Origin of the sequence: Massilia rubra (assembly GCF_011682065.1) — a bacterium.
GTDB lineage: Bacteria > Pseudomonadota > Gammaproteobacteria > Burkholderiales > Burkholderiaceae_D > Telluria_A > Telluria_A rubra.
The window spans coordinates 57672-112859 of record NZ_VUYU01000012.1 but is presented as its reverse complement, the minus strand read 5'-3'; the positions used below and the strand labels follow the sequence as shown (position 1 = coordinate 112859).

Below are 55188 nucleotides of genomic sequence, written 5' to 3'. Positions count from 1 at the left end.
CAGCAGCAGGCTCTGTCCGTGGGCCGGATGTTGCGGCGAGAACTGGTAAACCGGGTCTTCGAAGGCCTTGGCCGGCGACACGATGGTCCAGCCCATGTCCTTGAACATCCCGATCACGTCATCGAGAAACAGCGCGTTGATCAAATTGTGGTGCAGCAGGATGACCTGGGCAATGTCGCGTCCCTGCAGCCGCTGCGACAAGGCGCGGTAGGCCAGCGCGCGCTCGCGCACATGCGCCAGGTAGGCTTTTTTCAGGGGCGCCAGGTCGGCCTTGCTGTTCTTGTCCAAGGTCTCGGCCAGATGTTCGTCGAGGCGCCAGTCGCTGGTGTCGAGGCTGACATACGCATTGCGGTAGCCCTGCGCGGCGAGAAAGTCGCGCATGCCGTCGCGTTTGTCGGGCGTGCTGCCTTCGCGCAGGTAGGTGTAGCGGAACCACTTCTGGTAACCGGGCAAGGTGGCGATGATCTTGTCGCAGTCCAGCACTTCGCGCTGGTATTGCGCCAGGCTGACCTTGGCGTTATCGAGATCCGGATGGGTCATCGTGTGGTTGCCGATGGCGTGCCCGGCCTCGCCCCAGGCGCGCGCCAGCGCATAGCCGGCCGGCTTGTCGGCGCCATTGCCGGCGGTTACGAACAGCGCGGCCTTGACCTGATGCCTGGCCAGCGCGGCGAGCATGGCGTCGTTGCGTTGCTGGGGCGTCAGGCGCGGCGTGGCGTCCAGCGAGGGGCCGTCGTCGAAGGTGAACGCAACCGATTGCGCGCAGGCGGCGCCGGCAAACACGCCGCAATAGAGCACGGCGCAAGCGGCCCGGGCCACGCTGAGCGCAAGATTTTTTAACTGGAGCATGAACAAAGCGCGCTTATGAATTGACGATCTGCAAGCCTAACATACGGCGGCGCGGGCGCAAAGGCATGCCGCCCCGCCGCCGCCGGCTTAGAGCCTATCTCAGTAGATCGGGGGAAGCGGATGGCGACATGCGCGTAGGCGATGCATGGCAAGCGTGGGCAAGGCGCGAGGAGGCCGCATGGCTAGCCATGCAACGACGAGGGTATTCCGAAGGAATACCGAGGCCGCCCACGCTTGCCAGGCGCGCCAGCAGCGACTCCGATCTACTGAGATAGGCTCTTACTCGCCCAGCAGCTCGGCCAATACTTCCATGCCTTCGACCCGTTCGGCCACGACCTTGATCATCACGACAACCGGCACGCCGAGCAGCAAGCCCCACATGCCCCACAGCCAGCCCCAGAACAACAGGCTGACGAACACGGCGGCCGGGTTCATCTTGGCGATCTTGCCGGTCATCCACGTCGCAATGACGGTGCCGACCAGGGTGGCGATGGCGAGCGAGGCGCCGGCCACCAGCAAGGTCATTTCCAGCGATTCGAACTGCATGAAGGCAACCAGGGCGGTCAGCGCGGTGATCAACAGCGGGCCGAAGTACGGCATGATGTGCATCAGGCCGGCGAAAATCGCCCAGGCGCCCGCATTTTCGAGCCCGATGGCGCTCAGGGCGACCCACATCAGCAGCGCCAGCAAGGTATTGGTGACCAGCAGCATGAACATATAGTTCTGGATCGAGGTATTGATGTCGTCCAGGATATGCACGGTCACTTTCTTGCGGCTCAGCGACGGCCCGGTCAATTTGACCAGCTTGCGCTTGAAGGTATCTCCCGCAAGAAGCAAAAAGAACACCAGGAACACCACCATCGTCGCTTGCGTGACGAAACCGATGAAGCCCATCGAGCCGGCCAGCACCCAGTCCATGATCTTGAAACTGCCGCCGGCGGCGGCCGCGGCCGGCATCGCCTTGCGCGCCGCCGACTTTTGCCCGCCCACGCTGGAGGTGGCTTGCTCGATCTGGGAGGCGGCGGCCTGCATCTGCTGGATCGTGCTCGGCTGTCCACCGCTGGCGCGGGTCAGGATGCGCGTGACCTTCTGCGTAATGGTCGGCAATTCGTCGATGATGTTGAAAAACTCGCCCTGCACCCGGTTCAGCACCCCGCCCATCAACACCAGGATGACGACCGTGACGATGGTGGCGCCGAAGGCGCGCTTGACGTGCATGCGCCGTTCGAGAAACAGGACCAGCGGGTTGAGCGTGTAGGCGATAAAGATCCCGAGCAAGAGCGGGACCAGGAATTTTTGCGCCCACTGCAGCGCGTAGACAAAGGCAATCGTCGCGATGATGCCCAGCGCCAGCCCGCGCGCATTGACATGGATCGGGATGCGCAGCGCCTGCGCAGCGGTGGCGGTGAGTGGATCGTGATGCTCCGCGCCGGCATCGGCGGGGGGTGCCTTGACGGCGACGCTCTCGGTGGCCGGAGCGGGGTTTTCATTGGCGGGTGCCGGAATCGGATCTGCAAGCTGCATAAAATCTTCACATTATAGAGCCGGCGCCGCAGGCCGGCCACTGCGGGCCGGCCTGAAGAGCTCAGCTTACTTCACACGTACGTCGTTCTTGACCGATACTACACCCTTCACGCCGCGTGCCACATCGGCCGCTTTGGTGGCGTCAGCCGGGTCGGCCACGAAGCCGGACAGCTGCACGTCGCCCTTGAAGGTTTCGACATTGATTTCCGACGCTTTGAGGGTAGGCTCGTTGAAGATCGATGCTTTGACTTTCGCGGTGATCACGGTGTCATCGATAAACTCGCCCGTGCCTTCTTTGGTGGCGGTCGAAGCGCAACCAGCCATGGTGGCGACGAGGGTGGCGGCAAACAGCATGGTCGACAGACGTTTTGCGATTTTCATAGTGGACTCCTTGGTGGGTGGTTCAAAAAAAGTGCTCGATATGAGCTGTTGCAGCATAGCTTGCTTGTTACTTATTTACCATACTGCGATTTTGCGGTTGAGACACAGGTGTCCTTGACCGCACCGGCAAACGCATCGCACTTTTCAAGCGCGACTTTGTACTCGGCCGTTCGTTTGTCGTCGCGCGCATCGGTGCGCGCTTCGATCGCTTTCTTGTCCGCCCTGGCGTCGGCCTGGGCCGCGATCAGGGTCGATTTCGCCTGCTGCACGCAGACATCCTTGTCGTTGCCGGTCAGCGCACGGCACTTGACCTTGTCGAGGTCATAGTTGGCCGAGGCGATCGTCAGGCGCGACTGGGTATAGGCCTTGAGCGTGTTCTTGTAGTTGGCGTCCGCTTCTTCCACGGCGCGCACGCGCGCCGCCTTGGCTTCTTCCACGCAGACATCCTTGGGGTTACCGGTGATCACGTCGCAGCGCGCACGGGCCGCCTTGTAGTTGGCGGTGGCGGCCTCCTTGGCCTGGCTGTACGCCGCCTTCGCTTCCGGCGTGGCCGCGCCGGCGGACAGGGCGGCCGACATCAGGAAAGCGCCGATCAAGGCGGGGGTGACTGCTCGTTTCATCTTGCTTTTCTCCGGTGACAATACATCGCTGCTTACCGTTGTACGGGATGTGCCGCCGCCCATCTGTTCGCTGGCGAACACAAGGTGATTAGTGGCAAAAACCCAACAGTTTGAGCCAAACTCAACTGGATCGACCTGAGTGCGGCAGCGCACAGACCCCATGCGGCGCGCTGATTATGCTGGCTTCACACTTTGTCAGGAGAACAACATGAAATCGACTCAGACTATCGCAGCAATCGTCATCGCCACCACCGCCATGCTCAGCGGCTGCGCCAGCAACGCGCCCCAGCCATACAACAACGGCGCTTACGACAATGCCGCCTCGTCCTCGGCTGGCTACGGCACCATCGAATCGATCCAGGTCACCCGCAATGAAGGCCACACCAACGGCGCCGGCGCCGTGGTCGGCGGCATCGTCGGCGCGCTGGTCGGCAACCAGGTCGGTAGCGGCAGCGGCCGTACCGCGGCCACCGTCGCCGGCGCTGTCGGCGGCGCCGTGGTCGGCAACAAGGTCGAAGCGAACCGCAATCAAGGCAATGGCCAGGAGATGTACCAGATCAACGTTCGCCTGCAAAACGGCGAAACCCGCTCTGTTGTGCAGGACAGCGTGTATGACCTGCGCGTGGGCAACCGCGTGCGCCTGGTCGACGGCCGCGTCTACCGTTACTGATTTTCCGCACTACCCATTTACTTACAATAACTCACGACCTGTGTAAACAGCTCGACCACCTTTAAGGAGCCCACCATGGGTACCATTCTTCTCGTTATCCTCATTCTTGCGCTGATCGGCGTTCTTCCTACCTGGAACCACAGCCGCAGCTGGGGATACGGACCAACCGGCATCACCGGCCTGATCGTGGTGGTGCTGATTGTACTGCTCGTCACCGGGCGCCTGTAAGACAGTCGAGAACCGGCGCCGCGTGCGCCGGTTTTTTTTGCCCCCCCCCCCTACACAACCGACAAGGAGCTGCCATGCGCAAGCCCGACAACAAGACGATGCCATGCGCATCGCCACGCACCACCGCCCCGCTGGGCAGCGTGCTGCGCGCCACCGTGGCCGCCGCCTGCCTGCTGGGAATGGGCTTTGCCAACGCCCAACTGCCACAGACTTCGACCGACCAGAATGTGCCGGCCGCCACCGCGCGCCAGCAAGCGGCCGAAATCGCCCGTGGCGACCCGGCGCGCTGGTCGCGCGAAGACGTCACGCCCGACGCCCGCCTGCGCACCTTGCGCAAGGAAATGGGCGCGGCCCTGCAGGAAGCGAAGGGCGCATGCCGGGCCTTGCCGGCGTCCGAGCGCAGCGCTTGCAACAAAGAGGCGCAAGCGAACTACCAGAAAGACATGGCCGGCGCGCGCGCCCAGGCTGCCGCTGGCGGATGATCCGACCCGCGCCGGCGCGCCCGCAAGCGGCGCGCCGGCAGCGCCGATTACGCCGCCGCGACCCAATCATCCTGCTCCGGCGGCAATTCGTGCACCACCACGGCCGTTTCTTCGGCCACCATCACCAGCCAGCCCGCGTACTTGAGCGCGCGCAGCGCATCGCGGTAGCCCTGCTCCCAGCGCCACTCGATCGATCCCTTTGAAAAATTGACGTCCTTCGACGCCATGTGCCAGTCGTGCCCGGCGTAGGGAATGCGCACGATGTGCAAGGTGGCGTCGCAACCGAGCGCTTCGAGTTCGCGCCGGTCGTCCTCGGTGCGCTCGGACTCGGGCATGCGCGCATACATCTGGCGCAGCTTGTGTTGCAGCGCATGGGTGGTGCTGTAGTCATCGATATGGCGTTTCGAGCGCGAGGCAAAGGTCACGTCTTTCTGGCGCGTATTGACTTCATCCATCGTCACCGGTTCCTCGCCTTCCGCGCTCCACAAGTCGACCATGAAGCAGATGGTGTCGCCTCCGGGCAGCTCGCGCAGCACCGATTCGAGCGGGGTGTTCGAGTACAGGCCGCCATCCCAGTACAGTTCGCCGTCGATGCGGACCGGGGCAAAGGCCGGCGGCAGGCTGCCGCTGGCGCGCACATGGTCGGCGCACAGCTGCCCGCCCTGGCTGTCGAAGTGCGCCAGTTCGCCGGTGCGCACATTGACGGCGTTGACCGTCAGGCGCATGCCGCCCTCTTCGTTCAGATAGTCGAAGTCGACCAGTTCGCGCAAGGTGTCGCGCAGCGGCGTGGTGTCGTAGAACGAGGCTTCTTCGGGGGCCACCGTCATCCCGAACGGAAAGCCGCTGAACAGGCGCGGCGTGAAAAAGCCCGGCACCCCGCGCATGACGGTGTCAAACGTGTTGAGCCAGATATTCGAGCGCCGCTGGCGGTCGTCGACCCGGGTCATGTCCAGGGTGTCGGGATGCGAGACGCGGTCCCAGAAGGCCTTGATCTTTTCCAGCCGTACCGATTGTTCATTGCCGGCGATCAGCGCCGCATTGATGGCGCCGATCGAGGTGCCGACGATCCAGTCCGGCACCAGATTGTGCTCGTGCAGGGCCTGATACACGCCCGCCTGGTAGGCGCCCAGGGCACCGCCGCCTTGCAGGACGAGCACGATACGCAGCTTGTCGGGATTGAGTTTGTTTATGTCAGTCATAAGAGGGCCGGAATGAAGTCGAGATGAAGTGTGCGAAAGTGAAAAATGCACAAGCGAAAAATGGACAAACGAGTATAGATGAAAACGATGTCAACAAAAAAAGACGGCGCCGAATCCGAAGATTGCGACGCCGCTCAAGCCCCACCATATTTTTCCGTTCTTATTGCAAGGCCGGGTTCGCTTGCCCGGCATGGTCGCCAAGCAGTTCAGCGGCATGCTTCACATGTGTTGCGTCACATGTTTTGTGTCACATGCGCTGCGTTACAACTCCTGCGCCTGCCCCGTGCGGCGCTGCTGCAAGTACCACGCCACGCCGCCCAGCACGGCCGCCACCCCGAGCGCGGGCTTGATCAGCCGGCGCTGCGTGATGAAGCCGATGATGGTCGCGGCATACGGCATGATCGATGCGACACTGATGCCGGTCGGATGCAGCACGCTGTCGATCCGCGAACGGACCGCCCAGGTCGCATGATCGAGCGCAGAGTGAAACAGCACGTCGGGGCGCGCATCGTGTTTGATCCTGGCCTTGGCATGGGCGATGCCGACGCGGTAGAAATCGCCCTGGCGCAGCAGGCGCGCCTTGCGCTCGGCCAGCGAATCGGCCTTGTCGCCACCCGTGCCCGGCCTCTTTTCGAGCCCGATAATGTTATCCATTGTCATCCTCCCGTCTGAATGGCCGCTTAAAGCAGCATGTCGCGATCGTTCTTCAGTTCGTTCATGGTCTCGGGGAAAGCCAGCTTGCCCTCTTTGAGCATGGCCTTGGCCTTGAGCACGAGGCCGATCGTCACGGCGATAAACACGGCAAACATCAGCAAGAGGATTTTCCAGCCCATGCTTTCCCAGGCGAGCGCAACAATTGTCGCGGTGCCGTAGGCCAACGCAAACATGGCGCACAGGACGGCCAGCGAAAAAATCACCAGCAATTCAAGCACATGATTGCGCACTTCGGACAACTCGAGTGCCGCCAGTTCCACGCGCGACACCACGAGTCCGAAGACATTTTTTGCCAGCCCTGTCAGGCCGCCCATCAGGCCGGGGCCATGTACTGCTGCTGTTGTTTTGTCCATGGCTTCTCCCGGCTTGGATTATTTACGGCCCAGGATCACACCGACCAACAAGCCGACGCTGGCAGCGGCGGCGATGGTGCGCCATGGGTTGTCCTTAACATAGACATCGGCGGTGTGCGCCAGTTCCTTACCTTTGACGATTGCTTGACCTTGCACTTGCGATGCCTTGCCCAGCGCCACGTCCAGCATTTCCATGCCGCGTGCGCGCATGTCTTCGGCTTTCTCGCCGGTCAGCGAAGCGGCTGCCGACAGCAGGGTCTGGGCATCCTTGACCAGGGTTTTGACGTCGGTTTGCACGGCGTTCACATTGCCGTTCAGGTTGGAAGTGCCGTTCGTGCGGGTATTGGTATCTAACATGATGAACTCCAGTGGTGGGTTAAAAAAGTCTGTACAGTGTTACCGTTTTTGCTTTTAGGCTCTTAATGAGCCAGCAGGTCACGCATGTCGTCCGCGTGCTCTTCTTCGACCGCCATGATGCTTACCAGCAGCGCCTTGGTGGTCGGGTCCTTCTCGCCAATGGCGGCGATCATTTGACGGTACGACTCGATCGCCACGCGCTCGGCGATCAGGTTCGAACGGATCATCGCTTGCACGTCGTCCGAATCGTCGTACTCGGCGTGGCTGCGCGCGGTCAGGGTGGCCGGATTGAAATTCGGCGAACCGTTCAGCTGGACGATGCGCTCGGCCAGCGAGTCGGCGTGTTCCTGCTCCTGCTGCGCGTGCTCCAGGAATTCGGCCTTGATCGGGCCGTTGCCCACGCCGCTGACGGTGTAGTAGTGGCGCTTGTAGCGCAGCACGCACACCAGTTCGGTGGCGAGCGCGTCGTTCAGCATGTTGATGACCGCTTCACGATCGGCTGCGTAGCCGTCGGTGACGGCGCCGTCGTCGAGATTGGCGGCTGCCTGGCGAATGGCTTTCACGTCGAATCCGTGCGCCAGTGGCTTGGTATTGTCTTCCATGATGATTCCTTTTGCTTGTAAATTACGACTTCAATTTGTTCGGTATTAACGACGCGGAGCGATCGCGGCGCCTTCGTTCGACAGGACGATTTCCACGCGGCGGTTCATCTGGCGGTTGCCGGCCGAATCGTTGGCGGCGACCGGGAAGGCTTCGCCATAGGCGCGCATCGCGACGCGGTCACGGGCAACGCCCATCTCGACCAGGGCGGCGCGCACGGCGGCGGCGCGTTTTTCCGACAACTGCTGGTTATGCGCGCTGCTGCCGGTACTGTCGGTAAACCCTTCGACCAGCACGCTGCGGTTCGGGTTCTGTGCCAGTGCATCGGCCAGTTTGCGCAAGGTGGCCTGGCCGTTGGCGGTCAGGTTGGCCTGGTCCACGCCGAACAGCACGTCGCCGATCGTGATGACCAGGCCGCGTTCGGTTTTCTTCGCTTGCAGGTCCGTCATCAGCGCTTCGAGCTGGGCGGCGCGAGCCTGGGCTTCGCGGGTCTGGGCTTCGGCGGCGGCGACCTGGCCTTGGGCGGCGGCAGCCTGGCTCTGGGCGGCGGCGGCATCGGCCGAAGCGGCGGCGGCGGCAGCCTTGGAGGCGGCGGCATCCATCTTGGCGCGGTCGGCTTCGACGGTGCGCGCTTCGAGGCGCACGGCGTCGCGTTCTTTGCCGGAAGCGGCGATATCGGCTTCAGCCTGCTTCTGCTTGGCTATTTCTTGTGCGGTGGCGATTTTTTGCTTGGCCAGGTAGGCCAGCTTGTCGATCTGCTCCAGGCTATCCTTGCGGGCGGCGGCGGCGTTGGCTTGATCCAGCGCTTCGCTCGCTTGCTTGAATTCCAGTGGGGCGAACGTCGACACGCGCGAATTATTGTTGGCGGCGACGAAATCGCCACGGGCCTGGTCCAGCAATGGCGTGGTGGTCGGCACGCTGCTGCAAGCACCCAGTGTAAAGACGGCGGCGAGGATGGCGGATTTGATCAGGGTATGTTTCATGGAAGTGTTCCTTTTGTTGTCATGGCGCCATATGGCGCGGAATTCAATCGTTTTCTTGTGCTCTGGGTACTGCTGTGCGCGGACCGCTCGGCCTGCGCTGCCGCTGTGAGGGCGCGCGGCGCTGTCTGTTTTTCAGACGTGTTTGTTTTTATTGTTGTGGCTTGTTGGCGCGGTCGACTTCTTCGCGCAGCACGCGCAGGTCATCCTGGAGTGCGTTGGCGGCGGTGGTCGCCTTGGCCGAATTGGCTTTGCTCTGGGCCAGCTTGGCGTCGGCCTGGGCTTGGGTAGCCAGTTCGCGCGCCAGTTTGTAATCCTTGGCGGCCAGGGCCTGGTTCGCTTGCATCATCTTGCTGCGGGCAGCATTGATTTCGGCCGGGGCCAGGTCGGCGGCGCCGGCGCTCACGGCGTTTTCGACCGCATTCTTCGATACGGCAACATCAGCGGTGGCCGGCGCTTTTTGCGAACTGGCGCAAGCGACCAGTGTCATAACCAGTGCGGCGCAAAGAACTTTACTGACTTGATTCTTGATTTGTGCATTCATCGTGTTTCTCCATGAGGTGTAGTGATGTCGTGATAACGTTATAAGCTGATTTATTGGCAAGTTCGGTTCGCTGCCGCACATAGCAAATGTTTTACGTGCAAGGGGGCTGGCGACCGTGCGCTAACGTACACAAGTGCGCCACCCTTATCGCTTAAAGTGACCCTGTTACCACAATAAGGATAATCATGAGTCAAGCCGCCCCGGTCCCGTCCGCCCCCCGCCCACCGCTCGCGCGCCGCACCAACATTATTCTCGCCATCGTGGCCGTGCTGGTCGCCATTCCGCTCATCGCGCTCGCCATCGTGCTCACCTACGACTGGAACAAGGCCCGGCCCTGGCTCAACGCCAAGGCCAGCGAAGCGATCGAGCGCCCGTTCGAAGTCAAGGGAAACCTTGACCTGAGCTGGGAAAAGCCGGCCGCCGTCATGGCCGAGCGCGACCGCACCTGGCGCGACGCGGTGCCCTGGCCGCACCTGGTCGCCAACGATGTGCACGTCGGCCAGCCGGCGGGGATGGGGACGGGCGACATGGCCTCCGTCAAGCAATTCTCGTTTTCGCTCAACCCCTTCGCCCTGCTCCACAAAACCATCGCCATTCCCGTGCTGCGCTTCGATGCGCCGGCCGTCGACCTGCGTCGCGACAAGGAGGGCAAGAACAACTGGACCTTCCGCAACGACGACCAGCCGGCGCGCTGGAAGCTCGACCTGGAGCGTGTGATCTTCACCAAGGGCGTGGTCAAGTTCAATGACGCGGTCGAAAACATCGACCTGACCGCCGACGTCGACACCGTCAACGCCGACCCCGCCTACGGCATCAGCTGGAAGCTGCGCGGCACCTATAACAACGGCCCCGTCACCGGCGGCGGCAAGGCCGGCGCGGTGCTCTCGCTCAAGCAGCAAACCACGCCCTACCCGATCCAGGCCGATCTGCGCGTCGGCAAGACCCACATCGAAGTCGAAGGCACGGTCACCAAGCCGACCAGGCTGGCCGCGCTCGACCTGCGCCTGAAGCTCTCCGGCGCCAGCATGGCGCGCTTGTATACCCTGACCGGGGTACTGCTGCCGGAAACGCCGGCCTTTCGCACCGAGGGCCGCCTGACCGGCGAGCTGGGCGAAACAAGCAGCCGCTGGGTCTACGACAAATTTACCGGCAAGGTCGGTTCGAGCGACATCGCCGGCCGCCTCGAATACCGGACCGGCAAGCCACGCGGCAAACTGAGCGGCACTGTGGCGTCCAAACTGCTGCAGTTCGCCGACCTGGGGCCGCTGGTGGGCGCCGATTCGAACGCCAGCAAAGAGGCGCGCGGGGTCGAGGCGGTGCAGCCGACCGGCAAGGTGTTGCCGGTCGAAGCGTTCCGTACCGAGCGCTGGACCGCGATCGACGCCGACGTGCGCTACGCGGCCGATCGCATCGTGCGCGAAAAACAGCTGCCGATCAGCAAAATGACCACCCACCTGATCCTCCAGGAGGGCGTGCTCACCCTGGCGCCGCTGAATTTCCAGATGGCCGGCGGCAACGTCACCTCCACCATCAAGCTGGACGGCAGCGGCAAGGGCAAGCAAGCCATCAAGGCCACCGCCAAGGTCAGCGCGCGCCACATCAAGATCAAGGAACTGTTCCCTTCGATTGCCGAAATGAAGGCCACGGTCGGCCAGATCAACGGCGACGCGCAACTCTCCAGCACCGGCAATTCGGTGGCCTCGCTGCTGGCGGCCTCGAACGGCGAAGTCAAGGCGCTGATCGACGAAGGCACGGTCAGCAAGATGCTGCTCGAACAGATGGGCCTGAACATCGGCAATATCGTGCTGACCAAGCTGTTCGGCGACAAGCAGGTCAAGCTCAATTGCATGGCGAGCGACTTCCAGGTCACCAACGGCCTGATGCAGACGCGCACCTTCGTGGTCGATACCGAAGAGGCGGCCATCACCGGCGACGGCACCATCAACCTGGCCAACGAACAGATGGACCTGACCCTCGATCCGAAGACCAAGGGCTTGCGCATTTTCTCGCTGCGTTCGCCCCTGCACGTGCGCGGCAGCTTTTCCAAGCCCGAGGTGAGCGTCGACAAGGGCGTGCTGGCGCTGAAGGCGGGCGGCGCGGTGGCGCTGGGCCTGGTCGCGGCACCGGCAGCCTTGCTGCCCCTGGTCAACACCGGTCCGGGCCAGGAAAGCGGCTGCGGGCGTTTGCTGGCCGAGGCGCGCGAAAAGCCGGTGGCGCCGCCACCCGGCCAGGGCGCGGCCAAGAGCAATAGCAAGGGTAACGCCAGCGCCCAAAACGTGCGCCCGCGGCGCTGAGCGTAAAAAATTGCGTTTTGTCACTTATGTGCGTTGCCGAACAGACCATGGGCCCGGCAAGCCCTAATCTAGACACATCGGTTGGGCGACATGCACCGCCGAACGCATAACAATATAGACCACCACCATAGAGGAATACACCATGAAAAACCTGAAAATCGTATCGACCCTGATCGCCGCCCTGATGCTGACCACCGTTGTTGGCTGCGCGTCGACCGACAAAAAAGAAAGCGTGGGCGAATACGTTGACGACAGCGTGATCACCACCAGCGTCAAAGCGGCCATCGTCAATGAGCCAACCCTGAAAGTTTCGGAAATCAACGTTGAAACCTTCAAAGGCGTTGTTCAGCTGAGCGGCTTCGTCGCTGCCCATGACAGCATCGCTACCGCCGGCAAAGTTGCCCGCGACGTCAAAGGTGTCAAGCAAGTGAAAAACGATATCCGCATGAAATAAGCTTTACCCTTAAAGAGGTATCATCATGAAAACAATCAAGCAACTGGTAATGAGCGCGACACTGGTCACCGTGGCGCTCGGTTTGGGTGGCTGCGCAGGCATGTCGGCCCAGGATAAAAACACGGCCATCGGCGCCGGTGCCGGCGCAGTTGTCGGTGGCGTACTGACCGGCGGCAGCGCTGTCGGTACCGTTGGCGGCGCAGCCGTCGGCGGCGTCATCGGCAACCAGGTCAAGCCACCGAAATGATCCGGCTTGCCTGATTGATGAAAAAACCCCGCCGGCTGCCCCGCTCGCGGGGTTTTTTTACGTCTGCTTCGCGTGCGGGAAGCACGAATCGGCACGCTGTGGCCCGCCTTGACGTCGAGCGCAGGCTCAGCGTCGGCGCGCCGGGAATGCCTTTCGGGCCGCTTGCCTCGATCATGTTGTCAATCAGGGATGCGCAACGCGACATCTTGATCGGGCCATGAGGACGAGCGCGAGCGCGATGATCACTTGTTTTGCGGAGAGAAACGGCCAGGGATAATGCCAGAGGCTGTGCGCAGCCGTAGCGAAAAAGACGAAGAATGCGCGAATACGGTCCCTGGACAGCGCCGCGTCCCGCAGGCCGGCGCTGCCCGCAGGCTCACACGAAGGCGGTCGACAGCGCGCTGGCGCCCGCTTCCTTGACGATCTCGTAGCATTTGCAGGAGGCCGCGGCCAGGCCCTGCACGTCGAGGATCTCGATATTGCCACGGCTGTAGATGATCAGCCCCTGCTGCTGCAGGGCGCTGGCGGCCTTGGTCACGCCGACCCGGCGCACGCCCAGCGCATGCGCCAGGAATTCATGGGTCAGGTGAAATTTGTCGGACTTGAGGCGGTCGCGCGTGATGAGCAGCGAGCGCGCCAGGCGTGCTTCGAGCACGTGGAAGCGGCTGCACACGGCGATCTGGATCGCCTGCGCCAGCAAGGTATCGGTGTAGCGGTACAGCACCCGCTGCAAGGACGGATTGCGCGCGAACTCGGTGCGGAACTTGGCGCTGTCCATGCGGCTCGCACAACCGGCGCGCTGGACGATGGCGCGCGTTTGCGCCGTGTCGTGCCCGAGCGCGACGGTGGCGCCGAGCATGCCTTCGCGCCCGACCAGGCCGACCTCGAGCGTCATGCGCCCTTCGGCCACGCCCAGCAGCGAAATCAGGCTGTCGTGGGGAAAGTAGATATGGCGGATCGGCTCGGCAGGCTCGTACAGCACCTCGCCCACTTCCACCTGGACCGGTTCGAGCAAGGGCGACAGCCGCGCAAGGTCGCTGTGCGGCAGGGCGGCGAGCAACTGGTTGCCGGTCGGGTGGTCGACCTCAACGGCGGAAACGTGATTCATCGCTCCCTCCGAAGGGCGTTGCGCGTTGGCGACCAAGAGACAAAACGGATAGCGATCATTAGATAGGTAAGGCCAGGTTGGTAGTACAAATACATTTACAAACAATTTCAATCAGCGTAACGGCAATAATAGGCAAAGTATGTACGGTGACGCACGGAAGGACCGCCCCATCCTCGGGAGAATGGCATCCATCAACCCGACAGTGCAGCACCTCACATCATCAATAAGGAATCATCATGACGACGCCCTCCTCTCCCGCGCCCCGTAGCGCCCAGCATCCGCTGCTGATCGCCGCCGCCGTCGCGGTGATCGTGTTTTGCGGAGCCGGCACCGCCGCCATCCTCGGCTGGATTCCGTCGTCCATCGGCGGCACGCCCGCCAAAACCGAACTGAGCGAAATCGACCGCGCGGTACTGGCCTCGACACTGCAAAGCGGCGCGGCGGCGACGGCGCCGCGTTCCTTGGCCGCGCTCGATGCGCCGCAGGGGACCGACGCCAATCGCGACACCGATCGCGACGCCGCGCGCTACCGCGCCGCGCAGCGCGCCGAGAACCAGCGCCTGGACGACCGGCGTGCCGGGCGCGAGCGCGAAGAAAAGCGCGCCGCGCTGTATGACAACACGGCCGCGCCAGCCCGCGATGCGACGCGCGAGGCGACACGCGATGCGACGCGCGAACCGGCCTCCGAGCGCTGGTGCAATCATTGCGGCAACATCGAATCGGTGCGCGAAATCACCCAGCGCGCACAAGGCAGCGGCCTGGGAGCGGCCGGCGGCGCCGTGCTCGGCGGCTTGCTCGGCAACCAGGTCGGCGGCGGCAATGGCCGCAAGCTGGCCACCGTCGCCGGTGCGGTCGGCGGCGCGGTGGTCGGCAACCAGGTCGAAGGCAATCTGAAAGCGACCCGCAGCTACGAAATCCGGGTGCGCCTCGACGATGGCGGCGCGCGCACCTTTCACCAGCAGAGCGCGGCCGGCTGGCGCACCGGCGACCGGGTCAAGGTGGTCAACGGGGCCTTGCGCCCGGTCGCCTGATCCGACCCGGCTGCACTAAAAAACAACGCCCCGTGGCTTCTGCCCGGGGCGTTTTTGTTTTCTTGTTTGCAATGTGCGGCAACGAACTGATCTGCTGCTGAGCAAGCGCGAAAATAGCTTCACGCCTGTAGCAAAAGGCGCGGCAGTATCACCAGAGACGAAGGAATTATCATGAACCGCATGGTTTGGATCGGCATTTTAGCTTGGGGCATTATCGTGACGCTGTTTGGTTTCAGCGCCGCGGGACCTGTCGCGGCGGGCAGCAGCGCCACAATGCAGGCCCAGGACGTGGTGTTCCTGATTGCCGGCGGCCTGGTGGCCTGCCTGATCGGTCTCGTTGGCCTTGCGGGCGTATTGGGATGGTTGCCCGCCTTGCAAAACGAACAAAAAACTTATTCTTAATGTACGCCAGCGTACGGAGCGGCATGCAAGAGTTCCGCATACTGCACTCACGACCTACCAGTCGTCTATAAAAACCCACCGAGGACAAAATCATGCTCTATACAATCGCCGTCGTACTTCTGATCCTGTGGCTGCTTGGCTTGGTCACTTCCTATACAATTGGCGGCTTCATCCACATTCTGCTGGTTGTCGCTGTTATCATGATCCTGGTTCGCCTTATCAGCGGCCGAGGTATCTAGCTGACGCATCATCCGGCCATCGACTGATGTCCGATCCGTTTCGCGGTCGTGCCAGGCGTAGCCTGGTGTGACAGCGAAACGGATTAATTACTTTTAGGAGCCACACTATGAAAAAGAACCTGACTAAATCCCTGCTCGGCATCACCGTCCTCGCCCTGATGGCGACCGGTTGCGCCGACATGTCCGCCACCCAGCGCGGTACGGCAACAGGCGCTGGTGTCGGCGCCGGCATTGGCGCCATCATTGGCGCCACCTCCGGCCACGGCGGACGTGCCGGCAAGGGCGCCCTGATCGGCGGCGCCGCGGGCGCGCTGATCGGCAATATCTGGTCGAACCGCATGGAACAGCAAAAGCAAGCCATGGAACAAGCCACGCGCGGCACCGGCATCCAGGTCACCCAGACCCAGGATAACCGCCTGAAACTCGAAGTGCCCGCCGACGTGTCGTTCGACACCGGCCGCTCCGCGATCAAAGCCAATTTCCGTCCTGTGCTCGAGCGTTTTGCCACCACCTTGCAAGACAATCCGTCGACCACCGTGACCATCATCGGCCACACCGACAGCACCGGCAACGACTCGGTCAACCAGCCGCTGTCGGTCGACCGTGCCGCCCAGACCCGCGACTACCTCGCGGCGCGCGGCGTGTCGCCGAACCGCATCATGATCGACGGCCGTGGCGAGCGCGAGCCGGTCGCGTCGAACGACGACCCGTCCGGCCGCGCGCGCAACCGCCGCGTCGAGATCTACGTCGCCGAGCCGAACCGCCAGGGTTAAATCCCGCGCTGTAGGGTTGTAGAAAATTGAAAACGGCCAACGCCACAAGCGTTGGCCGTTTTTTCGTTCCCTGCCCTCGACACAGTCAGGTTTCACTTTTTACGTTTTGGATTAGAATACGACGACCAAGGAACGAGGCTTATCATGAGCACAGCATCTGAAAAGCAAGGACTTTTACCTGTCGTCCGGCGCGACGCGCTCGCCGACATCGCGCAAGGCTTGGTGTTGCGCGTGCCTGACCTCGCGCCTGAATCCATCGAAACAATTGCCCGGGCTTTGCACGAGCTGTTGAGCGGCAACGATGAGTTATCTCAAATCAGGCGCATCAGCATGCAACGTTATCTGCGCGAGACAGCGGAACGGCACAACCGAGATTCGCAAGACTCAGACTCGATGTTGACGACAGAGGCAGCGGCTGAGTTAATGCAATGCAGCCGGCCCTATGTGGCCATGCTCATTGACCATAAGAAATTGGCCGGCGCATCGGTCACCGAGGACGGCCACCGCCGCGTACCGGAATCGTCGGTTCGCGCTTGGGTAGCTGAGCGCGAAGCCAAGGCCAAGCAGGGCGACTACCGCGCAGCGGCGACCGAGTCGGGCATGTATGACGTTCCCGAGCATTTGTTTGTGAAAAACAGGACCCCTCGCCGTTCATGACATGACGGCCCACCACCCGCTGTCGCCAAGTGGCATCACCCATGTGGTTTTGGATGCGAATGTTTTACTGCCACCACGGCTTTCCGACGTTCTTTTCGACTTGTATCTGGTGGGCCTGTTTTCTGCTCGGTGGACCGTTGATATCGAGATCGAATTTTTGCGCAACTGGCCCCGCGTGGCGGCCGGAGTGGCCAGCAGTGGCTTGCCGCTGACAGCGCAGCAGGCTGCCGCCGAAAAAGCCAAAGCAGAAAAGCGATTGACCTGCTACCGGAACGCCGTCGCGGACTACGAGGTTCTTGGACACGAAGACGCCTCAGTGCTGGACAGGGTGCCAGATACCGTGGACGCTGGCGACAAGCATGTTGCCGCAGCAGGGTTGGTGTTGCTGGATTACGCTCGGCAGTTCAATGTCAACGACAAGGTCTACATCGTGTCAAGCAATCTGAAACATCTCGCGGCCACAGACATGAAGCGGCTCGGTGTTCGTATAGTCACGCCTGGAAAGTTCATCGATAGCCTGACGCAAGCGGACAGTAAACGGGTCGGCTTGGCCCTCGATAAATCAGTAGGTAGCTTGAAGAATCCGCCTTACACCCGAAAGCAACTATTAGGCGCACTCCTCCTCCATCGAGCAACGGGCACTGCTAAACACTTTGCCCGCACGTGGGGGGAGAAGTTTCCTTCGATAAGGCCGACTCGCTAAAAAGGAATTCACCGAGTTAGATTAGAAAACAAAACCATCCGCAACAAAGGCGGATAACAATCGCTCGCCTAGTCGCCCAAGTGGGCAAGGAGATCTTTGCCCGGCACCATGCCCGCCACCTCACAAGCCATTTCAAAAATTCGCCCGATCGTTTGCTTGCTATGGTTCGTGCTCAGCCACCACCCCGGCGCGACTTTTTTCGAGCACTCGCGCGCCAAGTCCGGCCGCCCAGGATAAAGGTCCGCCACGTCCTTGGCGAGATATCGACGCGAGCGGCCATGCTTCGGAAGACTCGCGAAGCGTTCAGCGAACGCAGGGTCCTTGGCAATTAACAACTCGAAAAATTGGCGAAGCGCATCGATGGCGTTACGGGCTGGATGCAATACGCCGAATAGGGTGAAGCCGAGCGAGCGAGCGCTTGCATTTGGCGCCAGCAAAGGAGTCCTGACGGCTGTTGCAGGCGCTACAGGCAAAAGCTTTCGGTGTCGGTCGATACCGTTGTCGTAGACGGCGGAGGCAACGCGCGTAACCACGCCCTCTTTAAGAAACTTGGCGACCATATCCGGGTCTGGCTTGAAGCCGCAGAGACTTTCCACCCGGTCGGCCACGATCTCCAACAACATCTCATCCTCGTCGGCGATGATCTGGCCCCATGCCTTAGGCAGTGCCGCCAGCATCTGGCGCTCCCGCGACACGTTTCGATAGTCATCCTGCGCGGCCTCGATTGCGGCACCAGACGCGATATTGACGTGGCACAAGTAGCGCTTCAAGCGCTGCGCGCATTCGGCCAAATCGCGTTCGACGATGTCGAGTTTGTAGACGCGCCGCTCGCCGTAATCGCCTTGGCCTCCAGGGAGGAAAAAATTCCACTCCCGTCCATCCGTGAGGATGGCCAGTGGAACGCCGATGTGGAAAGCATATTCGAAGAGCTGGCGCTCGGCACCGTCGCTCTGGCCGATCTGTTTGACTTCGATAAAGGCGATGGGCTTGCCAGGCGGGCTGCACAGGGCGAAATCGACGCGGCGGGTACCGAGTGAGTATTCGGGCCAGACGCTCTCGGTGTCGTACGTAGGCCAGCCGAGGCCGTTCAGAAGGCGTAGCACGATGCCTTGTGACACCGAAGCCTCATTTGGAAAGCGACCGGCTTTGATGCCTGCTCGTATGCCTTCAATCTCCTGCTCTATCCCCACGACGTCTCCAAGGCGACTAAAGATGCCATTCTAACTGGAGATTTCGGGGCGGCGTTGCATAACAATATCGCCGCGCCTACTGGTTATCGCCGGGCAGGCCTGCAGTTGTGAGATCTGGTCCAAATCCCCTTCGACACCCGGCGAACAAATGGATCATCGACTCACGCCATTAATGCCCCTGCGCCACGTGCACGCCCACCCCCAGCGCCCGATAACGCGCCAGCAAAGCCTCGTCGGCGCCGTGCGCGACCACGATTGCCCCGATCTCATCGGCGCCGACGATCCGGTAAGGCGACGTCGTCGCCAGCTTTTCCGGCGATGCCAGCACCACCGTGTGCGCCGCCGCCCGCCACATGGCGCGCTTGACGGCCGCTTCCTCGAAGTCGCCGGTCGACAATCCCGCCTCCGGATCGATGCTGCTCACTCCCATGAAGTACAGGTCGGCGCGCACCTGGGCGATCGCCTCCAGCGTGGCCGCGCCCACCCCCACCACCGAATGGCGGTACAGGCGCCCGCCCAGCATGATCACCTCGACCTGCTCGTGCCCCAGCAGCGCCAGCGCCACCGAGGGACTGTGGGTGACAACCGTGGCGCGCAAGTCCGGCGCCAGGCAGCGCACCAGGTGGCCCGAGGTGGTGCCGCCATCGACAAACAGCACCTGCCCCGGCGCGACCAGGGCGGCGGCGGCGCGCCCGATGGCCGCCTTGGCGTGCGCCGACATCCGCTCGCGCGCGCCAAAGTCGGCCAGCGCCGGCGACGCCGGCAAGGCCGGCAGCGCGCCGCCGTGCACGCGCCGCAGCAAGCCGTCGCGCGCCAGCTCGCGCAAGTCGCGCCGGATGGTGTCTTCCGACAAGCCCAACGCCTCGCTCACGGCCTTGGCCACCACTTGCCCGTCGCGCCGCAACAGGTCCATCAGGTAGTGCTTTCGCTGGGTCGTCAGCATCATTGCCTCTGCACGTATTTTCTTGACATTGCACGATTTTGCACGATATTCTAAAAAACACCAAGCACAATCACAAAGGAACATCATGCATGAGCCGCGCGTACGCATCGACCGCGAAGAACTGCTGTCGGACAACTGGTACATCCTGAAACGCCTGACCTTCTCGCTGCGCCGGCGCGACGGCGCCTGGCAAAGCCAGACGCGCGAAGTCTACGACCGCGGCAACGGCGCCGTCATCCTGCCGTACAACCTGCGCCAGCGCACGGTGCTGCTCACGCGCCAGTTCCGGATTCCCGCTTTTGTGAACGGCCACGACGGCTTTCTGATCGAAGCGGCCGCCGGCCTGCTCGACCATGCCAGCCCGGAACAGCGCATCCGCGCGGAAGCCGAGGAAGAAACCGGCTACCGCATCGGGAACGTGACAAAGATCTACGACCTCTTCATGAGCCCCGGTTCGGTCACCGAACGCCTGCATTTCTTTGTCGGCGCCTACGAGCCCGCCGACAAGGTGGGCGACGGCGGCGGACTGGCCGCCGAAGGCGAAGATATCGACGTGCTCGAACTCGGTTTCGAACAAGCGTTGGCGATGATGGCCAGCGGCGAGATCATGGATGGCAAAACGGTCCTGCTGTTGCAATATCTCCAGTTGCATCTGATGTCGGCGCAAAGCTAGCGCCAGATCAATACATTGGCGTGGGAGGCACGCGATAGTTGCACACATGAATGCGCATTCTTCCCTCCCAGACACCCATGCAGCGCGCCCGGAGCAGCGCGCGCTGCTGTGGAACCCGGACGCCGCCGCCTGCTGGAGCCTGCTGTTCACGCCCCTGTTCGGCACCATCCTCCTGATCCGCAACTGGGAAGCGCTGGGCGAGCCGAAGCGCGCCATCCAGGCCTGCTGGTGGTTCGCCGCCTGTCTCGTGGCGTTCGTCCTCAATTTCTATATATCCCTGCTGCGCGACGCATCCTTGCCGCTGCAAACAGGTCCCATCATCCTGCTGCTGATCTGGTACATCGCCGTCGCCAGCCCGCAGGAGCGCTTCGTGCGCGAACGCTTCGGCACCGACTATGCGCGCCATTCCTGGGCGATCGCGCTGCCTTGCGCCCTGGTCTTGCTAATCGCGTACTTACTCGGCTACAGGCATCTGCTGGCCGTGTTCCAACAGGTTCATTGAGCTGCGCTGCCGGCCTTGCCGCAGCGCGGTTGTTGTTTGCAGTACCCACTTTTCGCAGGTTGACCACTCGCACAGGAGCACGGTATGAGCACGGAGCGTTTTGCCCATTTTTTGGATTCTCTGCAATCCTGGAGCGCCGAAGCGCCAGCGCCGGCCCCTGCGCCGACCAGCGCCACCGGCCAGACCAACGCCAACCAGAGCGCGCGCGTCCGCCGCGTCAAGGGGCTGCTGGAAGCGGTCGGATCGGACTCGGCCTGGCGCGCGCGCGGGGACGTGCTGGCCGGCAACGACAACCAGGCCGGCGCCGCCGATGAGCTCGACGATGAACTTGACGACGCCCTCGACGACGAAGACGACGACGACTTCAACTGACTGGCTCCCCAGCGCGCGTTTCACGCTACACTGACGGCTTCTCACAGGAGCCGTCATGATCCCACGCCTTCGCCCTACCGCCGCCGTGCTCGTTTGCGCCGCAGCCGCCTGTATCTCCCCCGCCCGCGCCCAGACCATGCAAGCGGGCCTGTGGGAAAACACCAGCAAAACCACCTCGCAAAACCCGCAGATCGCCCAGGCCATGGCCGAGATGCAAAAGCAGCTCGCTTCCATGACACCGGAACAACGCGCGGCGATCGGACAAATGGCCGGCAAGGCGGGCGCGCAGCACTTCGCCATGAACCCCGACGGCAGCGTGACCATGAAGCTGTGCCTCACCCAGAAAATGATCGACGACGCGGGCGGCAACTTCCTCGGCCCGCAAGACGGCAACTGCAGCCACAAGAAAACTCCGCTGGTCGGCGGGACGCAGCGCTTTTCCTTCACCTGCAACAAGCCGCCCGCCTCCGGCCAGGGCAAGATCACCTTCCAGGGCGGTACCAGCTATACCTCGAGCATGACGATGTCTTCCAGCGCCACCGGCCAGGAAGACTCCATGCTTCTGGAAGGCAAGGGAAAATGGCTGGGCGCCAATTGTGGCAACGTCAAGCCGATCGATATGAAACCGCCCGGCGCCCGCTAGCCTGCAGCCACGCCATTCATCCGGCAATGTTGAAACAACAACATCCAGTGCCCGTTTCACGCTAAACTAGCGGATTCACACTTGGAGTAACTATGAATCAACGTTTCCGCCTGACCACCCTCGCCCTCGTTTCCGCCGCCGCCTTGGCCATGTCGACCGCCAGCGCCCAGACCATGAAGCCAGGCCTGTGGGAAAGCACGAGCAAAACCACCTCGGCCGACCCGGCGACCAACAAGGCGATGGCTGAGTCGCTAAAGCAGATGGCCAAGATGCCAGCGGCCCAGCGCAAGGAAATGGAAAAGGCGATGAACCAGCCGGGCGGCCCGGTCATGACCATGAACGCCGACGGCAGCATCACCGTCAAGAGCTGCGTCAGCCAGAAACAGATCGACGCCGGCGCCAACATCGGCGTCGATGACGGCAACTGCAAATACAAGCAAGGCGCCAACGTGGGTGGCACCCAGACGTATTCGTACGCCTGCGCCACGCCGCCGACCTCGGGTGAAGGCAAGACCGTGTACCAGGGTAACGAGTACACCTCGACCGTGAAGATGAACACCACCGCCAGCGGCAAGAAGGACGTCATGACGTCCGAGACCAAAGGCAAGTGGCTCGGCGCCGATTGCGGCGCCATCAAGCCGGTGGACATCAAGCCGGCCCCGGCCAAGAAGTAAATGTGGCCATGTGGGCGGCGCCAACGCGGCGCCCACACCGGCGCGGCTTACGCGGCGCCGGTAAACGCCAGGTAGCGCTCGCGCGCCAGGGTTGCCACCGGCCCGATGGCAAGCGTGCGCTGCTCGTAGCGGATGCAGGGCGTGACCTTGCCGTAGTTACCGGTATTAAAGATTTCCAGCGCTGTCAGCAGCTCGTCCGGATGGACGCTGCGCTCCTCCACCGCCACACCGGCCTCGGCCAGCAAAGCAATCACCCGCGCCCGCGTAATACCCGCCAGGAACGTGCCATTCGGCACCGGCGTCACCACCTTGCCCTCCGGCGTGACCAGGAACAGGTTCGAGGTCGCGAACTCGGCCACATTGCCATCGCTGTCGACCACCACCGCATTGTCGTAGCCGCGCGCGGTCGCTGCGCGAATCGCGCGCGTGGTGTTGGCGTACAGGGCCGAGGCCTTGGCGTCGGTCGGCGCCATGCTGGCGTCCGGCCGGCACAGGGTGGACAGGCAGGCCGAAAAACCGGTGAACGGCGGCATCGGCGCATCGAACAAGGTCAATGCGAAACCGCTCTTGTCGGGCACCGGCACCAGAAAGCCTTCCGCGCCGAACACCAGCGGGCGTACATACAATTCGGCGTCGGCCGGGAATTTGGCGACGCCCTCGCGCACCAGCGCTTCCATCTCATCGACCGTCAGCGGGCACTGCAAACCGAGCCGCTCGGCCGAGCGGATCACCCGTTCCAGGTGCGGGCGCAGGTCGGGCAAGCGGCCACGGATGGCGCGCGCGCCGTCGAATACCGACGAGCCGAGCCAGACGCTGTGATCCATCGCGCCGAACAGCGGTACATTACCTTCGGCCCATTGTCCTTTGAAATACGTCAGATACATAATTGCTCCCTATTCATTGTTATACAGGCAGTTTAACCGAACTCGCCGGCCAGGTTTGGCCACGCCCACGGCCCGGTTAGAGGGCGAGCTCCAATGCAGCTCAGCAATAATCGCTCCGTACCTGTTAGCATTGAAAATGCTGCAATCATATATTTAACTTAACACACGTCCTTGGACCTCCCGGCTGATGCACCTCGCAACTGATATGACTCCCTCCCGACAGCCAGGCCACTGGTTCACCATCGGCGTCGTGATCGCCCTGCACGCGGCCCTGTTGCTGGCGTGGCGCCATGCGCGCGAGAAAGCCCCGGGGCATGACGAGGACAGTGGCCCGCGCATCCAGTGGATCGACACCATCGCCCCCAGGGCGGCCGAGCGGGCGCCGCCAACCCGCCCCGCGCCGCCCGCCGGCGCCAGTAGCGCACCGGTGCGCGCCACGCGTCCGCGCCGCGATCCGCCGCTGACGGCACCGGCGCCGCCCGCCACTGCCGTCAGCGTCCCGGCCGCGCCCGCCAGCGAGACGCCTGCCATGACCGTGGTGCCGCCCGATCCCTTCGCCGAGCCGGCCGCGCCCGCACCGTCGCATTCCGCCGACGCCATCCGCAAGCGCGCGTTTGCCGACCTGGGCAAGATCGACAAGGACTTGCGCAAGGCATCGCTCAACAAGTTCGTCGTGCCCGACGATTCGCCGCAACAGCGCCTGATCGCCGGCATCCAGTCGGCCCGGCGCAACCCCACCTTGTTCGAGAAAGCCGAGATCGAGGAAATTACAACCGGCAACAGCGACAATGGGGCGCGCAAATACAAGATCAAGACGGGATTGGGAACGTATTGCGTTACCTATCCATCCATCAACGATCCAAATGGTAAAAAGAAATACGAACTGTGCCCCAGATAGCCGCCCGGGCCGGTCTGTACGCTAGCGTACAAAGTTTCAGAGCAACACCACGTACACTACGTCTTTAGTATCTGTTGCTCCGGCTATATTTCATGCTTCCCACTTTAGAACGAATCGATCCCCATAGCGACCGCATTGACGTGCTGGTCGACCTGGTGGAAAAACTGCGCCCGCGCCGCCGCGCCGAGATCGCCACCAGCACCGAGCGCGTGCGCACCCTGTGCCAGCTGCTCAAAGGCAATCCAAAGCAAGCGTCCGCCCTGCGCAGCTACCTCACGCGCCTGCTCGACAGCCGCCGCCACGCCAGCCTGTACACCGACATCGGCGTGTTGTCGAACGACGGTTTCTTCACCGAATTGAAACGCCGCATTTCCTACCGCTTCCTGCCGCCCGCGCTCGGCGATGTCTACCTGAGCGACGCCATCGACCAGGTGCTGTACGTCCAGACCGATTACCGCTGGATCGGCAGCGTGCCCGCCGCCGACTGGCTGGAACTGTTCGACGTGGTCTCGAACGCCCCGCCCGCGCCTCTGACAGGCCCGGCCAACGCGGCCCGCACCACCGTGCTCGGCATGCTCGAAGCGATCCGCACGATCTCTTGCCGCGTCTGCGCGCTCGGCTTCGAGCCGCGCCTGATCAGCAGTCACGCCGACATCGAAAACTTCGATTCGCCCTTCCTCATGCAAAACATCGAGGTCAACAATTACCTCGACGGTTATGCGCGCCTGATGGCCGGCGAAGTGGCCGAGGTCGATGATGCGCGCCACCTGCTGGTCATGCTCGACCAGTGCGACAGCGTGGTCGCCAAGATCCGCAAGAACGCGCTCAGCCACGGCACCAGCGTGGCCCTGACCTATCTGCTGGTCGCGCTGACCCAGAGCATCGACCGCCTGCGCAAACTGCTGTTCCTGGTCGATGTGAGCGGTCACTTGCCGGCCGCTCCCGGGGTCGACCTGGCCACCCTGGCCAACGACGCCACCCCCGAGTACGCCCCGCCCACCAGCCTGCGCCGCGCCGGCGGCATTGCCCTGGCACAGGAACTGGTCGAAGCGCACAACAACAAATACACGGTGCGCGACCTGTTCGCCGACAATATCGACCTGCTGGCGCGCAATGTGACGGAAAACGCCAGCCGCACCGGCGAACACTACATTGCCGACACCCGGGTCCAGCTGCGCAGCATGTTCAACTCCTCGGCCGGAGCCGGCTTCATCGTCGGCTTCATGGCGCTGTTCAAGATCCTGCTCGGCACCCTGCGCGCCGCGCCGCTGGTCGAAGCCTTTTTGTTCAGCCTGAACTATTCGCTCGGCTTCATGCTGATCCACGTGCTGCACTTCACCGTGGCCACCAAGCAGCCGGCCATGACCGCCTCGCGCATCGCCGCCGGGCTGTCGAGCAAGGATGGCAGGAATATCGACCTCGACAGCATGGCGGAGCTCATCAACAAGGTGTTCCGCACCCAATGCGTCGCCGTCCTGGGCAACCTGGCCACGGCGATCCCGACCGCCTACCTGATCGCCACCGGCTACCACTACGCCACCGGACATCACCTGGTCACGCCCGAGAAAGCCATGCACCTGCTGCATGACATCGACCCGATCCACAGCCTGGCCCTGTTCTACGCCGCCATTGCCGGCGTGTGCCTGTTCGTGGCCGGCCTCATTTCAGGTTACTTCGACAACAAGGCGCTCTACACGCGCATGGCGCAGCGGGTCTACCAGTTGCGCGGCCTGGGCCGCCTGCTGGGGCCGGAACGGCTGCTGCGCCTGTCGCAGTACATCGAGAACAACCTGGGCAGCCTGATGGGCAATATGTACTTCGGCGTGCTGCTGGGCACCATCGGCACCCTCGGCTTCCTGTTCGGCCTGCCGCTCGACATCCGCCACGTCACCTTCTCGTCAGCCAACTTCGCCACCGCGCTGGTCGCGCTCGACCACAACATGAGCTGGGAAGTCGCGCTGACCTCGATTGGCGGCTTTTTATCGATCGGTACGGTCAATCTCGTGGTAAGTTTCGGTTTAGCACTGTTGGTTGCGCTTCGTGCGCGCAAGATTCACTTCGAACACGGTATTTTGCTGTTGAAAGCACTTGGACGGCGTTTCCTGGCCGCCCCCATCGATTTTTTCATCGGACCCAAGGACCTGCCATCCGAGTCGCCCGACGCCGTACCACTTAGGGGATCAAAATGACGAAAACACGTGTCGCCGCCTGGCTGGCCGTGCTGGCCCTGGCGGTCGGCCTGGCCTCCTGCGCCTCCCTGCCCTCGATGGAGGGGGTGGGCGAGACCCCGGTGGCGCAGAAGCACCCGACGGTCGCCACCGGCAAAGGCCGGATGGACAAGAAAAAAGCCGCCGACCTGCTGGCGCGACGCTGGGCCAAGGCCACGCCCGACATGAAGGCGCTGGCGCTGCTGGAAGAAGCCGCCACCGGCGTGCCCTTGGTGGCAGGCAACAAGGTCACCCTGCTGTTCGACGGCCCGGCCACCATGAAGGAAATGATGAGCGCCGCCGCCAACGCCAAGGCCTCGATCAACCTGGAAACGTATATTTTCGACCAGGATGAGATCGGCCTGCAGTTCGCCGATGTCCTGATCGAGAAGCAGAAACAGGGCGTCACCGTCAACGTGTTATACGACAGCGTCGGCACCCTGGCCACGCCCAAGGAATTTTTCGAACGCATGAAGCAGGCCGGCATTGCCATGGTCGCCTTTAACCCCGTCAATCCGGCGGCGCGGGTCGGCAAGTGGGAATTGAACAACCGCGACCACCGCAAGCTGATGGTGGTCGATGGCAAGGTGGCGTTCACGGGCGGCATCAACATCAGCAGCACGTATGCCAACAGTTCCTTCTTCCGTTCCAAGCGCAAGCCGGACGCGACCGACAGCAAGAAAGTCGGCTGGCGCGACACCCACATCAAGATCGAGGGGCCGGCGGTGGCCTCGCTGCAATATCACTTCATCGACGCCTGGGTCAACCAGGATGCCGGCGAGTTGCCCGAGCGCGAGTACTTCCCGCCGCTGGCGCCGGTCGGCGACAAGATCGTGCGCGTGCTGGCCACCGATCCCGAGCGCGAGTCGGAGATTTACAAGTCGTTCATGCTGGCGATCCAGGAAGCGAAAAAATCGGTGCACATCACCTCGGCGTATTTTGTGCCGGACCGCCAGTTTGTCGACGCCCTGAGCGCGGCCGCCAGGCGCGGCGTGGACGTGCGCCTGGTGCTGCCGGGCGTGACCGATCACGGTCTGGTGTTTCATGCGGGACGCGGGTTTTACGATGAACTGCTGCGCAACGGGGTCAAGATTCACCAGTTGCAAGTGGCGATCCTGCATGCCAAGACGGCGGTGATCGATGGCACCTGGTCGACGGTCGGCTCGGCCAATATCGACCGCCGCAGTTTCCTGCACAATTACGAATTGAACGTGGTCGTGCTCGACGCCGGCTTCGGCACCGATATGGAAAGCGCATTCGCCGAAGATATGCGCGATTCGAAGGAAATCACCCTGGAACAGTGGCGCGACCGGCCGTGGAGCGACCGGGTCAAGGAGTGGGCGGCGCGCCTGACCGAGTACTGGATCTGAGCGCGCACGCGCAGCCTTGCCCCGGCGCCCAGCAAAGTGTTGTTCGCCGACCCGATTCCCTACCGCTTGCGAGCGAAACGCATTTACACAAAATTTACGTTTCGCTATATTCGAAGCACATAGGGATCATCGCGGCTTGAGATAGATCAAGCAAAGCCTTGATTCATCGGGCATGCGCGACCGTTGCAGCTGCCCCCGCAAATGGTGCGGACCTGTCCGGAAAGCGATCTCATGCCGAATTACACCTTTCAGAAAAAACAAATGGCGGTGCTGGTGGCGGGCGCCTGCCTGGTGATGGCCAACGCGGCGGCGGTCAGCAATCCTTGCCCGGCCGCCAGCGGGGGCATCATCACGGTGGACAACATAACCGTCGATAACACCTGCACCATCGGCACCGGCGAGAGCCTCGCCGTGACCGCCACCGGGGTGATTACCGTCCCCCTGGCAAACACGCCCAACAATGGCGTCCAGCTCGCTACCGGCGTCAGCGCCGGCTCGATCACCAATGCCGGCACCATCAACCCGGTCGCGGTCGCTCTTAACATTGAAGGCACCCTCACCGGCGGGATCACCAATACCGGCACCATCGCGTCCACCGGACCGTGGGGCGGCATCACCGAGGAAGGCATCCGCCTGAGCGGCGCCACTGTTACCGGCGCCATCAGCAACGGCCCGGCCGGCGTGATCAGCGCCGTCAACGGCACCGCGATCCATATCGTCAACAGTTCGCTACAGGGCGGCATCACGAATGCGGCCGGCGGCAACATCAACGCTGCCGGCGGCTTTGCCGCGCTCGACATCAGCAATTCCCAGCTCGGCGCCAGCATCGTCAACCAAGGGCATATCGGCAAGACGCCAGGGCAAAACGCGCGCGGCATCGCCCTGGCGACCGTCACGCTCACCGGCGACATCCTCAACAGCGGCACCATCGACACCCAGGGCGGCAACCCGGCGCTGGCGCTGGCGGGAAGCACCGTGAGCGGCAAAATCAGCAATAGCGGCACGATCGGCGGCATCAACTCGAACGCCCTGTCGGTGCAAAGCGGCTCCACCGTCGGCATGATCGAGAATACCGCGACCGGCATCATGAGCGGCGGCACCCAGATGATCGGCGTCGCCAATTCGACGGTCACCAGCGGCATCGTCAACGCCGGCAAGCTCACCGGCATCCACCCGATCGTGCTGACCACCGCCATCATCAGCGGCGGCGGCATCCTGAACGATACCGGCGCCGAGACCCACGGCCAGCGCGGCATCAGCCTGAGCGCGACCCAGATCAGCGGCGACATCATCAACCGCGGCCTGATGGACGGGGGCGAAGGCGGCATCGCCGCCTTCAATGGCACCACAATCACCGGCAACATCAATAACGCCGGCACCATCACCACCACCACATCGAACGGCAATAATGGCCTGGACGGCTCCGGCATATTCGTCAGCGCCAATTCGAATGTCACTGGCCAGGTCGTCAACAGCTCGCTCATTTCCACGAAAGGCAACGGCATCACCCTGGCGAACGGCGCGACGGTGGGGTCGATCAGCAATACCGCGACCGGCGTCATCACCAGCACAAACCACGCCATCAATATCAACGGCACCGGCGCCAGCGTGGCCACCGGCATCGTCAACGCCGGTGCGCTGAACGCCCCGCGCGGCATCCGGATCGGCAGCGCCGCCAATATCGTGGCCGGCGGCATCGTCAACCAGGCAGGCGCCACCATCACCGCCACCGACATCGGCATCACGGTGCCGAATGGACTGATCCACGGCGGCATCACCAACGATGGCACGATCAGCGGAACCAACACCGGCATTGCGATTACCGGCACCAGCGTGCTCGATGGCGGTATCCTGAACAGCAGCACCGGCGCCATCAGCGGCACCAATTCGCTCAACTTCACCAACAGCGGCAGCGCGTTTACCGTCACCAACCAGGGCAGCCTGACTGGCGCGCTCGCGCTCGGCATCAATACCTTGACTATCCTGGGCACGACCGCCAGCGTGACCGGCAACGTCACCGGCGGCGCCGGCAGCGTGGTCAATATCGGCACCGGTGCGCTCAACAGCGCGGCGATAACCGCCGGAGGCAATTTCGCCGGCTTGAGCCAGATGAATATCAGCGCCGGCAGCACCCTGCGCTCAACCAGCGCGCTGACCATCGGCGCCACAAGCATGAGCAACAGCGGGATCCTGTCGGTCGCCGCCGGCCATACCGTGACGCTGACCGGCGACTATCTCCAGCCCGTCGGCGGCATCTTCCGCACCGGCCTGACCAACGCCACCACCTACGGCAAACTGAACGTCACCGGCAATGTCGACATGTCCGCCAACAGCAACATCGATGTCGATGTCGGCGGTGCACCGGTGCTGGCCAACGGTACCATCCTGGCCGATGTCATCAAGGCTGGCGACACGCTGACCACGGCGGCCACCATTCCTGTCACCGACAACAGCTTCCTGTTCAACCTGACTGGCGTCAAAAACGGCAAGTCCATCGACCTGGTGATCGCCTCGGCAACGCCGACGCCAACCCCAACGCCGACACCAACCCCGACGCCGACCCCGACGCCGGTGCCAACGCCAACGCCGGTTCCGACGCCAACCCCCGTGCCGACGCCGGAACCGACACCCGTCCCGACACCTGTGCCTGTGCCAACGCCGGTTCCTGTGCCGACGCCGGTGCCCGTGCCGACGCCTGTGCCTGTGCCTGTGCCGACGCCGGTGCCCGTGCCGACCCCGGTTCCAGTCCCGACGCCGGTGCCTGTGCCGGTGCCGACGCCTGTGCCTGTGCCGACGCCAGTGCCGGTTCCAGTGCCGACGCCGGTGCCGGTCCCTGTTCCGACCCCGGTTCCGACTCCGGTGCCGACGCCTGTTCCGACCCCGGTGCCAACGCCGGTGCCGCCAATCCAGCCGCAGCCGGCCAATACCGCCGTCTCGGCCATCGTCGCCACTGGCAACTCGTCCGGCGGCGGCGCGGCGCGCGTGTTCGACGGCCTGATCGCCAGCAGCGCCGGCGGCGACATGGGCCAGGTCATCACCGCGCTGGGCAAGCTGTCGACCGCGCAACAAGTCTCGGATGCGGTCGGCCAGACCCTGCCGCTGGCGGGCGGCGGCATGGCGGCCGCGGTGGCCGCCACCATGAACCTGACCGACCGCGTGGTGCAAGCGCGCATTGAGGCCAATCGCGGCCTGTCGGCCGGCGACGGCTACGGCAGCGAGCGCGCCATGTGGGCCAAGCCGTTCGGCGCCTGGGCGCGCCAGAGCGAGCGCGATGGCACGCTCGGCTACAAGGCCGACAGCGGCGGCCTGATCGTCGGAGCGGACGGCGTTGTCAGCAGCGCCGACCGGATCGGCGTCGCGCTGACCTACGCCCGGACCAATCTGGACGGCAACGGCGCGAGCACGCAGTCGGCCGATATCGACCTGCTGCAACTGATGACCTACGGCAGCCACAACCTCGATGCCGACACCGACATCAGCTGGCAGCTCGACGCGGGCACCAACAAGACCGAGGGTCGCCGGCTCATCAGTTTCGGCGGCCTGACGCGTGTCGCCAGCAGCGATTATCGCGGCATGAGCCTGCATGCTGGCAGCGGCATCGGGCGCGTCGTGCGGCTCAGCGAGCAAACCAACCTGGTCCCATCGGTGCGCCTGGACTACACCACCGTCAAGAACAAGGCCTACGCCGAAACCGGGGCCGGCGCCCTGAACCTGCTGGTGAACAGCCAGCGCGCCAAGCAGTTCATCCTGTACGCCGACGCCAAGTTCAATCATTCGCCATCGAAGCAATTGACGTTTTCCGGCAACCTCGGGCTCGGCTATGATTTCCTGGCCGAGCAAACCGCGCTGGTGACTGCGTTCGCCGGTGGCGGACCGGCCTTCACCACCAACGGGGTCGACGCCAAGCCGCTGTTTGCGCGCGCCGGCGCCGGCGTGACCTTGCTGCGCGACGGCAACACCGAACTGACGGCGCGCTACGACGCCGAAGCCCATCGCGGGTTCCGGGCGCAAAGCGTCTCGTTCAAGCTGCGCAAGCAGTTCTGAGCGCCGCCGCCGAGCCTGGCCTGAGGGGACCGATGCCGACCGACGCCCCCGCATGGCGTTTGAAAAGCGACCTGGCCGGCATCGCGTGGCCGGCCGTCCCGGATGTGCGGGGCGGCCTGGTCTGCTCCCTGTTGCGCCAGATGGAAAGCGAGCAATGGCTGGCCCCGCACGAGATCGCGGCGCGCCAGTCGGTCCAGCTGGCGCAGATCGTGCGCCACGCCGCGCGTAGCGTGCCGTGGTACCGCGCGCACTGGCCACCCGGCCTAGTGGCGCAATGGAGCGAAGGCGCGCCCGTGCGCGCGGACGATTTCGCACGGCTGCCGTGCTTGTCCCGGCGTGAGCTGCAAGCGCAGTTCGACCAGCTTCAGAGCGGCGCCGTGCCGTCCGAACACGGCCCGCTGGCGGACGGCAGCAGTTCCGGCTCGACCGGCACGCCGGTGCGCTTTCGCAAAACCTACCTGAACCAGCTGATCTGGGAAGCGCTGACCCTGCGCGACCATGCGTGGCACAGTCGCGACCTGCTGCAAACGCTGTGCATCATCCGGCGCGGCGAGGCCGCCGAGGCCGACAACTGGGGCATGGCGACCCGCATGTTCCACACCGGCCCAGCCCATCTGTGCCCGGTCAGCGTCGATGTCGAGGCCCAGCTGGCATGGCTGGTGCAACGCGCGCCGGGCTACCTGCTGACCTACCCCTCGCTGGCCCTGCAACTGGCCACGCTCGCGCTTGAGCAAGGCGTGCGCCTCCCAAGCCTGCGCGAAGTGCGCACCTTCGGCGAACCGCTCGACGCGCACGTGCGCCAGGCCTGCCACGAGGCCTGGGGCGTGCCGGTCAACGACACCTATTCATCCGAGGAATTCGGCTACCTGGCGATCCGTTGCCCGCACAGCGGCCACTATCATGTCCAGTCCGAAAACGTGCTGCTCGAAGTGCTCGACGACGACGGCAATCCCTGCGCGCCGGGCGCCTGCGGACGCGTGGTGGTGAGCGGTTTGCTCAATTTCGCCATGCCCCTGATCCGCTACGAGCTGGGCGACATGGCCGAAGCCGGTCCGCCCTGCCCCTGCGGGCGCGGCCTGCCGGTGCTCACGCGCATACTGGGGCGCACCCGCAACATGCTGGTGACGGCCGACGCCAGGCGCTACTGGCCCACCTTCGGCTTTCGCGACAGCGGCGCGACCGGCATCGTCCAGCGCCAGGTGGTCCAGACCGCGCCCGACCAGGTGCAGATCCGCTATGTCAGCGCCGATGCGCTCTCGCCCGACCAGGAAGCGAGCCTGGCGGCGCAGGTGGCGCAACGCCTGCCGCCGGGAATGCGCGTCGACGCCCTGCGGGTGGCCGAGATCGCCCGCAGCGCGAGCGGCAAGTTCGAAGAATTCATCTCGCTCGTGGCGGCGCCAGCGGCATCCTGAGCTCAGCCCACCCGCTGTCCCTGCAACATCCATTTGACGTACAGACTGTCCGGCGTGGCGGGCCGGTGCCCAAGCAGCTCGCGCGCCGGCAGCGGCTCGCAGCGCACCGTGCCCAGGCCGGCGGCGCGGGCGCCGGCGGCCAGCTCGTCGCTTGACGCCACCGCATGGGTGGTCTTGGCGGCGCAAAAGGCGCGCACGATGTCTTCCAGCGCGGGCTCGCCCAGCAGCGGCAGGTGCAGCGCCGCCGTGCGCTGGGCGGCCAGGCTGGCCACGACCATGCGCTCGACCTGCTCGGGCGCATACACCAGCGGCGCCGCGCCATGCTGCGCGCGCACGCTTTGATACAGCAGCAAGCTGCCCGCCGGCGCCAGCCGCGCCGCCAGTTGCCCGAGCAGCGCGGTGCGCTCGGCCGGCGCGATAAAACTGAGCAGGGAATGGGTCAGCACCAGGTCCACGCCCGGCGCGTCCGGATCGGGCGGCGCGCGCAGGTCGCACACCTGCGGCGTCACCGCAAACCCCATCGCCCCGGCGTAGCGCCGGCACAGCGCCAGCGGCGCCGGCGAACGGTCGGCGATGCGCACATCGAGCGCGGCGACGCCCTCGCCGAAGGCCTCGTGCAACACCGACAGCAGGCCGCAATCGGCGCTGCCGGCGATGCAGACCGAGGCAACCGGCCGTACGCGCGCCAGTGCGCGCAGGTCGCGCACGATCTGCGCGCGCTCGCTGGCCAGGCCGCTGATCACGCCCAGCAGTTGCAGCACCACCCAGCCGGTATGGTAGGCCGAGGCCATCGGCAACAAGTCGGGCAAGGCTTGCAGCAGCAGCGCGCGCCGCGCATCCGCGCTGAAAACGGACACCGGCGTCACTGGCCTAGCGCCAGGTCGGCGCTGGCAAGGGCGAAGCGCGCCACGGCCGCCTCGTCGAGCGTCACGCCGAAGCCGGGGCCGGGCGGCAAGCGCGCCTGGCCATCGCTGATATCGATGGTTTCGTTGATGATGTCGCCGGCGAAGCGCTCGCGCGCGGAACCGTAGCCGACGAATTCGCCCACGGCGGGGTGCGCGGCGGCAAAATGCAACAGGGCCGCGCTGCCCACCCCGAAGGTGTGTTTCGAACCGAGGTTGCACTGCAGTCCGCCGGCTGCGGCAATCTCGACAATGGCGGCCGAGGCGCGCAAGCCGCCCGACTTGGCCAGCTTGACCGTGATGATGTCGGCCGCGCGCGCGCGCACCACGCGCATCGCGTCGGCCGGACTGAGCACGCTTTCATCGGCCGCGATGGGCGCGTGCGCGCGCTCCGTGATCAGCTGCATGGCCTCGATATCCCACCAGGCGCACGGCTGCTCGATGCATTCGAGCGCGCATTCGCGCAGGGCGGCATCGACCGCCAGCGCCGCCTTGCACTGCCAGGCCTGGTTGGGATCGATTTCGAGGCGCGCCTGGTCGCCCACGGCGCGCTGCACCGCGCGCGCCATGCGGATATCGTGGCGCCAGTCGGCGCTGCCTTTCAGGGTCAGCAGGCGGTATCCCCTCTCCACCAGGGCGCAGGCCGACTGCACCGCCGTGCGTTCGTCCGGCATGGCCATGCTGCGCGAAAGGGGAAAGCGCTCGCGCGTGGCGCCGCCGAGCAGGTCGGCCACCGCAATGCCGAGGTGGCGCGCCTTCAGGTCGTGCAGCGCCAGGTCGACCGCGCACAGGGAGGTGGGAAAGGCGTGCCGTTCCGACGACAGGCCGGCCAGCATCTGTAACAGGGCGACGATGCGCGCGCCGTCCTGGCCCAGCAGCAGCGGCCCGCTGACCTCGGCCAGGCGGCGAAACACGGAGTCCGCGCTTTCGCCGTCGCGCGCCGGGAAGATGATCGAGGCCTCGCCCAGGCCCACCGTGCCGTCGCGCGCGCTCAAGCGCAGCAGCACCTTGTCGCCCACTTCCAGGCGCCCGCGCGAGGACTGCATGGGCGCCAGGTACGGAATGCGCACCTTCCACACCTGCACCCGCACGATCGTCAGCGGCGCGCCGCGCGCACTTGCAGAAGACATATCAGCCATTGAGCCATTCCGTAGATGAAGTCGTGCGGGCGGAAATTGGCTGCGGCCGCCACTCAAGGGCTATTGTACTGTCCGGCGGCACGCCGTGCGCCTAAATCCCGCTGGCCATCAAGCCTTCGGTATGGCCCGACCAGATATTGCCGGTGCGTAAAAACGGCTCGGTCTTCATCAGCGAAAAGCGCAATCCCACCTCGTCCCAGCCGTAGCGGTCCACTTCGACCCGCTGTTGCTCGACCCGCACCACGTTGAACGAGTTCACTTCGCCGCGTCCGCGCGTCGAGGTGGCCGTGCCCGCCTGCACCACCAGCGCCGCGTACTCGCTCATCTGGTAGCGCTCCGAAGTGTTGCCGGCATGACTGGTGTGCATGTGCCCGGACAGCAGCAAGTCGACGCCGCATTCGGCGAACGCCTTCATCGCCGCCGGCGCGCGGTCGACCAGGTCGTCGTCATCCTCGGTCTTGGGCAGGTCGAACGGGTGATGGGTGACGATGATGCGCGTGATGGCCGGGTCCAGCCCGGCCAACTGCTTGCGGATCATGGCCACCTGCTCGTCGTTGACCCGGCCGTCCTTGAAGGTCAGCGAACGCGCGGTATTGACGCCCAGTACCGCGATTTCGTCGTCCACGAAGATCGGGTCGAGATCGTCGGTGATGTAGCGCTTGTAGCGCGTGAGCGGCTGCAAAAAGCGCCGGAACACGTTGTAGAGCGAAATATCGTGATTGCCCGGCACGATGATCTGCGGCCCCGGCAAGGTGTCGAGCCAGGCCTTGGCGGCCTCGAACTCCTCGCTCTTGGCGCGCTGGGTCAGGTCGCCCGACACCACCACCACGTCCGGCGCGATGCGTTCGACCAGCTCGCGCAAGGGGGCGAGTAGTTTTTCGTCGACACGGCCGAAGTGCAAATCCGACAGATGAACCAATGTACGCATGTTAACTCCTCAAGTTGGGACCACGACCGTCAGCGCGGCCGGACGGATCCGGTAGCGCAGCGGGGTCGTCATGACGGTGACTTCGCCATCGGTGGCCACCCGCAAACGCGTGTGGCGGGTGGCGATTTCCATGTTTTCCACAGTAAGCACGTCGAAATCGCGCTCCTGCGCCAGGCTGCCCCACAAGGCGCTCCAGCCCAGCCGCAGCAAGCCCAGCCGACCCGGGCGCTGCGCCACGTACAGGCTCAGCTTGCCGCCGTCGAGGCGCTGGCGCTCGCCCACGCTCAAGCCCTGCATCGTGTATTCATTATTGCCGATGAAGACAAACGGCGTGCGCCGCGCGTGCTCGTCGTCACCCACCTTCAGGCGCAGGCTCAGGAACGGATAACGGCGCAGCGCGGTCAGCGTGGCCCAGCCGGCCGCCAGCCACTTGCCGCGTCCCAGCCGGCGCTGCTGCTTTTCGCGGTCGCGCACGATGTCCGGATACAGCCCGAGGCTGGAATTGTTGAGGAAAATCGTGCCGTTCACCTCGCCCACGTCGACCCTGGTGCGCCGCCCCTGCGCCACGTTGCGGATAGCCTCGTCGAGCGCCAGCGGAATGCCGAGGTCCTTGGCGAAGTGGTTCAGGGTGCCCATCGGCAGCACGCCGAAGGCCACTTCGCTGCCGACCAGTTGCGAGGCGACCGCGTTGATGGTGCCGTCGCCGCCGCCCGCCACCACGATCTGCTTGCCGGCCTCGCGCGCCGCCCTGGCCGCGCCGATCAACTCGGCGCCGCCGCGCGCCAGGGTGACGTCGGCCGCCATGCCGTGGGCGGCGAACTTGGCGCGCAGCTCGGCGGCGCGCGCGTCGTCGTGGCCGCTGCCGGCGCTGCCGTTGATGATGACTGCGATCGGTGTCAGCGAGGTCGGCGAGGTCAGGATAGCGCTCCTTGGAATGGGTTGATGAGGCAAAGGGTCATTCGCTGATGCGGGCGGCGCGGCGGCGCCGCAGGGTCGAGCAGGAGGTGATGCACACCGCCAGCCAGCCGCAGCCTTCGACCATGGCGCCGAGCACGTCACTCAGGTAGTGCGCGCCCAGATACACCCGGCTCAGGGCCACCAGCGCCACCATGGCGCAGGCGCCCAGCACCGCCGGGATGCGCACCTTCCAGCGCGGCACGACGCACACCAGGTAGGCCGCCAGCACCCCGTAGAACACGGTGGCGCCCAGCGTATGTCCACTGGGGAAACTGTAGGTGGCCAGGGTCAGCAGGGGCTCGTCGAAGCTGGGGCGGGCGCGCTGGAAAATGGTCTTGAGCAGCACGTTCAGCAATTGCCCGCCGGGCACCGCCAGTACCAGGCAGATCAGCCAGTAGCGCGCTTTCTTCAGGTAGAAATACAGTCCCAGCGCGCTCGCCATGATCGACACGCCAAGCACGTCGTGGGTGTGGGTGATGAACAGCATGGGATTGGTCCAGACGCTGTTCTTATGGCTGTGGAACCAGTCGGCCAGGAAGGCGTCGAGCTCGGTGATGTCGTCGTGCGAGACCACGTCGGCGGCCAGGTTGCCGAACACGGCGGCGGCGACCATCATCAGGATGACGCCGATGGTCATATGCAGGCCGAGCTCGCCTTCGGGACTGAGGCGGGCGGCGACGAAACTGCGGACACGCGGATGGACTTTGATCACGATGACGATGGACGATTGTTCTCGGCCGGCACCAGCGGCTCGGCAACGTTTGCAATCTTACATGAGGCGCCGTTCTTGGTAGCGCACAGACCGCCGCTACGCTCCGCAGCCCGTCTATTCCAGCCTGTCGACCAGCTCCAGCAGCGCCGCGTGGTCGAGCGGCTTGTTCAGGAACGCGGTGGCGCCTTGGCGCAAGGCCCAGACCCGGTCCGACTCCATGTCCTTGCTGGTGAGCAGGATCACCGGAATATGCCAGGTTGCTTCGTCGCTGGTGATGGCGCGCGTGGCCTGGAAGCCGTTCAGGTTGGGCATGACCACATCCATGACGATCAGGTCCGGCAGCTCGCTGCGCGCCATGGCCACCGCTTCCCTGCCGTCGGTGGCCAGGATCACGCGGTGCCCGTGCAGGGTCAGCAATTCGGAGACGATCAGGCGCTGCACCAGCGAATCGTCGACGACAAGGATTTTTTGACTAGCCATGACAAATCATTTCAGTGTGCCGTCGGCCCGGGCGTGGCCGCCTCCGCAGCTTTGTGCTCGGGAGAGTAGCGCCAGTAAAAGGCGTGCGGCTGCAAGCCGAATTGCGCCTGCAATTCCTCGCAGACGATGGTTTCGGCCAGGTAGAGTGCCTTGAGGTTGGTGGTGCGGCTGATGGTGACGTACACCCGCAGCGTCTTGGTCGAGCTCGAATTATGCAGTTCGAGTGCGGTCACGTCGAACTCCATGCTGCGCAGTTTGTGCCGGATATGGCGCGCCACCTCTTTGCGCACGGAGTTGTACAGCGCCGTATCGACCGCCTTTGGGTCAGGCATAAGGAAAGCCCCAATCAATGAACGCGCCGCAACAGGCCTTGAGGAGCACTGCGGGCTGCATGAAAACCGTTTTCCCGGTTCCATCTGGCATGGACGTGACACTTGGCATCATACGCCAGATCACATGCGGCAACAGCCGGGGTGCGCGCAGTATCGCCGCGACTTGCACAGGAGTCAATCAAAATGTTGCTGAGAGCCAAATGTTACGCGTCATTGCCGGGAGGAATCGCCCGCCGGGAGGGCCGATGCTCCAAAACGACAGACAACTGTTTATTCATACAGTCCTGTGGTTTTATACAGTAGTTGTGCTATTCTTGAATCACTCGATCAACGCAAACCCACAAAGGAATTTGTCATGACACCACTGAACGGTAACTTCGGCCTCGAATACGCTCCAACCCCATTCCTGATGCGCCTCGGCCGCCGCGAAGTGCTGGTCACGCGCGATTTCCGCAAGCGCTTCTACGCGGTCAATCCCATCATCGAATGCGACACCGGGGTCGAACCGGGCCACGTCGAAGTGCTGCTGATGCGGCGCTGGCTGCTGATCCTCTCCAAGGCGCATTAAACGCATATGCAAAGCTGATTTAATTCGTGTTCTTTCCGGTGGGCGGCACTTATGCTGAGTACTCCCGAACTTCCCACCGAGAGAGCCCGCCATGCTGTTAAAAACAATAAGCCAGTCACTGATCGCACTGACCCTGCTGTCACAAGCTGCCATTGCCGCTGACGTCACCTTGCTCAACGTGTCGTACGACCCGACCCGCGAACTGTACCAGGACGTCAATACCGCGTTCGCCAAGCAATGGAAAGCCAAGACCGGCGACAACGTCTCGATCAAGCAATCGCACGGCGGTTCGGGCAAGCAGGCCCGTGGCGTCATCGACGGGCTGGAAGCGGACGTGGTCACGCTCGCGCTGGCCTACGACATCGACGCCATCGCCGAGCGCGGCATTGTCGCGCCGCAGTGGCAAAAGCGCTTGCAGCACAACAGTGCGCCGTACACCTCAACGATCGTGTTTTTGGTGCGCAAGGGCAATCCGAAAGGCATCAAGGATTGGAACGACCTGGTCAAGCCGGGCGTTGCCGTGATCACCCCGAACCCGAAAACCTCGGGCGGCGCGCGCTGGAACCACCTGGCGGCCTGGGGCTACGCCCTGCGCCAGCCGGGCGCCACCGAAGCGACGGCCAAGGAATTCATCAGCAAGCTGTACAAGAACGTGCCGGTGCTCGATTCGGGCGCGCGCGGCGCCACCACGACGTTCGTGGAACGCGGCATTGGCGACGTGCTGATCGCCTGGGAAAACGAAGCTTTGCTGGCGATCAAGGAACTTGGCCCGGACAAGGTCGATATTGTTGCGCCATCGCTCAGTATCCTGGCCGAGCCGCCGGTGTCGGTGGTCGACAAGGTGGTGGACAAGCACGGCACGCGCAAGGTGGCGCAAGCGTACCTGGAATTCCTCTACACCGACGAAGGGCAAGAAATCGCGGCCAAGAATTACTACCGCCCGGTGGTGCCGAAGATTGCCGCCAAATACGCCGCGCAGTTCCCCAAGGTCAAGTTGTTCACGATTGACGAAGCGGCGGGCGGCTGGACCAAGGCGCAGAAGGCCCACTTTGCCGATGGTGGCGTGTTCGATCAGGTTTATCTGACGGGCAAGAAGTAATCGCGGTCACCCGGGCGGCATTGCCTCTGCAAGGTCGCCCCGGGACCGTCGCGCCTGCACCGTCGCCCCCGCGCCAAGGCGGCCCTCGGCGGGGGCCCAAGTAGGTTCCGTAGCCGGTGACCGCGCCAAAAACTTGGCCCCCCGCCGAGGGCCCGCCTTGGCGCGGGGGCGACGTTAGCGGACTGCTTGCGACGGCTCCGGGCGGCTCTGGACGGCTGTTCGACGCCTACCTGTTTCACCCTCCCGCACCCACCCTGCATCAAGCCCTCAAGCAAGGTATGATCGGATCGCCACGGAGCCATTCCCGGCTCCACCGCAACTACGAGGAGACGTCAACGATGACCCGCATGACCGCTAACGATTTCGATCCCGAAGTGCTGAAGTTATTCGACCAGTATGTACACGGCCAGCTCGACCGCCGCGGCTTCCTGTCGCAGGCGGGCCGCTACGCGGTCGGCGGCGCCACCGCGGCCGGCATGCTGGCGGCGCTCTCCCCCAGTTTCGCGGCCCAGGTCGTCGCCCCGGCAGATCCGCGCATCAAGGCCAGCTACGTCGAGTATCCCTCCCCCCAGGGCTACGGCAAGTTGCGCGGCTACCTGGTCCAGCCGGCCAACGCCAAAGGCAAGCTGCCCACCATCCTGGTCGTGCACGAAAACCGTGGCTTGAATCCGCACATCGAAGACATCGCCCGCCGCGTCGCGCTCGAGAACTACATCGCATTCGCCCCCGACGCCCTGTTCCCGCTGGGCGGCTACCCCGGCGACGAAGACAAGGCGCGCGAACTGTTCGGCAAACTCGACCAGGCCAAGACACGCGCCGACTTCGTCGAAGCGAGCGCCATCCTCAAGGCCATGCCAGGCGGCAGCGGCAAAGTCGGCGTGGTCGGTTTCTGCTACGGCGGCGGCATCGCCAACTACCTGCCGACCGTGGTCAAGCACCTGGCCGCGTCGGTGCCGTTCTACGGCGCCCAGACACCGGCCGCCGAAGTGCCGAAGATCAAGACACCGCTGCTGATCCACGACGCCGAAAAAGACGAACGCATCCTGGCAGGCTGGCCCGCGTACGAAGCGGCGCTCAAGGCCAACAAGGTCGACTACCAGCACTATATCTATCCCGGCGTCGAACACGGCTTCAACAACGACACCACGCCGCGCTACGATGAAGCGGCGGCCAAACTGGCATGGCAGCGCACCATGGACTTCTTCAAGAAACATCTCGGCTAAGCAAGCGCCCCGCGCCGCCAGCGCCACGCTGGCGGCGAACCAAACACCCTCCCGCGCTGTCTGTCCTTCGTGAGCCCACCGACGAAAGGATGCCCGATGAAACCCCGACTCAAACCCCTCAAGGACCAGGTGATGGTGATCACCGGCGCCACCAGCGGCATCGGCCTGACCACCGCGCGCATGGCCGCCGACGAGGGCGCCAGCCTGGTGCTGGCCGCGCGCGGGCGCGATGCGCTCGAACAGCTGGCCGGCGAGCTGCGCCTGCATGGCGCCCAGGTCGCCGCCGTCACGGCCGACGTCGGCGTGCCGCACGACGTGTCCCGCATCGGCCGCGCCGCGATGGAACGCTTCGGCCGCATCGATACCTGGGTCAACAATGCCGGCGTGGCCATTTTCGGCAAGCTCGACGAGGTCGCGCCGCAAGACCATCAGCGCCTGTTCCAGACCAACTACTGGGGCGTGGTGCACGGCTCGCTCGAAGCGCTCAAGCACATGAAGGGGCGCGGCGGCGCCCTGGTCAACGTGGGCAGCGAAGCGTCGGACGTGGCGCTGCCGCTGCAAGGGATGTACGCGGCCTCGAAGCACGCGGTCAAGGCGTTTACGGATGCGCTGCGGATCGAACTGGCGCACGAGGGCGCGCCGGTGGCGGTCACCCTGATCAAGCCGGCATCGGTCGATACCCTGTTCACGGTGCACGCGAAAAACTACATGGAGAAAGAACCGGCGCTGCTGCCGCCCATCTACGCACCGGAACTGGTGGCGCAGGCCATTTTGTATGCGGCCCGCCATCCGCGCCGCGATGTGTACGTGGGCGGCGCCGCGCGCCTGATGTCGCTGGCGGCCTACCACCTGCCGGCGCTGACCGACCGCTTGCTGGGCGGCCCGCTGCTGCGCAGGCAGAAGCGCCCGGCTTGCGGCATGCCGGCCACGCAGGCCCGGCGCGACGCCCTGCACGCGCCCGACCCCGCCAATACCATGCGCGAACGCCAGGGCATGGGCATGGTGGCGCGGGTGGAAGAATCGAGCACCTACACCGCCTTGTCGATGCGCACCCGGCCCTTGCTCGGCGCGCTGTTAGGGGTGGGCGCCCTTTTTGCCGCCTGGCGCCTGGCCCGGCGGCGCACTGGCCATGAATGCTAGGTCGTCCTCGTCGAGCGGGACCGAGGGAATCGATTCGATGTGATCGACATCGATGTCGGCGCCGTCGCGCACCACGGTATCGCGCCCGGCGGCGGCGCGCTCGCCGGTGCCGCTTGAATCGGTATCGCTGTCGAGGTCGGGGTCGCCGATGTCCGGTCCGGCGCCACGCGCGCGGCCGGCTTCGAGGTCGGAGGTGGTGCCGCTGCCGAGGTCGAGCACGTCGTCTTGCGACATGCCGGCCGCGCCGACCAGGTCGCTGCCGCTGTCGGACGAATCGCTGGGGCCGAGGGCGCCCGTGCCGTGGCCGGTGCCCAGGGTGCGGTCGGGGGTTTCTGGGAAGTTATCGGGGTCGAGCGTGCTGGTGCCTGTCATGATGCCTCCTGAAAAAATGGATGGTGTGATGACAGCGTAACCAAAACCGCAAGATGGTGTCGCACGGACAAGGTTGATAGTTTGTCGGATCGATAAATTCAGAACCGTCATTCCTGCGCGGGAATGACGGCATTGAAGCTATCGGCTGACCGAAGGGCTCACCGGCGGGCGCCAGTTCATGCGCTCGGTGATATCCATCCCGATCCCGCGGTAGCCCGTGAACCGGCTCGAGGTATCGAACATCGGCTCGCCGCTCACCTGCAGGTATTGCACGCTGCCGTCGGCGCGCGTGCGCGTAAAGATGAAGTCGAGAAACGGCGTGCGGCTGGCGATATTCTCCTGCAACTCGGCGCGCTCGTCGGCGTTCCAGCCACCCTCGCCCTCGCCTTCCGCGCCGATCCCCAGCATCTCGCTGACCGGCCCCGAAAACCGGGTCAGCTGTCCCTGCGCATCCTGCTCCCAGTACCAGTCCGACGACAGCTCGGTAAACCGCTGGAAACGCGCCTCGCTGGCGCGCAGCTCGGCCGTGCGTTCCAGCACCGTCTGCTCCAGCTGGCGGTTGTAATCGGCCAGGCGACGGTACAGCAGCCGCACTTCCAGCATGTTGTGGATGCGCGTCTGCACCTCGATCAGGTCGAACGGCTTGCTGACGAAATCCTTGGCGCCCGCCTTGAGCGCGCGCAGCTTGTGCCCCGGCTGGGCGGTGATCACCAGCACCGGCAGGTAGCCGCCCTTTTCGATCTCCTTGAGTCCTTCGATCACTTCGAATCCGTCCATCTCCGGCATCTGCAAGTCGAGCAGAATCAGGTCGTAGCCGTGTTCGGCGTGCGCGGCGCATACGGTGCGCGGATCCTGGGTCGTCGAAATGTTGCTGTAACCCGCGTTACGCAACATTTGTTCAAGCAGCATGACGTTCGCTTCCTGATCATCGACGATCAGGATGTTGCCGCTCAGGATTTCAGAAGGGTCAAGCATGTGGTTCTTTCAAAGTAGTGCCGGGTGCGACAGGGTCGACGACGTGTTGTTCGGCAGCGTGCCGCATGGCCAGGTCGAGCGCATCCATGAATTCGCGTACGCGGATCGGCTTGGTGAGGTATTGGAAAAATCCGGCTTCCAGTCCCTTTTCTATGTCGCGTGGCATGGCGTTGGCCGACAGCGCCACGACGGGAATATGCGCCGTGCCCTTGTCTTCGCGCAGGATCTTGAGCGCGCCGTAGCCGCTCATGCCGGGCAGGTTGATGTCCATCAGGATCACGTCCGGCTTGCAGGCGCGCGCCATTTCGACGCCGTGATAGCCGTCCACGGCGGTGAGCAGCTGCACGTCGCCGCGGCGCTCCATCAACTGTTCCACCAGCGCCAGGTTGGCCGGGTTGTCTTCCACATACAGCAGGGTCGGCTGCTTGCCGGTGGTGCGCGAGGCGGCCAGGCGGTCGCGCGCCAGGTCGTCGTCGTGTTCCAGCGCCAGCGCCGGTTCGGCGGCCCCGGCGAACTCGACCCAGAACACGGTGCCCGAGCCGACCGTGCTGTCGACGCCGATGCGCCCATCCATCAGTTCGACCAGGCGCTTGGTGACCACCAGGCCGATGCCGGTGCCTTCTTCGGTACTGTTTTCCTGGCCGAGGCGGTTAAACGGCTGGAACAGCTGCGCCAGCTGCGACGGCGCCAGGCCGGCGCCGGTGTCTTCCACGCTCACGCGCACGCGCCCGTCGGCCACCAGGTCGCAGGTGACGCTGACCGAGCCGCCTTCGCGGTTGTATTTGATGGCGTTCGACAACAGGTTGATCATCACCTGTTTCACGCGGGTGCGGTCGGCGTGGATGAACAGCTGCTTGTCGACGATCGGGAAATGCAGGCCCAGATTGCGGGTGGCGGCCTGCGGGCTGATCATGCCTTCGCAGTCGATCAGCACGTCGCCGATCGACATCGATTCCTGCGACATGGTCACCTTGCCCGATTCGACCATTGCCAGGTCGAGGATTTCATTGATCAGGCGCAGCAGGTACCAGCCGCCCTTGAGGATCTGGTCGATCGAGCGCAACTGGTGCGGCGCCGGCGGCGGCACGTCGGACGCCATCAGCTGGGCAAAGCCGAGCACGGCGTTGAGCGGGGTGCGCAGTTCGTGGCTCATCGAGGACAAAAATTCGGACTTGGCGCGGTTGGCCTTGTCGGCCGTGGCGCGCGCGCTTTCCAGCTCGACATTGGTTTCCTGCAAAGCGTGTTCGAACTGCTTGCGCTCAGTCACGTCGCGCGCGGCGGCGAATACGCCCTGCAGCTTGCGGTCGCGGTCGTAAAACGTGCTGGCGCTGTACGACACCACGGTCTGGGTGCCGTCGCGCGCCACCGCGGTCAGCTCGACATTGGTGACCTTGCCTTCGCGCAGCACGCGCGTGACGGCTTCGTGCGCCCGTTCCGGCTCGGAAAAATAGCTCTTGAACGGCGCGCCGATCAGTTCGTCGCGGGTGCAGCCGGTCAGCGCTTCCATCTGCTGGTTGACGTCGCTGATGATGCCGCGCGGATCGGTGGCGATCAGGGCGTCGGTATTCGATTCGATCAGCGAGCGCGTGTAGAACTGCTGGTCGCGCAGGCGCTGGTCGAGCAAGGCTTGCTCGGCCTCGACCTGCTTGCGGGCGGTGTTGTCGCTGCCGATCAGCAGGTAGCCGATCACCGTGCCCGCCGCGTCGCGCAGGGCGCTGACCGAGACCAGCGCCGGAAAGCGGGTGCCATCCTTGCGCACATACGTGAGCTCGTAAATATCTTCGATGCCGCGCAGCGCCTTGTAGATCATCGATTCGAAGCCGGGGGCGATCGCTTCGCTCATTTCATGGCTCAGCTCGGCGGCACGCGCCTCCAGCTCCTGGTGGTCGGAAATATCGGCCGGGGTCATCTTGTCGACCACTTCGGCGGCCGTGTAGCCCAGCATGCGCGCCGCGCCGACATTGAAAATCTGGATCACGCCCTGGGCGTCGGTGGCGATACTGGAAAAATTGGCGCTGTTGAAAATCGCATCCTGCAGCGCACCGGACTTAAGCAGCGGCACCGCGTGCAGCGCGCGTTGCGTTTCCGTGCGCAGGCTGATCGCCTGTTGCACGCGCACGAACAGCAACGCCAGGAAAATCAGCAGCAGGATGATGCTCGCCTTGATCAGGTTGACCGCCCCTTCCGAATCGACCGCATAGCTCAGGGCGATGGCGCCGACCAGCAGCAGCACCGTGAGGGTGGCGCCAAAGCCGATCACCATCAGGCGTTCGACCGAGGTTTTTTGCAGGAAACCGCTCATGCCAGGTTTCCCTGGCGGTGGCGCGTGTCCGACAACAGGCGTCCGAATTCCTTCTTGACGACCGCGTAGCATTCGCACACGTCCTGCTCCAGCCCGGCGCGGTCGAGCACCGTGATGTGGCCGCGCCGGTAGCTGATGTAGCCGTAGCCCTGCAAGCGTCCGGCCGCTTCGGTCACGCCCTCGCGCCGTACGCCGAGCATGTTGGCAATCAGTTCCTGCGTCATGGTCAGCTCGTTGGTGGGCAGGCGGTCGAGCGTGAGCAACAGCCAGCGGCACAGTTGCTGCTCGACCGAATGGTGACGGTTGCACACGGCCGTTTGCGACATTTGCGTCAGCAGGGCCTGGGTGTAGCGCAACAGCAGGCGCATCACATGGCCGCTGCGGTTGAATTCTTCCATCAGGATCGCGGCCGGCAAGCGGTAAGCGTGCCCGCGCGTCTGCACCACGGCGCGGCTGGGCGTGCTGTCGCCGCCCATGAACACCGATACGCCGAGCACGCCTTCATTGCCGACGCCGGCAATCTCGGACGAGCCGCCGTTTTCCAGCAAATAGTGCAAGGACACGATCGCGCTGGTGGGAAAGTACAAATGATGCAACTTGTCGCCCGATTCGGACAACACATCGCCCAGGAGCAAGGGGACCAGTTCGAGGTGCGGGGCAAGACGGTCGAATTCGGCGTCGAGCAGCGCGGCCAACAAGTGGTTCTGATTTGGGTCGTGCTTACTGGACATTGGAAACTGCCCCTTCTTCCAGTGAATACTGCGTTGAGTTAGTCCGACACAATATCACGCAGTCATTCTTGGGCGCAATTCTATTACAAATCGGCACAACGGTCCGTACGGAACCGCACATACGAAGGCGCGTAAAGCATATAGTGTGGACATCCGGCCAACCAGATCGTCAATCATCCGGATGCGTCTACGCAGGAGGTTTGCCGATGGGAAATTTATTACGCCGGGTTCGAATCTCGGTTTCGGTATCGGCCGCGCTTGCGCTGCTGGTCGGCCTGTGCCTGACTGCGCTGCTGTTCGCCTCGGTGCGGCGGATCGAATCGCATGCGCGCACGCGGGCCTTCCAGCAGGACGCCAGCCTGCGCATCAATGCCGTCTCCGACGGGCTGGCGGACGCGATCGAGCAGTTGATGGTGGTTAACCAGCTGTTCAACACGGTCGGCGTGATCAGTCGCGAACAATTCCATACCTTCACCGCGCCCTTGCTGGCGCGCTATCCCGAGCTGCACGGCCTCAGTTTCCAGCGCCTGGTGAGCGACGCCGGGCGCCCGGCCTACGAAGCGGCCATGCGCCGGCGCGAGCCCGGTTTTAGCATCACCGAATACGTCGACGAGCGCCAAGGGCCGGCGCGGCGGCGCGCATCCTACAACGTGGTGGAGTACATCGAACCGGCCGAGGGCAACAGCGCCGCGCTCGGGCTCGACACGGCGGCCCTGCTGACCTATGACGACGCCCGCTCGCGTTCGCGCCGCAATGGCCGCGCCACCGCCACCGGCCTGCTCTCGCTGGTGCAGCAGCGGGGCTTTCATACGGGTTTCCTGGTGCTCGCGCCGGTCTACCAGCGCCAGGCGCCGCAGGCCAGCACCGACCAGCGCGAGCGCGCCGTGATCGGCGAGACGGCCGCCGTGTTCCGGGTCGACCACCTGATCCATACCCTGCTCGGCCGCGCCAGCTTGCTCGACCGGCCCGGCATGTCGATCAATATCTACGCCGCCGCCTCGGCCGAGCCAGCGCAGCTGGCGTTTTCGAACGGCGTGGCGCCGCGCCCGCCCGAGCGCGGCGGCGCCCGCGCGCTGCTGCCGGCCTGGCTGGTGTACGACCACCCGCCACCAGTGGGCGCCGTGTTCTACGTAGCCGGCGAGCCCTGGTTCATCGAGGTGGCGCAGGAACCGCGCTCCTTCATCGAAAGCCACGCCGGCTCCTGGTACGCGCTGCTGGGCGGCATTCTGTCGAGCCTGCTGACGGCCGCGTACATCTACAGCCTGGTGTCGCGCCACTCCACCATCGAGCGCGTGGCCGGCGAGCGCACCGCCGCGCTGCAATTTGCCAACCTGCGCCTGTCGGAAGACCTGGCCTTGCGCAAACGCACCGAAAAAGCCCTGCGCCTGCGCGAAAAAGTCATCGAGGTCTCGGCCAACGCGGTCATCATCTGCAACGCCGAGGGCCCCGATTATGCCGTCGAGTACGTCAATCCCGCGTTCGAGGCGATTACCGGCTACAGCGCCGCCGAGGTGATCGGCAAAAGCCTCAAGTCGATGCAGGGGGCCGGCCACGACCAGCAGAACATCGCCGAAATCAGCGCCGCCCTGAGCGAACAGCGCGAAGGCCACGCCGTGCTGCGCAACTACCGCAAGGATGGCAGCGGCTACTGGAACGACCTGTTCATCGCCCCGGTGCGCGACGACGCCGGCCTGATCAGCCATTTCGTGGTGGCCCAGTACGACATCAGCGCGGTGATGCGTTTCGAAGCCGAGCTGCAATACCAGGCTGGCCATGACGCCCTGACCGGGCTGGCCAACCGCCACCTGCTCAACGAAAGGCTGTCCGGTGCGATTGCCGACGCGGCGCGCGCCGGCGCCGGGCTGTGGGTGGTGTTTGTCGACCTCGACCGCTTCAAGTTCGTCAACGACACGCTTGGCCACGAAGCCGGAGACGCCATGCTGCGCGTGCTGGGCGAGCGCCTCAAAAGCGCCGTGCGCGAGGGCGACACGGTGGCGCGCATGGGCGGCGACGAATTCGTGGTGGTGCTGCCGGGCAATCCGGGCAATGGCGCCGGCCTGCGCGTGCTCCAGCGCATCACGGAAGTCATCGCCGAACCACTGCTGATCCAGGCGCACGAGTTTTTTGTCACGTGCAGCCTGGGCGTGGCGGTGTATCCGGAAGACGGCGCCACCGCCGAGACCTTGACCAAGCACGCCGATATCGCCATGTACCGGGCCAAGGAACTGGGCCGCAACAACTATCAGTTCTATTGCCCGGCGATGAATGCGCGCACCCTGGAGCGCCTGCGGATCGAAGCCGACCTGCGCCACGCACTCGAACGCAACGAACTGGTGCTGCATTATCAGCCGCAGGTCGACGTCCTCAGCGGCGCCATTGTCGGCATGGAAGCGCTGCTGCGCTGGGAGCATCCGGTGCTGGGGGTGGTCTCGCCGGCAAGCTTCATCAGCCTGGCCGAAGAAATGGGCCTGATCATCCCGATCGGCGCCTGGGTGATCCGTACCGCCTGCCTGCAAAACATGGCGTGGCAAGAGGCCGGGCTGGGCAAGCTGCGCATGGCGGTCAACCTGTCGGCGCGCCAGTTCACCGGCAAGGACTTGCTGCAATCGGTGGCCGATGCGCTGGAAGAAAGCGGACTGGCGGCGCGCTACCTGGAGCTGGAATTGACCGAAAGCATGGTCATGAACGACGTCGACAGCGCCATTACCATCCTGCGCAGGCTCAAGGAGCTGGGCGTGCACATTGCCATCGACGATTTCGGCACTGGTTACTCCAGCCTGTCATACCTGCGCCGTTTTCCGATCGACGTGTTAAAGATCGACCAATCCTTCGTGGCCGATATTGCGCTCGGGGCCGACGGCGCCGCCATCGTGGTGTCGATCATTTCCCTGGCGCACAGCCTGCGCCTGAAAGTCATTGCCGAGGGGGTGGAAACAGCCGAACAGCTAGCCTTCCTGCGCGAGCATGGCTGCGACGAGGTACAAGGCTACTTCTTCAGCCGCCCGGTGGGCGCGCTGGAGTTCGAACATCTGATAGCGCAAGGAAGGTGTGCGATGGCCTGAACGGCGCGCGGGCGGAGCCGCGCGATGGGGCGCGGCCCGCGTGGCGGGAATGACTTAAAACGAGTGGCGCATGCCCACGTTCAGGGCCGACCAGCCCTTGCCGCCGTCGGGCGCGGTCATGGCCATGTAGCCGGGACCGGTGCGGTGTTTCACCAGCGAATAGGCGGTATAGAAATCGGTGCGGCGCGAAATTTGATAGGTGGCGCCGAAGGCCAGCATATCGACATCGCGGTTGGCGCGGTCGCGGTCGTTCTTGCGCACGAACGAGACCAGGTAAGTCATGGCGCGCATCGGCACGGCAACGCCGACCAGGACGTCGCGGCTGTCGGTCGATGGCGTACTGGCCATGGCGGCGCCGTACGGATTGTCGGGATTCCACAAAGGCGAGTTGCCCCAGCCGCGGTTGGCGCTGTAGGCGGCGTACACCTTCATGCGGCCCAGGTCGACATTGGCGGCGGCGATGGAATTCTTGGCATCCATGCGCACGCCGAGGGCGGTCGATGGCGCCACTTTGGCAACGCTTTTGTTCTGGTGCGCAAGGCGCAGGGTGACCGGTCCGTCGGAAACGCCAACCGACAAGCCCCAGGCGCGGCTGTTCTGGCGGTCGCGCTCGAAGTTACTGAGCGCAATGCCGCGCGGCTCGGTCATATCCTGCAAGCCCATGCGCTTGCCCGGATAGCCGAACACCCTGGTGGCGGTGTCCGGACTGCCCGGTTCGAACAGGTCGCTGACATCGACCAGGGACAGGCCGTGCTTCGCCTCGGTCCCGGCAATGGCGGCCCGGTACACGGATGTTTGTGTCTGGGTCTGGGCTTGTGCTCCCGCTGCGCAGGCGCATAAGGCAACAATGGCAAGAGAAGATGTTTTCATGGCGGCACTCCGTACAATTGATTCTACGCTGCTTACGTTATCCCCCAGAAGGAATATTTGTTCTGTCCGTTACCCCACATAGCGCGTTATCATCGTCAATATCGTTTCGACCACCCGGCCCGACAGGACGTAATAGTGATTACCAGAAGCACCAGCAGCGCCAGCGACAAACCATTCCGTTATCCCAAAATGCCAGGCACCCTGCGCGCCGATGTGCTGGCGGTGTTGCTGGCGTCCGACGACATGACAGGGATTGAGAGTATTTTCGACCAAAGAAAGCAAAGCTTGAGCACGGTGATCCGGGCGCTGATCCGCAAGTACGGCTGGCCGATCGAGCGCAGGGATTTTCCAACCAACACGGCCGATGGCCGGGCCGGCTGGGCGTCGGTGTATTGCCTGCCGCAAGAGGTGATCGACGCGGCGCTGGCCGGGTCCGGGCGCGACTGGCTGGACGGGGTGCGGGCGGCGCGCGCGGCACGCCGGCGCCGCCCGCTGCGCTCGCCTGGGATCGCGAAAAGCAAGGTGTCTCTCGCGCCCGACGAAGGCGATGGCGATGGCGAGTAAGGCGCTGTCGTCTGAGTGCACAATTAATGGTGTCGCCAGGACAGGCGAAGGACCAGGGAATGCCGGCGATGATGACAAAACGACATCGGTTCGATGACACCTCGAACGACACCCTCAAGGCCCTGGTGGCAAACGGAACGTCGCCGGACGACATGATTGCCCTGTTGTTCTCGCAGCGATGCGCGATTGCCGACGCAATCGTGGCCGTTCGTAGCTCGTATGGAATGACGCTTGCCGAGGCCAAGCGCCTCGTTGCCGCTAATGAGCACTATGCCACCGTGCATGACGCCAACCTCCCTCTTCACGACACCCTGGCACGCCATGCGGACGAGGGCGACGCAAAGCTGGCCTGACCGGGCGTCATCCCATCGTTCCCGCCGCCGGCGACGCAATGACGTACTTGGGCCCCCGCCTGCGCGGGGGCGACGGTGTTGAGGACTTCGGGACCAGAGCGACGATGTTGGGGACGTCGGGATCAGAGCGACGAACCTGGGCCCCGGCCTGCGCGGGGCGACGGTCTTGGAACCGTCGGCCTCAGGCGTGTGCTCAATGCATGGACGCAATGGCGTGGTCCACATAGCCATCCGGCCGCACGATCAGCGCCGCCACGCCATCGAGTTCCTCCTCCCTTCCCGGCACCGCTGCCGTGATCATGTCCACCCAGCCGCTATCGCATCGCGCGCCAGCCCAGGCGCCATCGAGCACGCGCGGCACGCCAGCCTGCGCGCCACCATCGACACGCAATACCACCCAGCGCCCGCCAGCGAGGTGCCGGTACAGCGACGATGCCGTTCCATCGGCATGCCGCAGCGGCCAATCGGGCAGACGTCGCCCCGTCCAGTGCGCGCACGCCTCTCCTCCCACTTCGACGGGAAGCAGCGCAGCCGGGTAGCGAATGCCAAAGCCCGACAAGTCATGCGCCAGCACCGCGTTCAGTTCCGCCCCCTTCATCAGCTCGCTGAGCGTGGCGCGCAGGGCCTGGCCCGCCGGGTCGAACGACTCCATCATCAGCGCACTTTGCGCCAGGGTGTTGCGGTACAGCGCCGCGCCGACCGGATGGCGCTCCGCTTCGTAAGTGTCGAGCAAGCCCGCCAGCCACGCCGCATCCGCCCTGCCGCGCAGCACGCCGGCCAGCTTCCAGCCCAGGTTCATGGCGTCCTGCATGCCCACATTCATGCCCTGCCCGCCAGCCGGCAAATGAATGTGAGCGGCGTCGCCCGCCAGGAATATGCGCCCCTGACGGTATGACTGCGCCAGGCAGGTTTGGTTCGAAAAACGCGACAGCCATTGCGGCGCATGCATGCCGAAGTCGTCCCCGGCCACGCGCCGCGTCGCCGCAGCCAGTGCGTCCAAGCTGACCGGCGTCTCCACCGGCAGGTCGATCTCTTGCGCATCGACCACGATTACCCGGTACAACTCGCCGCCGAGCGGCACCACCATCAAGCCGCCGGCCGGATTGCCGAGACTTAAGGCACGCCCGGCCGGCGGCGTACGCAGCAGCACGTCGCCAAGCATCGCCGTCTTAGTTGGCGGCACGCCATCAAAGGCGATGCCGGCCTGGCGCCGCACCAGGCTGCGCGCACCGTCGGCGCCGACCAGGTAGCGCGCCGCCAGCCGCAATGGCGTGCCGCGCTGTGTGCCCACGACCCACACGCCGTCCTCGTCCTGCCCGGTCGATTCGACCGTCACGCCGCGCCGCAGGTCCACGCCCAGCTCGCCCGCCCAGGCTTCGAGCAATTCTTCGGTCACGCGCTGGGGAAGGAACAGGGTGAAAGGATAGGTGCTGTCGCAGGCGCTGAAATCGAGCCGGGTCGGCAGGCCGGCAAAGTGGCCGCTGGGAATCGGCATGCCGCGCGCCAGAAAGCGCCCGGCCACGCCGCGCAGCGCCAGCATTTCCAGCGTGCGCCCGTGCATGGTCAGTGCGCGCGACTGCGGCACCGGCTCGGTGCGCCGTTCCAGCACCGTCACGCGTACGCCCACCAGCGCAAGTTCGCACGCCAGCAACAGCCCGACCGGACCCGCTCCGGCTACGATTACCTCTGCATTGCTTGTCATCGTCATATAAGCTAACATCGTTAGGGGAGTCGTCAAGGTACGCCTAACAACGTTAGATTGTCAAGGAAAAGAGGAAGGCATGGGAATTTCGCGCGAGGTGGTGATCGCCACGGCATTGGGTTTGCTCGATGAAGTGGGACTGGAAGGATTGACGATGCGGCGCCTGGCCGACGCGCTCGGCATCAAGGCGGCATCGCTCTACTGGCACTTTGCCAACAAGCAGGTTTTGATGGATGGCATGGCCGATGCGCTGATGGCCGGCGTCGCGCCGCCCGGGCCTGCGGACGGGTCAGCGGCCCCCGCATGGCGCACCGCGGTGGGCGCCACGGCGCGGGCGGTGCGCGCCGCCCTGCTGGCCCGGCGCGACGGCGCGCGTGTGTTTGCCGGCACTTACGTCGTCACTGACAATGTGCTGCGCGTGGCCGAATCGATGATCGGCCCGCTGCGCGAAGCTGGCGCCGGCACCCGCATGGCCGGCTGGGGCGCGTTTTCGATCCTGTACTACGTGCTCGGTTTTGTGATGGAAGAACAGGCGCTCGATCCGTCAGCCCCGGCCGCGCTCGACGTTGCCGGCCGCCGCGCGCCCTTCGAAGCGCTGGCGGCGCAACGCTATCCGCATGTGCTGGCGGCCATGGAAGACTTGTTCGACCTCGATTTCGACACCCGCTTCGAGGCCGGACTGGACCTGATCCTGACCGGCCTGGACGCCAAGATGGGCAGCGGCGCAAACTCCTAGAACTCTTCCCATGCGTCGGCATCGGCGGCCGCCTTGGGAACCGGCTTGGGCGCGGGCTTCGGACCGGCGCCGGCCAGCCGGGTGGCTGGCTTGACGGCCGGCCTGGCCGCCGCCGCAGGCACGGCCCTGGCGCGCGCCGGCGTGCGCAGCGCCGCGCCAGCCACCTCGTCGCCATGCAGCTTGAACACGCTGACCGCCTCGGCCAGCTGCACGGCCTGGCTCTGCATGCTCGCCGCCGCCGCGGCAGCCTGCTCGACCAGCGCCGCGTTTTGTTGCGTGGCATTGTCCATCGCCACGATCGCCCCATTCACCTGGTTAATCCCGGCGCTCTGCTCGGCGCTGGCGGCGGCGATCTCGCCCATGATGTCGGCCACCTGGCGCACCGAGCCCATGATTTGGTCCATGGTCGCGCCGGCCTGAGTCACCAGCCCGCTACCGGTCTCGACCTTGCCCACCGAATCGTCGATCAGCGCCTTGATTTCCTTGGCCGCGCTGGCCGAGCGCTGGGCCAGGTTGCGTACTTCGGACGCCACCACCGCGAAACCGCGCCCCTGTTCGCCGGCGCGGGCCGCCTCGACCGCCGCGTTCAGGGCCAGGATATTGGTCTGGAACGCAATGCCATCGATCACGCTGATAATATCGACGATCTTGCCCGAACTTTCGCGAATCGCACCCATCGTGCCGACCACGTCGCTGACCACCCGGCCACCCTTGTTGGCGTGCTCGGCGGCGGAAACAACCAAGGTGTTGGCCTGGCGCGCGTTGTCGGCGTTTTGCTTGACGATCGAGGTCAGTTCTTCCATCGACGAGGCGGTTTCTTCCA

The 55188-nt window shown here is 64.4% G+C and carries 59 protein-coding genes (2 of these 59 running past the window's edge); 30 read left to right on the top strand and 29 right to left on the bottom strand.

Features of this window, described 5'->3' with window-relative positions:
- From F0185_RS18870 to F0185_RS18855, 4 genes are all read right to left on the bottom strand, one after another.
- On the bottom strand, window positions 1–846 hold the 5' portion of the coding sequence (locus tag F0185_RS18870; RefSeq protein WP_167226969.1) for a polysaccharide deacetylase family protein. The gene continues 102 nt to the left of window position 1, outside the view; the window shows 846 of its 948 coding nt (coding positions 1–846); the start codon lies at window positions 844–846; its stop codon lies beyond the left edge, outside the window.
- Window positions 847–1125: 279 nt separating this feature from the next.
- A complete protein-coding gene (locus tag F0185_RS18865; protein WP_167226967.1) occupies window positions 1126–2370 on the bottom strand; it encodes an AI-2E family transporter in 1245 nt (414 codons plus the stop codon).
- 66 nt (window positions 2371–2436) lie between these two features.
- Window positions 2437–2751: a BON domain-containing protein gene (locus F0185_RS18860; RefSeq protein ID WP_166880422.1), complete on the bottom strand. Its 315-nt coding sequence runs from the start codon at window positions 2749–2751 to the stop codon at window positions 2437–2439.
- A gap of 71 nt (window positions 2752–2822) precedes the next feature.
- A complete protein-coding gene (locus F0185_RS18855; RefSeq protein WP_166896071.1) occupies window positions 2823–3371 on the bottom strand; it encodes a hypothetical protein in 549 nt (182 codons plus the stop codon).
- Window positions 3372–3579: 208 nt separating this feature from the next.
- On the opposite strand from F0185_RS18855, the gene F0185_RS18850 reads away from it, so the two are divergent.
- From F0185_RS18850 to F0185_RS18840, 3 genes are all read left to right on the top strand, one after another.
- Window positions 3580–4041 carry an outer membrane lipoprotein gene (locus tag F0185_RS18850; RefSeq protein ID WP_167226965.1) on the top strand — a complete coding sequence of 154 codons (462 nt, stop codon included), beginning with the start codon at window positions 3580–3582 and terminating at the stop codon, window positions 4039–4041.
- 75 nt (window positions 4042–4116) lie between these two features.
- Window positions 4117–4269 (top strand): DUF3309 family protein, encoded by a 153-nt coding sequence (locus tag F0185_RS18845; protein WP_166896067.1) that lies wholly within the window; start codon window positions 4117–4119, stop codon window positions 4267–4269.
- Window positions 4270–4343: 74 nt separating this feature from the next.
- Window positions 4344–4751, top strand: a complete 408-nt coding sequence (locus F0185_RS18840; protein WP_167226963.1) for a hypothetical protein — start codon at window positions 4344–4346, stop codon at window positions 4749–4751.
- Window positions 4752–4798: 47 nt separating this feature from the next.
- Here the strand turns inward: F0185_RS18840 and F0185_RS18835 are convergent, their stop codons facing one another.
- The 7 genes from F0185_RS18835 to F0185_RS18805 form a co-directional block, all read right to left on the bottom strand.
- The gene (locus tag F0185_RS18835; RefSeq protein WP_167226962.1) at window positions 4799–5950 is read right to left on the bottom strand and encodes a patatin-like phospholipase family protein; all 1152 of its coding nucleotides are present in this window, start codon (window positions 5948–5950) and stop codon (window positions 4799–4801) included.
- 261 nt (window positions 5951–6211) lie between these two features.
- Window positions 6212–6604, bottom strand: coding sequence for a hypothetical protein (locus F0185_RS18830; RefSeq protein ID WP_229477094.1), 393 nt, complete (start codon window positions 6602–6604; stop codon window positions 6212–6214).
- A 26-nt stretch (window positions 6605–6630) separates the two neighbouring features.
- The gene (locus tag F0185_RS18825) at window positions 6631–7017 is read right to left on the bottom strand and encodes a phage holin family protein (protein ID WP_166896059.1); all 387 of its coding nucleotides are present in this window, start codon (window positions 7015–7017) and stop codon (window positions 6631–6633) included.
- A gap of 18 nt (window positions 7018–7035) precedes the next feature.
- Entirely contained in the window at window positions 7036–7374 is a 339-nt protein-coding gene (locus F0185_RS18820; RefSeq protein ID WP_166896057.1) for an ElaB/YgaM/YqjD family protein, read from the bottom strand.
- 62 nt (window positions 7375–7436) lie between these two features.
- Complete coding sequence (locus F0185_RS18815; protein WP_167226958.1) at window positions 7437–7976, bottom strand: ferritin-like domain-containing protein; 540 nt, start codon at window positions 7974–7976, stop codon at window positions 7437–7439.
- Window positions 7977–8021: 45 nt separating this feature from the next.
- Window positions 8022–8957 (bottom strand): OmpA family protein, encoded by a 936-nt coding sequence (locus F0185_RS18810; protein ID WP_167226956.1) that lies wholly within the window; start codon window positions 8955–8957, stop codon window positions 8022–8024.
- Between the two features lie 148 nt (window positions 8958–9105).
- Entirely contained in the window at window positions 9106–9444 is a 339-nt protein-coding gene (locus tag F0185_RS18805) for a DUF4398 domain-containing protein (RefSeq protein ID WP_229477093.1), read from the bottom strand.
- A gap of 239 nt (window positions 9445–9683) precedes the next feature.
- Between F0185_RS18805 and F0185_RS18800 the strand changes: the two genes are divergently transcribed.
- The 3 genes from F0185_RS18800 (at window position 9684) to F0185_RS18790 (ending at window position 12493) form a co-directional block, all read left to right on the top strand.
- Window positions 9684–11792 (top strand): AsmA family protein, encoded by a 2109-nt coding sequence (locus F0185_RS18800; RefSeq protein ID WP_167226954.1) that lies wholly within the window; start codon window positions 9684–9686, stop codon window positions 11790–11792.
- Window positions 11793–11934: 142 nt separating this feature from the next.
- Window positions 11935–12246, top strand: a complete 312-nt coding sequence (locus F0185_RS18795; protein ID WP_167226952.1) for a BON domain-containing protein — start codon at window positions 11935–11937, stop codon at window positions 12244–12246.
- A gap of 25 nt (window positions 12247–12271) precedes the next feature.
- Window positions 12272–12493, top strand: a complete 222-nt coding sequence (locus F0185_RS18790) for a YMGG-like glycine zipper-containing protein (protein WP_099881030.1) — start codon at window positions 12272–12274, stop codon at window positions 12491–12493.
- 376 nt (window positions 12494–12869) lie between these two features.
- Here the strand turns inward: F0185_RS18790 and F0185_RS18785 are convergent, their stop codons facing one another.
- Window positions 12870–13601, bottom strand: a complete 732-nt coding sequence (locus tag F0185_RS18785; protein ID WP_167226950.1) for a Crp/Fnr family transcriptional regulator — start codon at window positions 13599–13601, stop codon at window positions 12870–12872.
- A 236-nt stretch (window positions 13602–13837) separates the two neighbouring features.
- On the opposite strand from F0185_RS18785, the gene F0185_RS18780 reads away from it, so the two are divergent.
- From F0185_RS18780 to F0185_RS18755, 6 genes are all read left to right on the top strand, one after another.
- Entirely contained in the window at window positions 13838–14632 is a 795-nt protein-coding gene (locus tag F0185_RS18780) for a glycine zipper 2TM domain-containing protein (RefSeq protein WP_167226948.1), read from the top strand.
- 171 nt (window positions 14633–14803) lie between these two features.
- Window positions 14804–15034, top strand: a complete 231-nt coding sequence (locus F0185_RS18775; protein ID WP_166896042.1) for a hypothetical protein — start codon at window positions 14804–14806, stop codon at window positions 15032–15034.
- Between the two features lie 92 nt (window positions 15035–15126).
- The gene (locus F0185_RS18770) at window positions 15127–15273 is read left to right on the top strand and encodes a lmo0937 family membrane protein (protein WP_103170603.1); all 147 of its coding nucleotides are present in this window, start codon (window positions 15127–15129) and stop codon (window positions 15271–15273) included.
- Window positions 15274–15380: 107 nt separating this feature from the next.
- Entirely contained in the window at window positions 15381–16046 is a 666-nt protein-coding gene (locus F0185_RS18765) for a YiaD family glycine zipper/OmpA-like lipoprotein (protein WP_167226946.1), read from the top strand.
- Between the two features lie 144 nt (window positions 16047–16190).
- The gene (locus tag F0185_RS18760; protein WP_167226944.1) at window positions 16191–16703 is read left to right on the top strand and encodes a helix-turn-helix domain-containing protein; all 513 of its coding nucleotides are present in this window, start codon (window positions 16191–16193) and stop codon (window positions 16701–16703) included.
- A 1-nt stretch (window position 16704) separates the two neighbouring features.
- Complete coding sequence (locus F0185_RS18755) at window positions 16705–17406, top strand: hypothetical protein (RefSeq protein ID WP_167226942.1); 702 nt, start codon at window positions 16705–16707, stop codon at window positions 17404–17406.
- Window positions 17407–17474: 68 nt separating this feature from the next.
- Here F0185_RS18755 and F0185_RS18750 read toward each other — a convergent pair whose 3' ends face one another.
- Window positions 17475–18596, bottom strand: coding sequence for a type I restriction endonuclease (locus F0185_RS18750; RefSeq protein ID WP_167226940.1), 1122 nt, complete (start codon window positions 18594–18596; stop codon window positions 17475–17477).
- A 169-nt stretch (window positions 18597–18765) separates the two neighbouring features.
- The gene (locus tag F0185_RS18745; RefSeq protein ID WP_167227117.1) at window positions 18766–19539 is read right to left on the bottom strand and encodes a DeoR/GlpR family DNA-binding transcription regulator; all 774 of its coding nucleotides are present in this window, start codon (window positions 19537–19539) and stop codon (window positions 18766–18768) included.
- 85 nt (window positions 19540–19624) lie between these two features.
- Here F0185_RS18745 and F0185_RS18740 point away from each other — a divergent pair, with 85 nt between their 5' ends.
- The 5 genes from F0185_RS18740 to F0185_RS18720 all read left to right on the top strand — a co-directional run bounded on the left by F0185_RS18740 (window position 19625) and on the right by F0185_RS18720 (window position 22403).
- A complete protein-coding gene (locus F0185_RS18740; protein WP_167226938.1) occupies window positions 19625–20212 on the top strand; it encodes an NUDIX hydrolase in 588 nt (195 codons plus the stop codon).
- Between the two features lie 46 nt (window positions 20213–20258).
- Complete coding sequence (locus F0185_RS18735; RefSeq protein ID WP_167226936.1) at window positions 20259–20714, top strand: hypothetical protein; 456 nt, start codon at window positions 20259–20261, stop codon at window positions 20712–20714.
- 84 nt (window positions 20715–20798) lie between these two features.
- Complete coding sequence (locus F0185_RS18730; RefSeq protein WP_167226934.1) at window positions 20799–21086, top strand: hypothetical protein; 288 nt, start codon at window positions 20799–20801, stop codon at window positions 21084–21086.
- A 55-nt stretch (window positions 21087–21141) separates the two neighbouring features.
- Window positions 21142–21729 (top strand): DUF3617 domain-containing protein, encoded by a 588-nt coding sequence (locus F0185_RS18725; RefSeq protein WP_167226932.1) that lies wholly within the window; start codon window positions 21142–21144, stop codon window positions 21727–21729.
- A gap of 92 nt (window positions 21730–21821) precedes the next feature.
- Window positions 21822–22403: a DUF3617 domain-containing protein gene (locus F0185_RS18720; protein WP_167226930.1), complete on the top strand. Its 582-nt coding sequence runs from the start codon at window positions 21822–21824 to the stop codon at window positions 22401–22403.
- 47 nt (window positions 22404–22450) lie between these two features.
- Here the strand turns inward: F0185_RS18720 and F0185_RS18715 are convergent, their stop codons facing one another.
- Entirely contained in the window at window positions 22451–23287 is an 837-nt protein-coding gene (locus F0185_RS18715) for a branched-chain amino acid aminotransferase (protein WP_167226928.1), read from the bottom strand.
- Window positions 23288–23492: 205 nt separating this feature from the next.
- Here F0185_RS18715 and F0185_RS18710 point away from each other — a divergent pair, with 205 nt between their 5' ends.
- The 5 genes from F0185_RS18710 to F0185_RS18690 all read left to right on the top strand — a co-directional run bounded on the left by F0185_RS18710 (window position 23493) and on the right by F0185_RS18690 (window position 33218).
- Window positions 23493–24185: a hypothetical protein gene (locus F0185_RS18710; RefSeq protein ID WP_167226926.1), complete on the top strand. Its 693-nt coding sequence runs from the start codon at window positions 23493–23495 to the stop codon at window positions 24183–24185.
- Between the two features lie 92 nt (window positions 24186–24277).
- Window positions 24278–26374, top strand: a complete 2097-nt coding sequence (locus tag F0185_RS18705; RefSeq protein ID WP_167226924.1) for a site-specific recombinase — start codon at window positions 24278–24280, stop codon at window positions 26372–26374.
- Window positions 26371–27762 (top strand): cardiolipin synthase, encoded by a 1392-nt coding sequence (gene cls / locus F0185_RS18700; protein WP_167226922.1) that lies wholly within the window; start codon window positions 26371–26373, stop codon window positions 27760–27762. The genes F0185_RS18705 and cls overlap by 4 nt, the downstream gene beginning before the upstream one ends.
- Window positions 27763–27993: 231 nt before the next feature.
- Window positions 27994–31806, top strand: coding sequence for an autotransporter outer membrane beta-barrel domain-containing protein (locus F0185_RS18695; RefSeq protein WP_167226920.1), 3813 nt, complete (start codon window positions 27994–27996; stop codon window positions 31804–31806).
- A gap of 32 nt (window positions 31807–31838) precedes the next feature.
- Window positions 31839–33218, top strand: a complete 1380-nt coding sequence (locus F0185_RS18690; RefSeq protein WP_167226918.1) for a phenylacetate--CoA ligase family protein — start codon at window positions 31839–31841, stop codon at window positions 33216–33218.
- A 2-nt stretch (window positions 33219–33220) separates the two neighbouring features.
- On the opposite strand, the gene F0185_RS18685 is transcribed toward F0185_RS18690, so the two are convergent.
- The 7 genes from F0185_RS18685 to F0185_RS18655 all read right to left on the bottom strand — a co-directional run bounded on the left by F0185_RS18685 (window position 33221) and on the right by F0185_RS18655 (window position 38668).
- Entirely contained in the window at window positions 33221–34075 is an 855-nt protein-coding gene (locus tag F0185_RS18685; RefSeq protein ID WP_167226916.1) for a class I SAM-dependent methyltransferase, read from the bottom strand.
- A 5-nt stretch (window positions 34076–34080) separates the two neighbouring features.
- On the bottom strand, window positions 34081–35259 hold the full coding sequence (locus F0185_RS18680) for a mandelate racemase/muconate lactonizing enzyme family protein (RefSeq protein ID WP_167226914.1): 1179 nt from the start codon (window positions 35257–35259) through the stop codon (window positions 34081–34083).
- 91 nt (window positions 35260–35350) lie between these two features.
- Window positions 35351–36187, bottom strand: a complete 837-nt coding sequence (locus F0185_RS18675) for a metallophosphoesterase family protein (protein ID WP_167226912.1) — start codon at window positions 36185–36187, stop codon at window positions 35351–35353.
- A gap of 9 nt (window positions 36188–36196) precedes the next feature.
- Window positions 36197–37138: a diacylglycerol/lipid kinase family protein gene (locus F0185_RS18670; protein ID WP_229477092.1), complete on the bottom strand. Its 942-nt coding sequence runs from the start codon at window positions 37136–37138 to the stop codon at window positions 36197–36199.
- A gap of 4 nt (window positions 37139–37142) precedes the next feature.
- Window positions 37143–37856, bottom strand: a complete 714-nt coding sequence (locus tag F0185_RS18665) for a phosphatase PAP2 family protein (RefSeq protein ID WP_370664037.1) — start codon at window positions 37854–37856, stop codon at window positions 37143–37145.
- A gap of 114 nt (window positions 37857–37970) precedes the next feature.
- On the bottom strand, window positions 37971–38336 hold the full coding sequence (locus F0185_RS18660; RefSeq protein WP_167226910.1) for a response regulator: 366 nt from the start codon (window positions 38334–38336) through the stop codon (window positions 37971–37973).
- 11 nt (window positions 38337–38347) lie between these two features.
- Window positions 38348–38668, bottom strand: a complete 321-nt coding sequence (locus F0185_RS18655) for a hypothetical protein (protein ID WP_167226908.1) — start codon at window positions 38666–38668, stop codon at window positions 38348–38350.
- Between the two features lie 355 nt (window positions 38669–39023).
- On the opposite strand from F0185_RS18655, the gene F0185_RS18650 reads away from it, so the two are divergent.
- From F0185_RS18650 to F0185_RS18635, 4 genes are all read left to right on the top strand, one after another.
- Complete coding sequence (locus F0185_RS18650) at window positions 39024–39236, top strand: hypothetical protein (RefSeq protein WP_167226906.1); 213 nt, start codon at window positions 39024–39026, stop codon at window positions 39234–39236.
- A 91-nt stretch (window positions 39237–39327) separates the two neighbouring features.
- Window positions 39328–40335 carry a sulfate ABC transporter substrate-binding protein gene (locus tag F0185_RS18645; protein WP_167226904.1) on the top strand — a complete coding sequence of 336 codons (1008 nt, stop codon included), beginning with the start codon at window positions 39328–39330 and terminating at the stop codon, window positions 40333–40335.
- Between the two features lie 338 nt (window positions 40336–40673).
- Complete coding sequence (locus F0185_RS18640; RefSeq protein ID WP_167226902.1) at window positions 40674–41558, top strand: dienelactone hydrolase family protein; 885 nt, start codon at window positions 40674–40676, stop codon at window positions 41556–41558.
- Window positions 41559–41654: 96 nt separating this feature from the next.
- The gene (locus F0185_RS18635) at window positions 41655–42698 is read left to right on the top strand and encodes an SDR family oxidoreductase (protein WP_167226900.1); all 1044 of its coding nucleotides are present in this window, start codon (window positions 41655–41657) and stop codon (window positions 42696–42698) included.
- On the opposite strand, the gene F0185_RS18630 is transcribed toward F0185_RS18635, so the two are convergent.
- The 4 genes from F0185_RS18630 to F0185_RS18615 all read right to left on the bottom strand — a co-directional run bounded on the left by F0185_RS18630 (window position 42633) and on the right by F0185_RS18615 (window position 47078).
- Entirely contained in the window at window positions 42633–43070 is a 438-nt protein-coding gene (locus tag F0185_RS18630; protein ID WP_167226898.1) for a hypothetical protein, read from the bottom strand. The two genes, F0185_RS18635 and F0185_RS18630, sit on opposite strands and share 66 nt — an antisense overlap.
- Before the next feature lie 138 nt (window positions 43071–43208).
- Window positions 43209–44045: a response regulator gene (locus F0185_RS18625; protein ID WP_167226896.1), complete on the bottom strand. Its 837-nt coding sequence runs from the start codon at window positions 44043–44045 to the stop codon at window positions 43209–43211.
- Window positions 44038–46347, bottom strand: a complete 2310-nt coding sequence (locus F0185_RS18620; protein ID WP_187362588.1) for a PAS domain-containing hybrid sensor histidine kinase/response regulator — start codon at window positions 46345–46347, stop codon at window positions 44038–44040. The genes F0185_RS18625 and F0185_RS18620 overlap by 8 nt, the downstream gene beginning before the upstream one ends.
- Window positions 46344–47078: a Crp/Fnr family transcriptional regulator gene (locus tag F0185_RS18615; protein WP_166895995.1), complete on the bottom strand. Its 735-nt coding sequence runs from the start codon at window positions 47076–47078 to the stop codon at window positions 46344–46346. Before F0185_RS18615 ends, F0185_RS18620 begins: the two co-directional genes overlap by 4 nt.
- 206 nt (window positions 47079–47284) lie before the next feature.
- Between F0185_RS18615 and F0185_RS18610 the strand changes: the two genes are divergently transcribed.
- Window positions 47285–50140, top strand: a complete 2856-nt coding sequence (locus F0185_RS18610) for a bifunctional diguanylate cyclase/phosphodiesterase (protein WP_167226894.1) — start codon at window positions 47285–47287, stop codon at window positions 50138–50140.
- A gap of 54 nt (window positions 50141–50194) precedes the next feature.
- Here the strand turns inward: F0185_RS18610 and F0185_RS18605 are convergent, their stop codons facing one another.
- The gene (locus F0185_RS18605; RefSeq protein ID WP_167226892.1) at window positions 50195–51010 is read right to left on the bottom strand and encodes a porin; all 816 of its coding nucleotides are present in this window, start codon (window positions 51008–51010) and stop codon (window positions 50195–50197) included.
- A 135-nt stretch (window positions 51011–51145) separates the two neighbouring features.
- On the opposite strand from F0185_RS18605, the gene F0185_RS18600 reads away from it, so the two are divergent.
- Both F0185_RS18600 and F0185_RS18595 read left to right on the top strand, forming a co-directional pair.
- Window positions 51146–51574, top strand: coding sequence for a hypothetical protein (locus tag F0185_RS18600; RefSeq protein WP_229477091.1), 429 nt, complete (start codon window positions 51146–51148; stop codon window positions 51572–51574).
- Between the two features lie 59 nt (window positions 51575–51633).
- Complete coding sequence (locus tag F0185_RS18595) at window positions 51634–51927, top strand: hypothetical protein (protein ID WP_167226890.1); 294 nt, start codon at window positions 51634–51636, stop codon at window positions 51925–51927.
- A gap of 193 nt (window positions 51928–52120) precedes the next feature.
- Here the strand turns inward: F0185_RS18595 and F0185_RS18590 are convergent, their stop codons facing one another.
- Window positions 52121–53635, bottom strand: coding sequence for an FAD-dependent monooxygenase (locus F0185_RS18590; protein ID WP_223164535.1), 1515 nt, complete (start codon window positions 53633–53635; stop codon window positions 52121–52123).
- A 73-nt stretch (window positions 53636–53708) separates the two neighbouring features.
- Between F0185_RS18590 and F0185_RS18585 the strand changes: the two genes are divergently transcribed.
- Window positions 53709–54365 carry a TetR/AcrR family transcriptional regulator C-terminal domain-containing protein gene (locus F0185_RS18585; RefSeq protein ID WP_167226888.1) on the top strand — a complete coding sequence of 219 codons (657 nt, stop codon included), beginning with the start codon at window positions 53709–53711 and terminating at the stop codon, window positions 54363–54365.
- On the opposite strand, the gene F0185_RS35345 is transcribed toward F0185_RS18585, so the two are convergent.
- A protein-coding gene (locus F0185_RS35345) for a methyl-accepting chemotaxis protein (protein WP_167227107.1) crosses the window boundary here: on the bottom strand, window positions 54362–55188 show its 3' portion. It continues 889 nt past the right edge of the window; the window shows 827 of its 1716 coding nt (coding positions 890–1716); its start codon lies off the right edge, out of view; it ends in the stop codon at window positions 54362–54364. The two genes, F0185_RS18585 and F0185_RS35345, sit on opposite strands and share 4 nt — an antisense overlap.

Excerpts from the sequence above, each read along its gene's own strand:
- cls (WP_167226922.1), top strand. The coding sequence starts at position 26,371 with ATGACGAAAACACGTGTCGCCGCCTGGCTGGCCGTGCTGGCCCTGGCG.
- F0185_RS18850 (WP_167226965.1), top strand. The coding sequence starts at position 3,580 with ATGAAATCGACTCAGACTATCGCAGCAATCGTCATCGCCACCACCGCC.
- F0185_RS18760 (WP_167226944.1), top strand. The coding sequence starts at position 16,191 with ATGAGCACAGCATCTGAAAAGCAAGGACTTTTACCTGTCGTCCGGCGC.
- F0185_RS18715 (WP_167226928.1), bottom strand. The coding sequence starts at position 23,287 with ATGTATCTGACGTATTTCAAAGGACAATGGGCCGAAGGTAATGTACCG.
- F0185_RS18635 (WP_167226900.1), top strand. The coding sequence starts at position 41,655 with ATGAAACCCCGACTCAAACCCCTCAAGGACCAGGTGATGGTGATCACC.
- F0185_RS18735 (WP_167226936.1), top strand. The coding sequence starts at position 20,259 with ATGAATGCGCATTCTTCCCTCCCAGACACCCATGCAGCGCGCCCGGAG.
- F0185_RS18855 (WP_166896071.1), bottom strand. The coding sequence starts at position 3,371 with ATGAAACGAGCAGTCACCCCCGCCTTGATCGGCGCTTTCCTGATGTCG.
- F0185_RS18805 (WP_229477093.1), bottom strand. The coding sequence starts at position 9,444 with ATGACACTGGTCGCTTGCGCCAGTTCGCAAAAAGCGCCGGCCACCGCT.
- F0185_RS18660 (WP_167226910.1), bottom strand. The coding sequence starts at position 38,336 with ATGGCTAGTCAAAAAATCCTTGTCGTCGACGATTCGCTGGTGCAGCGC.
- F0185_RS18840 (WP_167226963.1), top strand. The coding sequence starts at position 4,344 with ATGCGCAAGCCCGACAACAAGACGATGCCATGCGCATCGCCACGCACC.
- F0185_RS18780 (WP_167226948.1), top strand. The coding sequence starts at position 13,838 with ATGACGACGCCCTCCTCTCCCGCGCCCCGTAGCGCCCAGCATCCGCTG.
- F0185_RS18730 (WP_167226934.1), top strand. The coding sequence starts at position 20,799 with ATGAGCACGGAGCGTTTTGCCCATTTTTTGGATTCTCTGCAATCCTGG.
- F0185_RS18630 (WP_167226898.1), bottom strand. The coding sequence starts at position 43,070 with ATGACAGGCACCAGCACGCTCGACCCCGATAACTTCCCAGAAACCCCC.
- F0185_RS18745 (WP_167227117.1), bottom strand. The coding sequence starts at position 19,539 with ATGCTGACGACCCAGCGAAAGCACTACCTGATGGACCTGTTGCGGCGC.
- F0185_RS18775 (WP_166896042.1), top strand. The coding sequence starts at position 14,804 with ATGAACCGCATGGTTTGGATCGGCATTTTAGCTTGGGGCATTATCGTG.
- F0185_RS18835 (WP_167226962.1), bottom strand. The coding sequence starts at position 5,950 with ATGACTGACATAAACAAACTCAATCCCGACAAGCTGCGTATCGTGCTC.
- F0185_RS18755 (WP_167226942.1), top strand. The coding sequence starts at position 16,705 with ATGACGGCCCACCACCCGCTGTCGCCAAGTGGCATCACCCATGTGGTT.
- F0185_RS18675 (WP_167226912.1), bottom strand. The coding sequence starts at position 36,187 with ATGCGTACATTGGTTCATCTGTCGGATTTGCACTTCGGCCGTGTCGAC.
- F0185_RS18740 (WP_167226938.1), top strand. The coding sequence starts at position 19,625 with ATGCATGAGCCGCGCGTACGCATCGACCGCGAAGAACTGCTGTCGGAC.
- F0185_RS18640 (WP_167226902.1), top strand. The coding sequence starts at position 40,674 with ATGACCCGCATGACCGCTAACGATTTCGATCCCGAAGTGCTGAAGTTA.
- F0185_RS18865 (WP_167226967.1), bottom strand. The coding sequence starts at position 2,370 with ATGCAGCTTGCAGATCCGATTCCGGCACCCGCCAATGAAAACCCCGCT.
- F0185_RS18615 (WP_166895995.1), bottom strand. The coding sequence starts at position 47,078 with ATGTCCAGTAAGCACGACCCAAATCAGAACCACTTGTTGGCCGCGCTG.
- F0185_RS18595 (WP_167226890.1), top strand. The coding sequence starts at position 51,634 with ATGCCGGCGATGATGACAAAACGACATCGGTTCGATGACACCTCGAAC.
- F0185_RS18605 (WP_167226892.1), bottom strand. The coding sequence starts at position 51,010 with ATGAAAACATCTTCTCTTGCCATTGTTGCCTTATGCGCCTGCGCAGCG.
- F0185_RS18815 (WP_167226958.1), bottom strand. The coding sequence starts at position 7,976 with ATGGAAGACAATACCAAGCCACTGGCGCACGGATTCGACGTGAAAGCC.
- F0185_RS18770 (WP_103170603.1), top strand. The coding sequence starts at position 15,127 with ATGCTCTATACAATCGCCGTCGTACTTCTGATCCTGTGGCTGCTTGGC.
- F0185_RS18655 (WP_167226908.1), bottom strand. The coding sequence starts at position 38,668 with ATGCCTGACCCAAAGGCGGTCGATACGGCGCTGTACAACTCCGTGCGC.
- F0185_RS18645 (WP_167226904.1), top strand. The coding sequence starts at position 39,328 with ATGCTGTTAAAAACAATAAGCCAGTCACTGATCGCACTGACCCTGCTG.
- F0185_RS18785 (WP_167226950.1), bottom strand. The coding sequence starts at position 13,601 with ATGAATCACGTTTCCGCCGTTGAGGTCGACCACCCGACCGGCAACCAG.
- F0185_RS18820 (WP_166896057.1), bottom strand. The coding sequence starts at position 7,374 with ATGTTAGATACCAATACCCGCACGAACGGCACTTCCAACCTGAACGGC.
- F0185_RS18830 (WP_229477094.1), bottom strand. The coding sequence starts at position 6,604 with ATGGATAACATTATCGGGCTCGAAAAGAGGCCGGGCACGGGTGGCGAC.
- F0185_RS18790 (WP_099881030.1), top strand. The coding sequence starts at position 12,272 with ATGAAAACAATCAAGCAACTGGTAATGAGCGCGACACTGGTCACCGTG.
- F0185_RS18585 (WP_167226888.1), top strand. The coding sequence starts at position 53,709 with ATGGGAATTTCGCGCGAGGTGGTGATCGCCACGGCATTGGGTTTGCTC.
- F0185_RS18695 (WP_167226920.1), top strand. The coding sequence starts at position 27,994 with ATGCCGAATTACACCTTTCAGAAAAAACAAATGGCGGTGCTGGTGGCG.
- F0185_RS18845 (WP_166896067.1), top strand. The coding sequence starts at position 4,117 with ATGGGTACCATTCTTCTCGTTATCCTCATTCTTGCGCTGATCGGCGTT.
- F0185_RS18610 (WP_167226894.1), top strand. The coding sequence starts at position 47,285 with ATGGGAAATTTATTACGCCGGGTTCGAATCTCGGTTTCGGTATCGGCC.
- F0185_RS18765 (WP_167226946.1), top strand. The coding sequence starts at position 15,381 with ATGAAAAAGAACCTGACTAAATCCCTGCTCGGCATCACCGTCCTCGCC.
- F0185_RS18810 (WP_167226956.1), bottom strand. The coding sequence starts at position 8,957 with ATGAAACATACCCTGATCAAATCCGCCATCCTCGCCGCCGTCTTTACA.
- F0185_RS18590 (WP_223164535.1), bottom strand. The coding sequence starts at position 53,635 with ATGACGATGACAAGCAATGCAGAGGTAATCGTAGCCGGAGCGGGTCCG.
- F0185_RS18690 (WP_167226918.1), top strand. The coding sequence starts at position 31,839 with ATGCCGACCGACGCCCCCGCATGGCGTTTGAAAAGCGACCTGGCCGGC.
- F0185_RS18705 (WP_167226924.1), top strand. The coding sequence starts at position 24,278 with ATGCTTCCCACTTTAGAACGAATCGATCCCCATAGCGACCGCATTGAC.
- F0185_RS18720 (WP_167226930.1), top strand. The coding sequence starts at position 21,822 with ATGAATCAACGTTTCCGCCTGACCACCCTCGCCCTCGTTTCCGCCGCC.
- F0185_RS18795 (WP_167226952.1), top strand. The coding sequence starts at position 11,935 with ATGAAAAACCTGAAAATCGTATCGACCCTGATCGCCGCCCTGATGCTG.
- F0185_RS18650 (WP_167226906.1), top strand. The coding sequence starts at position 39,024 with ATGACACCACTGAACGGTAACTTCGGCCTCGAATACGCTCCAACCCCA.
- F0185_RS18725 (WP_167226932.1), top strand. The coding sequence starts at position 21,142 with ATGATCCCACGCCTTCGCCCTACCGCCGCCGTGCTCGTTTGCGCCGCA.
- F0185_RS18680 (WP_167226914.1), bottom strand. The coding sequence starts at position 35,259 with ATGGCTGATATGTCTTCTGCAAGTGCGCGCGGCGCGCCGCTGACGATC.
- F0185_RS18710 (WP_167226926.1), top strand. The coding sequence starts at position 23,493 with ATGACTCCCTCCCGACAGCCAGGCCACTGGTTCACCATCGGCGTCGTG.
- F0185_RS18860 (WP_166880422.1), bottom strand. The coding sequence starts at position 2,751 with ATGAAAATCGCAAAACGTCTGTCGACCATGCTGTTTGCCGCCACCCTC.
- F0185_RS18625 (WP_167226896.1), bottom strand. The coding sequence starts at position 44,045 with ATGCTTGACCCTTCTGAAATCCTGAGCGGCAACATCCTGATCGTCGAT.
- F0185_RS18825 (WP_166896059.1), bottom strand. The coding sequence starts at position 7,017 with ATGGACAAAACAACAGCAGCAGTACATGGCCCCGGCCTGATGGGCGGC.
- F0185_RS18800 (WP_167226954.1), top strand. The coding sequence starts at position 9,684 with ATGAGTCAAGCCGCCCCGGTCCCGTCCGCCCCCCGCCCACCGCTCGCG.
- F0185_RS18620 (WP_187362588.1), bottom strand. The coding sequence starts at position 46,347 with ATGAGCGGTTTCCTGCAAAAAACCTCGGTCGAACGCCTGATGGTGATC.